Source organism: Exiguobacterium sp. R-17, from assembly GCF_049913315.1.
Classification (GTDB): domain Bacteria; phylum Bacillota; class Bacilli; order Exiguobacteriales; family Exiguobacteriaceae; genus Exiguobacterium_A.
The window spans coordinates 2,210,453-2,268,123 of record NZ_CP184372.1 but is presented as its reverse complement, the minus strand read 5'-3'; the positions used below and the strand labels follow the sequence as shown (position 1 = coordinate 2,268,123).

The window sequence follows — 57,671 nt, the reverse complement described above, 5'->3', positions numbered from 1 at the left end:
GTCGAATTGGTTGCTGAAAACTTCGATCTTCGTCCGGCTGGAATCATCAACATGCTTGATCTCCGTCGTCCGATCTATCGTCAAACAGCTGCATACGGTCACTTCGGTCGTACAGATGTTGAGCTTCCATGGGAGCAAACAGATAAAGCAGCAGTTCTTGAAGAACAAGCAAAACGTTTCGCATAATCAAAAAGTCCGGAAATCCTACGTGGGTTTTCGGGCTTTTTTGTTTCCGCGGAACTTTGCAGGAAACGAATGTTTTTTCTAGAAAAGGGTAAAAGTACATGAGTCGATTTGTATGAGTATAAAGGGGGGTTCCGATTATGGAAATACGCGAAGCTATTCCAGCTGATGCAGGACGTATTCATGACATTGCTATCACATCTTGGTTGGATACGTATGAAGAAATCTATTCCGAACGTTCGAAAGCGCATTTCGTGCAGGAGGCGTATCCGCAAGAAGAAGTCGTTCGTGCGATCCGGACGGCGGAAGAAGCACGGGGAGAGTATTTTTATGTCGGAATCATCGACGAGGAAATCGTCGGTTTCATTCATGCTATTGATGTCGAAGGAACATGGGAGATCATTCGGCTTTACGTCTTGCCGGAATATCAGCAAAACGGAATCGGAAGACGTCTGATTCGTGAACTCGAACGACAAGGAGCCGTCCCACTCGAAGTCTACGTGGAAGCACGTAACTATAAAGCGCGTCAATTCCTGACCTCATTTGGTTTTGAAGAACTTAGTGAGATGACGGAAGAAGTGTTTGGGCAAGCGGAATCAGTCGTTCGTCTTCGCCATGTTGCCTCGTGAAATCCGTCTCGGGACGGTTTCGTTTGCGTTTGAAATAAGGTATCGTGAAAAGGAAGTATGAAGTGAAGAGGTGAGTTTGTGGTTGAACAACCAACAGGAATCATCGTATTAGTCTATCCGTTACAACTGCGTGCCCGTCCGAGTGAAGCTTTGATTCGAGTACTCGAAAGAGAGTATGAAGTGCTACTCGTCGACGCACCACGTCGCATTTCGTTTGAAGAGCACGGTCAACTGTTAAAAGAAGCATTACGCGAAGCAGGAAAACGAAAGCTACCGATTCATATCATCGCCTGTAGCATGGGGGCACTCGTCGTCAATCGTCTGTTGCAAGAATATGAACTACCAGTCGCAAGTCTTGCGTTCGTTTCACCATTGTTTGATTGGCATCCGTCGAAACAACTCGGAGGTGTCAAACAAGTCTTCGCGAGTGCGTTTGATCGTTTCCGTCCCGATGCGCCACTCGGTACGTTGCCGTTTGGTCAAAGTACGGAAGATACCGTTCGCATCGGTGAACTGACGTATGCGCAGTACCGGGAAATCGAAGAAGAGATCGTCGTACATGACGAGGAACGAAAAAAACTGCCTCGTGTAAACTTGGCTTGTTTTTATGCACCAGACGATCAGTTCGCAGACGTCAAACTGACACTCGAAGTATGTCGGAAAATGGGTGGCGATCAGATTTACTTACAACGTCTACACGGTTTCCCGCATTTCAGCTTTGAACGGTTGAATACACGGTTTGCGGAAAAATTATTGTTGTTTTTTAAATTAGTCGAAGAATGAAAGAAGTGATGGTTTCCATAGCGGAAGCCATCACTTCTTTATTTCTACTGTCAGCGCACTTTTTTCTCGATCGCGATGATGAACGGTGGATGATTCTGTTGATTCAAGAAGCGGTACTGAAGAACGGCATAACCTTGCTGATCAAGGGCTGTGACGTAATCTAGGACAGCATCGCGTTCCCGTTTTCCTTCAAGATGACCGTGATAGACGACAAGGACGACAAGACCACCAGGTGCAAGTACCGGGAGGAGAGCGTCGAGTGCTTCAAGCGTCTCTTCACCTGTCGTCGTGATCGATTTATCACTTCCAGGCAAGTATCCGAGATTGAAGACGCCGGCACGAACAGGCCGTCGTTCGTCCGAAAGACGCGCACCAACATGGATGTGACTTTCGTGATAAAGATCGACGCGTTCTAACATTCCGGCTTCGTCGAGACGTCGTGTCGATTCCTCGATGGCTTGAGCTTGGACGTCGAACGCAAGGACTCTACCTTCTGGACCGACGCATTCTGCTAAGAACTGAGTATCATGTCCATTTCCGGCAGTCATATCGACGACGCAGTCACCAGGTTCGATGACGGACTCCAGTAATTGTTTCGTATAAGGTAGTACACGGGCAAGTGACATGGCATAGACTCCTGTTCCTATGGGCTGTTTTTCTCTTTATACATGATCATCGTATGTATGATTCCTCCTGCATTATACCATCTTTTGAGTCATTGACGAAAAGTGAAGTGGCTTGACAGGCGGGGGAGGGATTGCGTAAAGTGGCAAGGTTGAGAATGAAATAGGAGGACCAAAGGTATGCCAAAATTACCAAAAGCGGTCTGGATCCTCGTCCTTGCGATGGCCATCAATACGACGGGATCCTCTTTTTTATGGCCGTTCAATACATTATATATTCATGAATATTTAGGGGAGTCGATGACAAAAGCCGGAATGGCGTTATTCGTCAACTCAGCCTTAGCAATCGTTGGGAACTACTTAGGCGGAAAAGCGTTTGACCGACTCGGCGGAAAGAAGACGCTTGTCATCAGTGTCATCGGACTTGTCCTGTCTTCCGTCGGCTTGTTGCTATTTCATCAGACGTATATTGGATACGTCGCGATGCTTGGATTGATTGGATTCGTCGGTGGGATGGTTTTCCCAACGATCTACGCAATGACGGGCGTCATCTGGCCGGAAGGCGGACGCCGCGCCTTTAATGCGATCTATGTCGCGCAAAACGTCGGTGTAGCCCTCGGGACAGCTGTTAGTGGTCAAATTGCTGCTTTTTCGATTCAGTACATCTTCATCGCCAATCTCGTTCTCTATATCGTCTTTGCCATCATTTTGTTTGTCGGTTTGTCCTGGATTCAGGCGCCAGCGCGGATGCATGCGGCACATGACGAGATCGAAACGACACGCACACCACTTTCGCGCGGATCCGCACGGACGATGTTGCTCGTTTCGATCGGTTATGCCTTACTTTGGTTCGTTTATGTGCAATGGCAAGGGACCTTTGCTGTCCATACGAAATCGCTCGGTGTCACGATTTCCGAGTACTCGATTCTTTGGACAATCAATGGAGCGCTTATCGTGTTCGCACAACCTTTATTAACACCAATTCTTCGTTGGTTTGGAGATGATTTGAAACGCCAACTGATGACCGGGACAGGCATCTTCCTTCTCTCTTATCTGATTGTTCCGTTTGCAGGCGGCTTCAAGATGTTCCTCGTGGCGATGATCATTCTGACAATCGGTGAGATGTTCATCTGGCCAGCGGTTCCTGCAATGGCGGCGCGACTTGCGCCAATCGGAAAAGAAGGAGAATTCCAAGGATACGTTAATATCGCTGCTTCAGCAGGACGGATGATCAGTCCGACAGTTGGAGGTTTGATCTACGATTTATCAGGTATGTCAGCAGTTTTCTTGACCTTAATTGGATTGATCCTGTTAGCAGGAGTTGTCTTCCTTCGTGCTATTCCTAAAACCACATCATGAGCTTTATCTTGTGAGACAGCGGACAATAGATCAGCTGTCTTTTGTTACATCATTCGTTCGAAAATTATAAAACAAACATTTAATAATATGGAATATTTCGGCAAAGAAACGGGTACTTTCTAATCAAGAACTTGAAAAGAAAGGTCATATGAACGTTGCTTCTTTTTGACTGGAGGTGCACGGATGGAAAGGTGTCAATTCATCACAGATGCCGCAACTTGGACGACACACGTACAGAAACAGCCTCTTGATATCTTCTATAGTCACCAATACGTCACGCTCAACGCTAGACCGTCTGAGCAAGCGGTATTATTTCTTTATGAAGGTCATGCAGGGACACTGTTTTATCCTTTTTTGAAGCGTCGTATTTTTGATACGCCTTATTCAGATCTCATTACCCCGTACGGCTATGGCGGACCGGAAATCATCGGTCGACTGACTGCGTCCGAGATCCAGCAGGCTCGTTTATCCTTTGAGAGGTGGGCGGAGCAAGAATCGATCGTCTCGGAAATGATCCGCTTTAATCCATTAACAGGTAATGAACGGTTTATGCAGGACTGGACAAAAGTTTCCTTCATCCGTCATACGACGAGTATTGATTTGCGTCCTTCACTTGAAGATATCATGCAGACATTTCATAAGAAGACGAGAAGCATGATTCGTAAATCGCTTGCTTCACCCTTAACCGTCAGAACAGGAACACGGGACGATCTACCTGTTTTTTTAGCGTTGTATCATGAAACGATGGACCGGAAGAATGCCTCGGCTCATTATTATTTTACCGCGACGTATTTTGAGCAATTGATGGAGACGAACCCACTTTGTGAGCCCTTATTACTGATGGCGGAAATCGACGGAAAAGCGGTTGGAGGATACTTCGTATTGCTTGGAAAAGAATACGCCCACGGTCATTTGATCGGCTGTAAGCGGGATGAAGCGAAGATGTTCCCGAATCAGCGACTTGAGTACGAAGCAATTCTTCAGGCAAAAGCACGGGGACTCGTCGAACAACATCTTGGGGGCGGGTATCAAGAACGGGATAGTCTTTTTGAGAGTAAATGCCGTTACACTGGATATCGACTATTTGAGTATCATCAAGGAAAATCCATCCTGCAGCCATCACTATATGATTTGCTCTGCATACGATACGGATCAAATGCTGATTCCGATTATTTTCCGGCGTATCGACAAGCTGGTATTCAGGTGGCAACTAGTTAAATAGATAATGAGAGTATGAAAACGACTACATCGTGTAGTCGTTTTTTTGATATGCTGAAGTCAGGATCGATCAATAAAGGGGGAGTTATCGTGAAAAAACGCGGTCTGATTTTTGATATGGACGGGGTTATCTTAGATAGTGAGATTCGCTACTTTGAAGTGCATCAACAGATGTTCAAAAGGTTATCGATTCCGCTTGATCCGGTTCAGTATGCGACGTTCATGGGAAAAACAGGAGATGAAATGTGGGAAGAACTCGTCGCCCAGCATCAGCTGAAAGAAACAGCTAGTGCGTTGCTTGAGGAAGAACATCGCTTGTTTCAAATTCATGCAAAGCCGGAAGAGTGTGGATTAAAAAAAGGCGTCACACAAGTCATCGAACAAGCGGCGACTCTTGGTTACGATATCGGCATTGCTTCTTCGAGTTCACTTCAGAAAATCGAACGTGTCATCCGTCATTATGGGCTTCCGATCACGCACTACGTCAGTGGAGAAGAAGTCATCCGTTCGAAACCGGATCCCGCGATTTTTCGACTTGCGGCAGAGCGGATTGGACACGCACCCGAGAACTGTCTCGTCATTGAAGACGCTGCGAACGGGATGATTGGTGCGAAAGCAGCAGGCATGGAAGTGATTGCGCTTCTTGATGACCGGATGCCAACGCAACGCTTAGAGCAAGCGGATCATGTCGCGCAATCACACGCAGAAATCGAGGAAATTTTACGGAAGCGTTGACGCTTGAGGAAGAAACAGATTACACTAGAAAAAGATAGTCAAATGCATGGAACTGAAGTAGTAGGGGAAAGGTGCCGTCAAGAGAGCTGGTGGAAGGTGCGAACCAGTCGGTAACAACCGTGAACTCGTCAGGGAGCACGATTCGTGAAGTCGTAGTAGCGAATCCGGTCTTTCACACCGTTATCCGTGAATCAAGCGGTCTGTCATAGACAGACAACGTGGGTGGTACCGCGGAAGCCAAACCGGTCTTTCGTCCCTTTTCTTAGGGGCGGAAGACCGGTTTTTTTTAGATTAGAGGAGGAAAAGACATGCCGTACAATCATCGCGAAATTGAACCGAAATGGCAGGCGCGTTGGGATCAAGACAACGCCTTCGTCACGACAGAAGATCCAGAAAAAGAAGGGTTCTATGCCCTTGATATGTTCCCGTATCCGTCAGGTGCTGGACTCCATGTTGGTCATCCGGAAGGTTACACAGCAACGGATATCCTCGCACGGATGAAGCGGATGCAAGGATACAATGTCCTTCACCCAATGGGATGGGATGCGTTCGGATTACCAGCAGAACAATACGCGCTCGATACAGGAAACGATCCACGCGAATTCACAGCGAAAAACATCGAGACGTTCAAGCGTCAGCTTAAAGAACTTGGATTCTCGTATGACTGGGATCGTGAAATCAACACAACGGATCCAAAATACTACAAATGGACGCAGTGGATCTTTACGAAGTTGTATGAAAAAGGACTTGCCTTCGTAGACGAAGTCGCAGTCAACTGGTGCCCGGCACTTGGAACTGTCCTTGCGAATGAAGAGGTCATCGACGGATTATCCGAACGCGGAAATCATCCGGTTGTGCGTGTTCCGATGCGTCAATGGGTCTTGAAAATCACGGAATATGCGGATCGCCTTCTTGAAGATCTGGATGATCTCGATTGGCCGGATTCTGTCAAAGAGATGCAACGCAACTGGATCGGGAAATCTGAGGGTGCTGAGATTGATTTCACGATTGATGGACATAAAAAACAAGTCACGGTCTTTACGACACGTCCGGACACGATCTTCGGTGCGACGTATCTAGTACTTGCACCGGAGCATCCATTCGTAGCTGACATCACGACAGCGGACCACAAGGAAGCCGTCGATGCGTACATTTCGCAAGTCCAAACGAAGTCAGATCTCGAGCGAACGGATTTAGCGAAGGAAAAAACGGGTGTCTTCACGGGTGCTTTTGCGGTCAATCCGATCTCAGGCGATCGTCTTCCAATCTGGATCGCTGATTACGTCCTTGCTTCTTACGGAACAGGTGCGATCATGGCTGTTCCAGGACACGATGAGCGCGACCACGAATTCGCGAAACAATTCGACTTACCGATCGTTGAAGTCGTCGCGGGTGGAAATGTCGACGAAGCAGCCTACACAGGAGAGGGCGAACACGTCAACTCGCATATGCTTGATGGACTTGGGAAACAAGAAGCAATCGAGACGATGATCGCTGAACTCGAAACGAACCAAGTCGGTCGTAAAAAAATCACGTATCGACTCCGAGACTGGTTGTTCAGTCGTCAACGGTATTGGGGCGAGCCGATTCCAGTCGTTCATATGGAAGATGGTTCAATGAAAACACTCAATCAAGAGGAATTACCGCTTGAACTTCCAATCATTCCAGAAATCAAACCGTCTGGTACGGGCGAATCACCACTTGCGCTTGCTGAAGACTGGTTGGATTACACAGATCCTGAAACAGGAATGAAAGGCCGTCGCGAGACGAATACGATGCCACAATGGGGCGGAAGCTGCTGGTACTACCTTCGTTTCATCGATCCACACAATGAAGAAGCGATTGCGGATCCAGAAAAATTAAAATACTGGCTTCCAGTCGATATTTATATCGGTGGGGCAGAGCATGCTGTTCTCCATTTGTTGTATGCACGGTTCTGGCATAAAGTCTTGTATGATGCAGGCGTCGTACCAACAAAAGAACCATTCCAGAAGTTATACAACCAAGGAATGATCCTTGGAGAGAACAACGAGAAAATGTCAAAATCTCGCGGTAACGTCATCAACCCAGATGAAATCGTCAAGTCGCATGGTGCTGATACGTTACGTTTATACGAAATGTTCATGGGACCACTCGATGCATCGGTTGCCTGGTCTGAGAATGGTCTTGACGGAGCGCGTCGTTTCCTCGATCGCGTTTGGCGCTTGTTCGAACGGACAGCAGACATTCAAGACGTCACGGAAGTCGATGCTGACTTCGAACGGACATACCACCAGACCGTCAAGAAGGTCACGGAAGACTTCGCGAACATTCAGTTCAACACCGGGATTTCGCAACTCATGGTCTTCGTCAACGAAGCGAATAAACAGCCGGTTCTCCCGCGTCACTTCCTTCGTGGATTCATTCAATTGTTAACACCAGTCGCACCGCACCTTGGTGAAGAACTGTGGGAACAACTTGGCTTTGAAGAGACATTGACGTATGCGGCATGGCCAACATTCGATGAATCAAAACTTGTCAGCGATACGATGGAATTCGTCATTCAAGTGAACGGTAAAGTTCGCTCGAAAATCGAAATCAACATCGATGCGACAAAAGAAGAAATCGAAGCACTTGCCTTTGCTGATGAAAAGACACAAGAATGGATTGGCGACAAGACGGTTCGGAAAGTCATCGTCGTACCGAAAAAATTGATCAATATCGTGGCGAACTAAGCCATAACCCCTTTCATTCACTTGATGCGAATGGAAGGGGTTTCTTCATTTCCGTCGCAAGTCCGCTTTTTTTTTGAACGTCCTTCTGCTACACTGAATCAGAAACCGAGAAAGAAAGGCGATTATCATCAATGAAACGATCTTATATAGTCTATACAACGATTTTTGCTGTCGTTTCGGGGTTGATCCTTTGTATACTGCTCGTCTTCTCGAAGCCAGAGACGTTGTCACGTATTCAGGAAACGTTCGCGAAAATCGAGACGCAATCGAAGCATCAGGCAGCTGTCAAACAGGTGCCACCGAAAACGCCTTCAGCCATTCCGAATCCAGAAGAACCGTTAATTAAAAATGTTCAACAGATGTTATATGATGATTCCATAGGTTCGTACCTCGTCGTAACAGAGGACTACCGTTTCTTTGAAATCAGTGGAACTGGAGAACGTATCAATGCGACGTTTCAGTTGGAAGAAGGGAAACTCTTATTGTCTGGTCTTGACGGGATGACACTCGTTGACGGAGAGACAGTCGCTTTATTGACGTCGAATCAAATTCTAGTCACGATTAAACGAAAAGATGGCGTCTGGAGTGAAGAAAAACGCGAAAAAGTACAAGGGACGACGATTCGAGACAGTTTCCATGGTCTTGGATATGATGCGAAGAAAAAAGAATTCTATACAATCAATCAAATTCGCTCGATTGGTCGTGTTGAATTGACTTACTTTGCAATGAAAGAGGACAAAATCAAGATTGATCCAGATGCTTCGGAAAAGAAGAAGCGTGCCTTAAAGAAAAAGCAAAAACCACCGTACTTGTCGATCATCAAACGAGAGAAAATCGAAGCGGCGAGCGGAATGCGAAGTGATGCGAAAAAAGCATTTGAATCCAGATTCCGTCCGATTGGTCTTGCAGAACGGCAAGGTCGGATCTATACGTTAGACTCAGAAGCACTTTATCTTTATTCGATTGATCAGAAAGAGAAAACGATTACGGGGGAGACAGCGAGTCCGAAAGTGTATGGATCAAAAGGAATCTTTGTACAAGATAATGAATTGTTCGCCTTAGTCGTCACGGATAAATTCTCAAGTCGATCGTTCACACCGATTGACTGATGTAGAAAAAAGACCCGATTTCTCTGATTAACAGAGAAATCGGGTCTTTTTTGTATTAAGAGACAGTGTCACGTGCCATCTCTGCAGCGTGACTACCGGCACAATGACCCGTCACGAACGCAGCTGTGATATTGTATCCACCTGTATAGCCATGGATATCAAGAATTTCGCCAGCGAAGAATAATCGCTCCGCCTTTTTCGACATCATCGTTTTGGGATCAATCTCTTTAATCGAGACACCGCCACCCGTGACGAAGGCCTTATCGAAATCGAGCGTTCCTGTTGCTTTGAGTGGGAATCGTTTCAATTGTTGCAGGAAGTCCGTCCAGTCCTGTTTCTTGACTTGTGTACAAACTTCATCGCCAAAGCCGATTCGAGCGAACAGGAGTTCAAGCAATCGTTCTGGTACAAAACCACGAAGGGCATTCCGAACCGATTTCTTCGGATTTGCCGCAAGTGCTGCCTGGAAGCGTTCTGTTAATGCACCAAGTGACTCATCCGGGAAGAGATCGATCGATAGATGAACGATCGTCTCTTTCGATCGTTTGCGCTCTTTGATCGTATATTGGCTACACCGTAAAGCGATCGGACCACTTAAACCGAAGTGTGTGAACAGTAGATCACCCGTATGTGTCTTGATTGCTTTGTCCTTTTTACCGTGAACCGTTAAGGCAACGTCACGCAACGACAGTCCTTGTAATGTTTTTTCATGAATGAACGTATCACCTAACAAAATCGGGACTTCCGTTGGGAAAAGTTCCGTGATCGTATGACCAACTTTTTCAGCCCACGGATAGCCGTCACCCGTCGAACCCGTGTGCGGAACAGATTGTCCGCCGACCGCTACGATACAACTTTTTGCTTCAAGACGCATGCCGTTTTCTAAGATGACAGCTGCAAAAGAACCATCTGGATGGAAGTCGAGCGTAGCGACTTGCGCGTCTGTTTGAATCTCGGCGCCATGTGCACGGATTTGATCGATCAATACACGAACGACGTCTGCCGCCTTATCCGAGACCGGGAACATCCGACCGTTATCCTCTTCTTTGAGTGCGACACCAAATCCTTCGAACAAATCGATGATCGATTCATTATTAAATTGAGAAAAGGCGCTATAAAGGAAACGTCCGTTTCCTGGAATCGACTGGACGAGCTCATCGAGTGGCTTTCGGTTCGTGACGTTACACCGTCCGCCGCCAGAGATTGCGAGCTTTCGTCCTAATTTATTTCCTTTATCGAGCAGGAGCGTCCGGGCTCCGGCTTGTAAAGAGGCGAGCGTCGCCATCAAACCGCTCGGTCCGCCTCCGATTACGATTACATCGTACATAAGGTCACCTCATTCATAGAATTCTGCTTGTTTCACTTTAGCAGAAGTTGCGACTGTAAACAAACCGTCTCTTTCAATTCAAGATAGACAGCGGTATAATGATTTGCAATTGTGTACGAGAGAACTTGTATAATGAGACAGTCACGATTAGAGTGTCGATTTAAAAATTAGAAAGCGTGAGGGATGTTACCATGTCCACAGTCAGTAATAAGCAGTCTACTTCTTCCGGCAATGCAGGATTCGTTCGTGGAACGATGCTCCTGTCCGGTGCGTCACTGATTTCCCGCGCACTGGGTTTGATTTATCTCTTTCCGTTTCAGTTCATGGTCGGTGCGACAGGTATCATGTTCTATACCTATGCCTACAACTACTATGCGATCATGATTGGTCTTGCGACAGCGGGGATTCCTGTTGCCGTCTCGAAATTCGTCGCCAAATACAATGCGTTAGGAGAATATGATACGAGTGAACGTTTGTATCGGTCTGGTCTAAAAATCATGTCCTTGACCGGGGTTGTCTCTTTTCTCGCCTTATTCTTCCTTGCACCGTATTTAGCACACCGGGCGATTCCAGGCGGTGACGTCGATTCAGCCTCGTACGTCGATGCCGTCACGATGACGATTCGAGGGGTTAGTTTTGCGTTACTCTTGATTCCACCGATGAGTATGACGCGTGGATATTTCCAAGGGTATCAATCGATGGGACCGACTGCGATTTCGCAAATCTTGGAACAAATCGTCCGCATCATCTTCTTACTCGTAGGAGTCAGCATCGCCATCTATTTATTTGATTCAGGTGTAGCCTTTGCAGCGACGATTGCAACGTTCAGCGCATTCATTGGTGCAATCGGTAGTGTCGCGGTTCTCATCTATTACTTCCGCAAACGATCCAGTGGTTTACAAGAACTACGCGCTACACAAATCGTCCGTTCGCCGGATCGCCCGTTAACGGATTTGTATAAGGAATTATTGACGTACGCGATTCCAATCGTCATGGTCGGTCTTTCGACGCCGCTTTACCAAGTCATCGATCAGAACACGATGAATGCCGCGTTACAAAGTATTGGCTATACGCTCGAAGCTGCCGGAAATGCGACGGCCTATCTGATTGCGGATAGTCATAAGATCGTCTTGATTCCGGTCTCTGTCGCAACGGGCTTATCTTTGTCTGCGACTCCACTGTTGACCGCCTCCTTTACGCAAGGGGATATGCGGAAAGTACGGGCTCAAATCTCACAGATTTATCAACTCGTCTTTTTCGTGACGATTCCGGCAGTCGTCGGGATGATTCTCCTTAGTGAAGAAACGTTCCATGTACTCTTCCCGAAAGATCAAGCGGCCTGGGTTTATCTATTAAGTTATGCGCCGAGTGCGTTGTTCCTTGCCTTGTATTCTGTTACGGCAGCCGTCCTTCAAGGAATTAACCGTCAATACTTTACGATCATCGCAACACTTGCTGGATTACTTGCGAAGTATCTTTTGAATGCACCGTTGATTCATTTGACGGGTGATGGAACAGGTGCTGGATATGCGACGATCATCGGCTATCTCGTTGCGACCGGTTTGATGTTCTTCCGGATCACACAAACGGTGAAGTTCCCATTCAGTACGGTCTTACGCCGGACGTCGTTGATCTTGATCATCAGTGCCTTGATGGGAGCGGGTGTCGCGCTCGTCAAGTGGGGAATGGTATCCATCTTGCCAGAGACGACATGGGCGTCTCTATTGATTCTGATCGTAGGTGCAGCAGTCGGAATCGTGATTTTTGCAGGACTCTCGATTTGGAGTGGCTTAGCAGAAGTCGTATTAGGACGTAAAATTTCATTGAAACGAGGACGAGGTCATGCGTCTAGATAAATTGTTATCCAACATGGGAGCAGGCTCCCGAAAAGAAGTGAAGCTGCTGCTGAAAGCAGGGGCGATTCAAGTCGATGGAGAGATCGTGCGTGATCCGAAACAACATGTCGATGTCGAGACGCAACAGGTTCTGATGTATGGGGAACCGGTTACGTATCAAAAATACATCTACTTGATGATGAATAAACCACCGGGTGTCATTAGTGCAACAGAAGATAAACGAGATGAGACCGTCATTGATCTGTTGTTTGAAGACGTGACGTATTTCAAACCGTTCCCGGTCGGACGACTCGATAAAGATACAGAGGGTCTATTGCTGTTGACGAATGATGGGTCGTTTAATCACGCTTTAATGTCTCCAAAGAAACACGTCGAAAAAACGTATTACGCAGAAGTGACAGGAGTGTTGACGCAAGAAGACATCGAAGCGGTTGCGGCAGGCATTACGTTAGAAGACGGTTATCAGGCAAAACCAGGAAAACTTGTCATCTTATCGACGACGGAAACGGGCTCGACGCTTGAATTGACGATCACGGAAGGGAAGTTCCATCAAGTCAAACGGATGATGCTTGCGCTCGGGAAAGAGGTCACGTTCTTGAAACGGCGCTCGATTGGCCGCTTGGAACTCGATCCGGCACTTGCGCTCGGAGATTATCGTGAACTGACGCCAGCGGAACTGTCTTTGTTTGATTGGCAACCTGAATAAGCAAAACGAAAAGGCGGTGGAATGAGCGTACATTCCATCGCCTTTTGTTATGGGTTTCGATTATTGATTACGCAATGCTTCTGCGATTGGATAAGGACCACTGAGTACTTCGAATACACGAGATTGTGTCGGATGATCGATCAAGTGAACGAATAATGCTGCGATATCGTCACGCGACACCTTACGATCTTCGTATGAATCGAAATGCTCTTTCGTTTCGACAGTGCCTGCCGGGTCGTCGTAGCTGAGTGGACCAGGACGTACGATCGTATAATTGAGTCCGCTTTCCTGGAGGTGTGCGTCTGCTGTTGCTTTAGATTCGAGATATACTTTCAATTCACCTTTTGGTTCTTCGGTACCTACTGAACTGAGCATCAGGAAACGATCGATACCGTTGGCTTTTGCTGCATCGATGACTTTAATTGCGCCTTCTTGATCGACGGCGCGCGTCAATTCGTCTGATGCGCCACCAGCACCCGCTGCAAAGATGACGACGTCCGCATTACTGATGACACCACTGACATCCTTCGTCAAATCCCCAAGTCTGACTTCAGATGCACCGAGTGCAATCAAATCGTTGATTTGATTTTCTTCTCGTACGACCGCGATTGCTTGATGATCACCTTGTTTAGCGATCAATTCGACCATCTTGCGTCCGGTCGTTCCGTTTGCTCCAATGATTAAAATATTCATTCTTCTCAACTCCTTCTCCCAATAGCTATACCCCACGTTTTAAAAAAGATAACAAAAAAAGACGCGAAGAATCGCGTCATCGAAAGATATACATAGTGAAACAGTGGATCAACCCGCTTGCTTTTGTTTCTTGCTCGACGTCCATGTACCGCGTCGAGGGCTCACAATGAGATTGTTGTATTCGAGCACGTTCAAATCCCGCTGAACGGTCCTTGAAGTGATGCCAAACTCTTCAACCAACTCTGCTGTCGTAGTAGCTCCGTTCTCTTGGATGTAGAGATAAATCGATTTAATCCGGGTCAACATACGGTCTGTAGAATCTTTCATTGGTATAACCACTCCCCCAATGGATAGAATAGTGTTCTAAAGCTTCGGGTGACAAAAGACAATGCAATATCCAGTTGTTTCGCCTTTAGTATAACGTTTTGATGTTAAATTGCAAGTGATTTAACCGAACGTTTGCATAAAAAACATATTCAAACAGATTGTAAAGTCGATAATTGGAGTTTTAATATCGTTTAATGTTCGTTATTTAAACAAATAAAAAAGAAAACAGAATTTGGATGTTCGTATCTGAACGAATATTCGCTATACTAGAAAGGTGTATAGGAAACGAATTCAACCCAGAATGAAGGAGCGAAATCAGATGGTGAATTGGAAAGAAGAAGTACTCGCGCGTCGCGAGGACTTATTAGAGGATTTAAAAGAACTACTGCGGATTCCGAGTATACTTGATGAATCAACAATCGAAGAAGGTGCACCGTTTGGTCAAGAAGTCAAACGAGCCCTTGATTGGATGCTCGCGACAGGGGAACGAGATGGATTCAAGACAAAAAATGTTGATGGATACGCCGGACATTTGGAATATGGTCAAGGGGAAAAGTTACTCGGTATTCTTTGTCACTTAGACGTCGTACCAGCTGGTGGCGATCACTGGACATACGGTCCATTTAACCCAACGCTTGTCGATGGGAAACTGTATGCGCGCGGTGCAATCGATGATAAAGGACCGACGATGGCAGCTTATTATGCCTTGAAGATCGTCAAAGAACTCGGATTACCGCTCTCAAAACGTATTCGTTTGATTGCTGGAGGAGATGAAGAGAGTGAATGGCGTTGTGTGAATCATTACTTCAAACATGAAGAAATGCCGACTCTCGGCTTTGCACCAGATGCCGACTTCCCGATCATCAATGCGGAAAAAGGACTGTATGATGGGTTATTGATTCAAGGGAAACCAGCGCAAGCATCTGATACAGGCTACCATCTCGTTCGTTTTGAAGGCGGCGAACGTCCGAACATGGTTCCGGGTCATGCCCAAGCACTTCTTCGTGTCGTCGAATTGGGGACGCTTGAAACGGATTTCCATACGTATCTTGAAGAACAAGGCTTGTCTGGGACGGTCAAGCAAGAAACGGAAGGTCTCGTTCTTGATGTGAACGGTGTCGCAGCCCATGCGATGGAGCCGGATAACGGTAAAAATGCTGCCTTACATTTAGCACGTTTCCTCAATACGCTTCACTTGGATTATAACGGTCGTCGTTATATTCAGCTTGTCACGCACATGTTCCGTGATTCTCGCGGTGTAGCGATTGGTGTCGCTGCTTCAGACGAGACAGGTGACTTAACGATCAACGGTGGTGTATTCCGGTATGTAGAAGAGCAAGGAACAGCGTCGATCAACATCCGTTATCCTTATTCAGCAGACTTCACGGAACGCTTGCAAATCATCAAGGAAGCGGCAGCGGGATATGGCTTCGAGTTACAGACTCGAACACATATGACACCACACCATGTCGATCCGGATCATGAATTGATTCAGACACTGAGTGCCGTGTATGAACGTCATACGAACCAACCAGCTGATCTGATTGCTATCGGTGGTGGTACATATGCACGTTCGTTAACGGCAGGGGTTGCATTTGGACCAGTCTTCCCAGGTGGTCCTGAAGTTGCCCACCAAGTCGATGAATATGTTGATTTTGAAGAACTCTTGCTTGCTGTCGCGATTTATGCAGAAGCAATTTATGAACTCGCAAAATAATGACTGATGATCCCCCGCATCGTGAAGATGGGGGGATTGCTTCTTGAAAGGAAGTTCCGTGTGAAAAATCGTCAAACTTATCATTTCCAAGCGTTATATTTCTTTATTTTCTTTGGACAAGGTGCACTCATTCCGTATCTTGCGCTTTATTTTTCAAGCGATGCGTTCGGTCTGTCCGCTTCAGAGATTGGTACAATCGTTGCGATCGGACCGATTCTCTCTATTTTCTTACAGCCCGTTTGGGGCATCGCGGCAGATCGACTCGGAAAGCCGAAACGTCTCTTACTCGTTGCCATGCTCGCCGCTGGAGTATTTACATTAAGTTACTTACTGACGTCCGCTTATCTACTTTTACTATTGATTTCATGTGTCTGGGCATTATTCCAGTGTGCGCATATTCCACTCGTTGATACATTAGCGATCGAATATACACGAAAACGTAAGGTAGATTATGGCGCCTTGCGTCTTTTTGGATCAGCTGGTTTTGCTTTAGCCGTCTTCATCCTTGGACAAATCACTGAGGAGGGTGGACTTGGTCTGATTTTTTATGCGACCGGTGCAGCGTGGGTTCTTGGTTTTCTTGTGTTGATCGGTATTGAAGAAACGGGGAGCGTACACATTTCACATCAACAACAGGTACCGTTGAAACAACTTTTTTCGAATCGACGTTTCTTATTATTCTTAGCGGGAGGGAGTTTGATCTTCGGACCGATCTTCGCCAATAACTATTACTTTGGCAGCTACGTCACGATTCGTGGAGAGACAACCGCGCTCGTCGGGACCTTGTTCTTCGTCGCCGTTCTGTGCGAAATCCCGTTCATGCGCATCGCTTCGCGTCTATTGTTACGATTCGGAGCGATTCCAGTTCTTGTCTTCATTTCCTTGCTGTCAGCTGCTCGTACGGCGATGATCGCATTAGAGCTTCCGATCGTCATGCTTTGGGTATTGTCTGCGATGCAAGGAATGATCGTCGGATTGTTGATCCCTGTTGCATTAGACTATGTTCGGTCACTCGTTCCAGAGACGATGGTCGCAACAGCTGTCAGTACATATATGGCAACGACGACAGGGCTAGCGACAGCGCTGTTTAACTTGATGAGTGGGTTTGTGCTAGACCAAAGTACAATCTATACCGTCTTTTGGGTATATACAATTAGCAGTATTCTTGGTGCCGTCCTGTACAGTGTCAGTGGTCGAATGAAGGAGTGAAGATACGATGAGACAGGAACGACACTTTTTCGTTGCCTTACCGATTCCTTCTGAAGATTTAGCAAATATCGCTAATCGTTTATCTCTATCTGATTACTTTCGAAATGTCTATACGTTAGAAGAGTACCATTTGACGCTTCGTTTTTTTGGTCCATTGGATGAAAAAGAACAACGATCGTGGAAACAGCAACTGCAGGAGATTGCGCGCACGATCGAACCTTTCGTACTTCGATTAGATCGTCTAATTACCTTTGGACAAAGCGAGCGACCACGTGTCGTCGGATTCGGAACAGAAGCAGAGGAATTGTTTCGATTAGTGCGTCTGATTGATCCAAGTGCGACTAAACCATTCGTTCCGCATGTCACGATCGCGAAGAAGTGGCGCACGGAGGCGGAAGAATGGACGACGAATCCGATACAACCGGTGGAATGGACTGTTCGTGAACTTATTCTGTTTGAAGTACGACCAGGCGTTTCGCCGCGATATGAACCGGTTTACCGGATTCATCTAGGTAAAGAGGAATGAGGTGATCCCCATCGCAATCTTGATGAAACTATATGACTTAGATAGTCGATTTGAAAAAAATCCGCTTGAGATGACAAAACGGTTCGGTGAACATCAGGCGCTTGATTACGCTCATGTCTATCGTAGATGGGAGGCTGGAGAATTATTTCCCGGGGAAACGCTCATCCGTCCGAAGAAGTGGTGGCAAGTGATGAAAAAAAGCGAAGTCATTCAACTTCCGGGTAAACAATTATCTCGAAGAGCGTTTGATAAATGGTACAAAAAACGTCTCGAGTTACAAAAATTATTAAACGTCACTGGTGGAGCGGGCGAAGAGGACATTTGGCGGATTCCGTTAAAACGTCATTTAGACTTTTATCAGATGTTACACCTCTTGAATGAACAGTATGCAATGTTTTATCGCGCCGTCATTCAATATCAAGTCGGGGAAGTCGAATTGAGTCCGTTCGTCGTCGGTCCATCCGCGATTTATATCATGGAATGGCTTGACGGTGACGAAAGTATCTATCATATCCGGCGAGATAAGTTGTGGCGGGAACAACCGTTCAAGGCATCCACAAAACAAATTTTGAATCCGAACATCGGTTTAAAGCGGACGGAAGATATTCTACGAGTCGTACTTGGGCGAGATTATGTCTTGCCGATCGAACGAGTCATTTTAGCACCTTCAGGTTATTTTGATCAGATTCCAAAAGAGACGACGACGACTTACGTCAATAAAGTCGAGTTTCCAAACTGGCTGCAACGAATGAATGCAAGTGCGCCGCATACAAAAGCGTTTCAGATGCGGGTGTGTGAAAAAATCCTAAAAGAGACCGTATCGATTCCGTTTCAAATGGCAATTCTAAGTGAAGGGCAGTCACGAATTCAAGAGTAGGGGAGGAAGCGACGGCATTGTCGTTGCGAAAGACATGACGAACCAAGAGGTGGTAATACCGGTGATCCGGGCAGAGTTCTCATCGTTTCGAAGCATCCGAGTCGAGGTCGAAGGCAATCCGTCAATCCACTGGTCGCTTGAATGTGATGGGAAACCGCTTGAAATTCAACAGACCGAAACGCATCGAGAGGAACAGTTCGTGATTTATGAGTTAACGGTTCTTGAACCAGTCGAGTTAGAATGCCGCTATGAGGTGTTCGGAGCAGGCAGGTCAATCCGTGTCGTTCCTGATCGATTAGTTCGGACGGAAGCGTTCGAGCGAAAGTACCGTTACGAAGAGAAGCTCGGTGTCTGGGAAGAAGACGATACGTATCATTTTGCTGTCTGGTCGCCTGTCGCAGAGCAAATCGTGTGTATCGTATACGATCAAGATGAACAGGTACTCGGAAGACACAAGATGGAGCGACAAGAGCAAGGTACCTATCACCTTCGACTTGGGCAAGAATCAGCAGAACGATGGTACCGCTATGAAGTGACGACGTACGTTGGCACACATGAAGTCGTAGATCCATACGCTCATGCGATATCGGAAAACGGTCGTTACGGTGTCATCGCCGACGTTGAACAGACGATTTCCGAGTGGTTTCCAAAGCGAGTCGCGCGTCCTCTGTTCGTCAAACCGTCGGACGCTGTCATCTATGAAGCAAATATTCGCGATTTTACGATTGATCGTTCCGCTGGTTCAAGTCATCCGGGACAATATGCAGGGGTGGCGGAACGTGGAACAGTTTCTTCTCGTGGACATGCGACAGGTCTTGATTATCTTCTTGATCTCGGGATTACGCATCTGCAGCTGTTACCGGTCCACTTCTTCGAAACGACCGATGAACGAACAAGGTCGCCATATAACTGGGGATACGATCCGATGCTTTGGTTCGGATTAGCTGGGAGCTACGCGAGTTCGGTCGCACCGCTCGTTCGCGTCCGAGAATACGCGGATATGGTGGAGCGACTCCATGAAGCAGGGATTCGTGTTACGTTCGATGTCGTCATGAACCACGTTTTTGTTCGGGAGCGTTCCTCTCTTGAACAGCTCGTTCCGGGTTATTATTTCCGTTACGAAGTAGACGGCACGCTCTCAAACGGAACGGGTGTTGGAAACGATACCGCATCCGAGCGATTCATGATGCGTCGACTCATCGTTGATTGCTTGACGTACTTTGCTCGTGTCTACCGCATTGATGCGTTTCGATTTGATTTAATGGGCATTCATGACATTGAGACGATGAATGAAGTACGTGCAGCACTCGATGCGATTGATCCTACGATTCTTGTGTATGGAGAGGGCTGGGATCTTGCGACGGCATTGCCGGAACGATTCAAAGCGATGAGCGCCTCGGCTGCGCAAATGCCGCGAATCGCTCATTTTAATGACGTATTCCGTGATGCCTTGAAAGGATCGACGTTCAGTGCATACGATCGAGGATTCGTTGCCGGAGACGGATGGAAAGAAGGAGAGGTCCGAAACGGGATTGCGGGTAGTGTTCATATCGATAACCAAACGTATGGACGTTTTCCGGAACCGACGTATTCGATCAACTATGTCGAGGCGCACGATAACCATACGCTGTACGACAAATTGAAGATCTCCTGTCCGGAAGCGGACGAACTTCAGTTATTACGGATGAGTCGATTAGCTCAAACGATCGCTTTGCTTGCGCAAGGCATTCCGTTTCTGCATGCGGGTCAAGAGTTCTTGCGTACGAAACAAGGTGTCGAAAACAGTTATAATGCATCGGACGAAATCAACCGAATGGACTGGGAACGCCGGGATGATCATCTCTCCCTCGTTACGTATATCAAGACGATTTTACAAATTCGCAGAATGCATGGCGGATTCCGTCTACACCGGGCGAATCAGGTTCGAGAACTGCTTCGTTTCATCAACTTACGTCCGGGTGTCATCGCCTACGAAGTCGAAGCGATCCATTCGTACGATGCGTGGCAACGCACGCTCGTTGTCTACAATACGACGCACGAAATCGTGGAAGTCGCACTCGATCACTCGCGCTGGAATGTACATGTCCAAGGGGATGATGCCTCGGTCGACCCGCTTCTGAAAGGTGTCGATAGGATTCAAGTCCTTCCGTTGTCAACGACGATTGCGACGTGTTAAGATAAGCATTGTGCCTTAGGCAAATCTACTAAAAAAGTTGAGCGGATTATAATGGAAATAGATATTTTAGATGCGCTTGGCGAAGGCTGGACCCTTACGCCAGCAGGTGGAATTACAGGAGAAGCGTACATCGCTTCAACCGGACAATCAAAATTGTTCTTAAAACGAAATTCATCGCCGTTCTTGGCGATTTTATCCGCGGACGGAATCGTCCCGAAATTATTATGGACGAAACGAATCTATAGCGGGGATGTCATCAGTGCGCAACAATTCATTGAAGGCGACGAGTTGGAGCCGGAAATGATGGAACGTCCGGAAGTGGCGCGTTTGCTTGGGAAAATCCATGATTCGAAGGAATTGCTGTTCATGCTACAACAGCTTGACCAACGTCCGATCGAGCCTGATGAGTTATTGCGCCAATGTCACTTATATTTTCAACCAGAAGACTTAGAGAATCCAGAACTGGTAGAACTTGCGATGGATTATCTCGAACGAAATCTGGAGCAAGTAAGAACGGATGAACAAGTCGTCTGTCATTCAGATCTAAATCATAATAATTGGTTGACGGGAGCGGACGGTCAACTCTACCTGAACGACTGGGATGATGCGATCATTGCCGACCGTGCGTATGACCTCGGGATGATGTTATACAGTTATGTCGATGAAGCGGCTTGGCCCGAATGGTTTGAGCATTATGGTCATCCGTTGACGAATGATCTGAAACAACGAATGCATTGGTATGTCGTAGCGCAAGCTGTATTATCCTTGTATTGGTATGAAGATATGCGTCATCCGGATGTCGAGGACAGCTATCATTTTCTAGAACAGTTACTTGAATACTCGAACGACTAAAAAGCGTGTCATTCCGAAAAGGAACGACACGCTTTTTTGATTAACCTTCTGCGATTTTAATCTCTTTTTCAATATCATGACTTTCAAGATCCGCCGACCGATACGCTTCAGTCGTTGGTAAACGTAAATCAAGCTGCGGTTTTTCTTCGAATGTGACGGTGACGTTCTTGACCGTGTAGTCAAAGACATGGCCTCCGCCCGCGCGTTCAGCATCGATGAAATGAAGATGATATCCAGCGACGGCGATACCGTGACCGAACCGTGGTGTGTAGTAACCGGCGAGTGTTCCTTCCGTTTGTTCGAAAGTACGCGCGCTTTGAGAGGCGACAGCTTCCGTGATTGGAACGAACGGTTTCTCTTGACGTGCGACGGTACGTGTCTGCACCTCTGTGAACGTTCCATCAATTCGAACGGCATAAAAACTATTGATCGTCGGTAGTTGTTCATTCAACCAGTGTTCGAATTCCGATTTTGACATCTCTTCTGTCACGGAGAACGTTTGCTCTGGCACAAAACGGGTCAATGTCGCAAACGGCGTTGTCGTCTCAGGCTGAAGTGGCCGAGCGCTACCGTCTGAACGGAGCTGGTAGAACTGACCATCAAAACCAATCATCTCACCATCCAAGTGGTCGAACGTTCCAATACCAAAATTCCGTTGATCAAGAACGGACGCGTATGTGACTTCACTCTCGAATACTCCGTCGAGCAGTGCCATCATCGTTGAAATCTGGACGAGCGTTTTATCGTGTGTCATGTGAATCCTCCTCAGTTCAATTGATCGAGATGAACTTGTTCTCCGAGCGCGATGTTGTCGCGATAATCAATCGGAACATCGACGATGACTGGTCCTTCTGTCGCGAGTGCTTCATCCATGATTGCGGCTAGTTCAGATGGATGATTGACGCGTAATCCTTTTGCTCCGAAACTCTCAGCATATTTGACGAGATCGACGTCACCAAATGACGTACCGGATTTCCGTTTGTATTTCATCTCTTGTTGGAACGCGACCATGTCGAATCCGCTATCACGCCATACGAAGTGGACAAGTGGTGAGTTCAAACGAACAGCTGTCTCAAGTTCCATCGCCGAGAAGAGGAATCCACCATCACCTGAAATCGAGACGGCCTTCTTACCAGGACGTACGAGTGTTGCTGCGATTGCCCAAGGAAGCGCGACACCAAGCGTTTGCATCCCATTACTAAAGAGAAGGTGACGTGGTTCGTACGAACGGAAATGACGTGCCATCCAAATATAGTGAGAACCAACGTCGACTGTGACCGTGACATCATCCGCAATTTTTTCACGTAACGTCTTCATGAAATAGAGTGGGTGCGTCAACGGAGAATCCGCGACAGGAGGAACATCGCGATCGACAAGACGTTGATGTAATCCTTCAAGGAATTGAGCTGAACTTTCAGGTAATGTGAGTGGTTGCAGGCGCTCGGCGATTGCATCGACCGTTTTCGCCATATCACCGACAAGCTCGCGGTCTGGGCGATAGAAGTGGTCAATTTCAGCACGCATTTGATCAATATGGACAAGCGTCCGGTCGTGCGTCGGTTGGTTCCAGAATTTCGGATCATAGCCAATTGGGTCATAGCCGATCGAGAGGACGAGATCCGCTTCTGCGAGCAGTGCATCTCCCGGTTGATTACGGAATAGTCCGACGCGTCCATAGAAATTCGATTCAAGCTCACGTGATAATGTGCCGGCCGCTTGGAACGTCTGGACGACAGGAATCGAGACGTGTTTGAGCAGGGAACGAATCGCATGTACGACGTCCGGCTGACTCGCACGCATACCGAGCAACAAGACAGGTAGCTTCGCATCTTGGATCAAACGAGCTGTTTCTTCAACCCAAGCTTCTGGTGCAACACCGAGCTTCGGTGCTTCAACCGCACGGAATGCCGTGACGTTCGCTTCGCTCAATCCGACGTCTTGCGGGATACTAACGAAAGCAGCCCCAGATGTCGTTTCCGCTGTTCGGAAAGCATTGGACAGTACTTCTGGAATATTATCGGCATCTTGCACTTCTGCACTGAAGTTCGTAATCGGTGTAAAGAGTGCCTGATTGTCCATGGACTGATGTGTTCGTTTTAAGCGGTCTGCTCGTGTAACGGCTCCGGCGATTGCGACAACTGGGTCACCTTCAGAGTTTGCTGTCACAAGACCTGTCGCTAAGTTTGATGCGCCTGGGCCAGATGTTACAAGTACAACGCCTGGTTTGTCTGTCAAGCGACCAATGGCTTGAGCCATGAATGCAGCATTTTGTTCGTGACGTGCAACGATGAGTTCAGGTCCCCGATCCTGTAACACATTGAAGACGGAATCAATTTTGGCGCCAGGAATACCAAAAATGTAATCTACACCCTGTTCGATGAGTGAATCGACGACTAAGTCTGCACCTGTTTTCTTCTGTACTAGTTCTTTTGAATCACTGTTTTTATTTTCGTTCATTACAATTCTCCTTTTTACCAACGTTTTTTGGTGTTCGATAGCTGTAATAAATAATCTGTTTCGAAAAAAGTATACATCTGTTTCATGGTAAATCCAACCTAAATTCGTTTAGAGAATAAAAAAAGTACCTTGTGTACGATTACACAAGGTACAGAGATTGCGCTTATTCAACGTCGACTTTTCCGAAAGTCGCCCAGACGAATAAGGCACAGATGCCCATGACGAGAACGATGGGGGAGCCCCAAGCAATCAAGAAGTCTTCCATGGTATAGCCCTCCTTTTTAGTTCTTACGTACCTTTAGTGTAGTAGATTGCTCACTGTTTCTCAAGTGACGAACTGCTGAACATTCTTCAATCGGGATTGAAGAAGTTCTTATATAATTACCCGAATCATGATAAACTTATCTGCGGATAATTTAAGTTTGGAAAGGATGAACGATAGTGCGTTTACGACATAAACCATGGGCACAGGATTATATGAAGGAACAATCCTCGATCTATATAGCAGAACCAGCATCCCTGAAAGGAAACTGGGCGACAGAGTTTAAAAATGATAATCCGATCTACATCGAAGTGGGGTCAGGAAAAGGAGCCTTCATTACAGGGATGGCAAACCAACATCCGGAGATCAACTTCATCGCGATTGAACTTTTTGAGAGCGTAGCAGTGACGATCGTTCAAAAATTAGTAGAGGCTCCACAAGCAAATGTTCGCGTCTTGACGGTCGATGCGAAAGATTTACGTGATTACTTCGAAAAAGGTGAAGTAGCGCGCGTTTATTTGAACTTCTCGGATCCTTGGCCGAAGACACGCCATGCGAAACGTCGTTTGACGTATAAAACGTTCCTCTCAACGTATGAAGACATCTTACCTGCGAAAGGACAAATCCATTTCAAGACTGACAATCGAAAGTTGTTTGAATCGAGTCTGATGACGATGTCGGCATACGGTATGCGTTTTGACTGGATGTCGCTTGATCTACATGCGAATGAACCGGAGGATAACGTCCGGACAGAGTATGAAGAGCGCTTTTCTTCAATGGGTCAACCAATTTATCGGATGGAAGCAACATACCAAAATTAATTTAGACAAAAAGTTTTCTTATTTTCCTGGTATTTCTTTCACACTTTTTTCTTATTAATTGGTACAATGTTGTTGACTGAAGAACTTGTACTTATAGGTAAAGGGGGAATTTGGGGATGTGGCAGAAAAGCTTAGCCTTCGTAACGGCGCTCTTTCTCGCGTTAAGTATCGGTCAATCGGTACTTGCTGCGGTTGATACCTCAGAAATGACAAAAGCATTAAATGAGGAATTACCAACGACGCATTACGATTATAAAAAAGGTTCGGTCAAAATCGAGGATCCGAAGACGTTCACGAACGGAAAAGGAGAAGAAGTCATTGGCGGAATCGCTGTCATCAAGACAGTTCGTGACGGCATCTTCATCACAATCAAACGTGAAATTCACTTCTTCAATGCCGATAGCGGTAAATTGTTGACGAATGCCGACGCTGCAAAAGTTGATGGCGTAAAAGAATACATCGACAGCAACTCGGATAATCTTCATCAAAAAGTCGTTTACTGGTTACCGGTACTCTTGATGTTGTTGATCATCGCTGTACCAGCGATCGTCTTATACATCGTCGTACCACGTTTGTACTCTACTTCGGAATACATGAATCCGATTTATGAGCGCAACGATAACCCGCGCTAATCAAAAAAACCTCTACCCGTTTGGGTAGAGGCTTTTTTTTATGCTAACAACACAAAGATGAAAGCGAGTATGGCGGGTAATCCTTGTTTAAGTAAAATGGAACGATTAGCCGTCAAGGCGCCATAGAGTGCGGCGATGATCACACAAGCTAAAAAGAACAGTTGGACAGCAATATCTTCACGGATCAGACCAAACAGAAGACCAGCAGCTAAAAATCCATTGTAGAGACCTTGATTGGCAAAAAGCGTCTGGATTTGCTTAGATGCGACCGCTTCATCCGTCAGTCCGAATGTACGTCGTGCCGCCTTAGAGGATAAAAAGAACATTTCAAGAGCCATGATATAAAAGTGCTCTAAGGAAACAAGTAAAACGAAGATAGTAGCAAGAATGGACATGAATCATACCTCCTTTATAGGAACGTGAAAAAAAGACCGTACTTCATCGATTGAAGCACGGTCTTCTGATTAAGCGTATTCGAGTAATGCGCCAGTTTCGGCATCGACTGTGAATTGATACGTTTTTTCGTCATCACCTTCAAGGACCGAGATGCCACCTTTATAGCTTTGGTAGTCACGTGACTCATATGCGTAAGCCTCCGGTGTTGCAGAGATCCATGCACCTTGGACACGTCCTTTTGCTGAAAATGTGCGTTTCGTGATTTCGAGCGCTTCTTCGGCAGAAAGTTGTTTATTGTCAACGGCCTTCTTCACTGCGAAAGCGGCGACGACAGCTGCTGCCAATCCGATAATCCAATAGCGTTTTTTCATTAAAATTCCCCTCCTTACAGGTTCTATTCCTACTGTACCAAATAATTCGTTCAGAGAGAAACAAAAGGTTAAGTGATTGAAGCAATTTTTTGTATAATGGGTAACAGGAGGCGATACATATGAATGAAAAAACGAGAGAGTTATTTCGAACACTGACGGAATTAAATGGGGCACCAGGGTTTGAACACGATGTTCGTCAGTTCGTTCGCGAACGCATTACACCTGTCACGGATGAGATCGTTACAGATGGACTGGGTTCGATTTTCGGGAAGCGAACAGGGGATGCGACAGGACCGAAAGTCATGGTTGCCGGACACATGGACGAAGTGGCATTCATGGTGACGCAAATCACGAAGAATGGGATGTTACGGATCCAACCGCTCGGTGGTTGGTGGAGTCAAGTATTGCTTGCCCAACGATTCTCGATCTGTACAGACAACGGTATCATCCCTGGTGTCATCGCGTCGATTCCACCACACTTATTAACAGAAGAAGTACGCAATAAGCCAATGGCAATCAAAGACATGTTCATCGATATTGGTGCGGATTCAAAAGAAGAAGCGGAATCGTTTGGTGTACGTCCGGGTATTCCGGCAGTACCATTTTTCCCGTTCACACCGATGGCGAATCCGAAGAAAATCATGGCGAAAGCATGGGATAACCGCTATGGTGTCGGAATGGCAATCGAATTGTTGGAGGAGACGACAGCAGCGGATCATCCAAACATTTTGTTCTCTGGTGCAACGGTTCAAGAAGAAGTCGGATTGCGCGGTGCCCAAACAGCGACGACGCTTATCGATCCTGATGTGGCGTTCGTCGTCGATGCGTCTCCTGCCAATGATGCGTCAGGAGACAAAACGGAATTTGGTCAACTCGGACAAGGACCATTACTCCGTATTAAAGACAGCGTCATGATTCTTTCGAAAGAGATGACGGATTATGTCCTTGATACGGCAGAATCGAACAAGATTCCGTATCAATACTACGTCGGTGCAGGTGGAACGGACGGCGGTGTCATCCATCGCTCGAACAATGGTATTCCAACAACAGTCGTTGGTTTACCGGCACGTTATATCCATACGCACGCATCGATCATGCATACAGATGATTATGATGCGGCGAAGGAATTGCTACGAAAACTCGTCACGAATCTTGATACGACGACGCTTGCAACATTGCAAGTCAAGTAAATAACGAACGGGGAGGACTATCCTCATGAAATAGACGGCGGACTTATAATCCGTCGTCTATTTTATTGTAGTGAGAACATAATGATGTTGATTGTCTTGTCAGTTGGAAAAACAGCCTAGTCGAATCGAAAGTGGATTTGGTATAATGATACGCGATGTTGAGTAAAGGACGTGACAAGATGTTCAAGCAAAAGGGAATTTCACTTAGCCCTAAAGTATATTTCATCACTGTATTAAGTTATATGGCGCTTGGTTTATTCAGTTCGCTGATCATGGGCTTGATTGTTCAAACAATCGGAGAAGGGTTGGTAGATCGTGGTATCGAAGCAAGGTTTCTTATTCAATTAGGCGAGCAGGCGATTGCTCTGACGGGACCAGCGATCGGTGTCGCCGTAGCGTTTGCGCTTGAAGCACCGCCACTCATCTTATTTGCAGCAGTTGCGGTTGGAGCATTTGGATATGAAGCTGGCGGACCGGCAGGTAGTTACATTGCGACGCTACTTGCAACAGAAATCGGAAAACTCGTGTCAAAGATGACGCGACTCGATATTCTGTTGACGCCGTTCGTCACGTTGCTAGTTGGATTCGTTGCTGGACGTTATGCCGGGAAATGGATTGGAAAAGGCATGACCGATCTGGGTGAAATAATTCGCTGGGGGACGGAACGCGAACCGTTGTTCATGGGTATCTTCATTGCTACCGTCATGGGACTTGCATTGACAGCGCCAATTTCAAGTGCCGCACTTGGAATCATGCTTGGATTGGATGGACTTGCTGCGGGTGCTGCGACGATCGGCTGTGCCGCTCAAATGATTGGTTTTGGTGTCATCAGTTATCGTGATAACGGAATCGGGGGCGTCATCGCACAAAGTATCGGCACATCGATGCTCCAAGTCGGAAACATCATTCGCAATCCTTGGATTCTCATTCCACCAACGATCGCAGGTGCCATCCTAGCGCCATTTGCGACTGTTCTGTTAATGCTTGAGAGTAATCCGGAAGGTTCTGGTATGGGTACGAGCGGATTCGTTGGTCCGTTGATGTTATTAAAAACGATGGGGTTCGAAATGGAGTATTACCTAGCAGTTGCTGTCCTCTGTTTTCTTGCGCCTGGTATCATTAGTTATTTCATCTATCGTGTCTTACGACGCTTTGGGCGAATTCAAGATGGCGATTTAAAAATCGAATATTAAATACAAAAAGCTGATTCTAAAGGATATGCCTGTTTGACCGCATGATGGACGAACAAGCATATGACTTTTTGAATCAGCTTTTTTCATAAAGAGAATCCAAATGAACTTGAATAAAAACTCGTAAAGAAAACGTAGAGGTAAATGAGGTAAAGTGGAGTCAAATACCGCATGCGTACGACGGGCAATTTTCGAGCAAGTCGTTTTCCGAGTGCTTCGAGTAGAATGATGACCGCGAAACCGACGACTAGATATAAAAAGATTTCGGGTAAGCTCCGTTCGGAATCAATGAAGGAATAGCCGTAACGTAAACAACTCGTCATGCCAATGAAGCCGACGAAGCGTTCGAACGGATGTTTGATTGGTTGATCTGCCATAGTGAAGTCCTTTCCGGGTGTTTTCTAGTTGCAGTATAGCAAACCGAGCACGAAAACGCACAGCCACAATTGAATATGCTATGATGAGGGCAATGACTTCTAGGGAAATCAAAGGAGGAAACCATCATGAAAACATTACAATCTAAACAAGAATTCGATACAGCAAAACAAGGCAAAGCCGTCTTTTTATTCTCAGCAAACTGGTGCCCGGATTGTCGCTTTTTAGATCCGTTCATGCCGGAAATCGAGCAGACGTTTGACGCGTTCGAATTTTACTATGTCGATCGCGACGATCACATTGAAATTGCCCAGGAAATGGACATCTTCGGAATTCCAAGTTTTGTCGCGTTCCGAGATGGTGAAGAAACAGGGCGTTATGTCGGCAAAGAGCGGAAGACACCAGAACAAGTGACAGCATTTTTAGAAACGGTTTAAGAAAAAAGCGAGCGCTGACTCGCTTTTTTTCATGATAGAAAGGATGAAATCAAGTGGAACTACAACAAATCCGAAGAATGATGACACAAACATTCGAAGAAGAAGGTTATACAACGTATTTCGATCGTGAAAAGTCCGTGTTACGAATTGAGCGGAAGCATGATAAATCAGGCGTTGATGTCGGATTGAACCCGCTCGTCGCAAAAGCAAAACGAAGAGGTGTCATCGCAGTCGAAGAGACGATCGAATACATCCGTGCTGTACTCGGACAAACGGATCAAATTTCACTCGTTGGACAAGAACAGAAAATATTCCCTGTCATTCGGGCTAAATCGTTTGCTGATACGACAAAAGAAGGAAAAACGCTTGTCAGCACACCACATACTGGTGAGACGAAAATCATGTACGCACTTGATTTAGGGGCGACATATCGTTTGATTGACGAGGAGTTATTGGCATCTGCAGAATGGACGGCTGAACAGCTGTCGGAAGCTGCACGTTTTAACCTGAAATCGCTCGATGCGCCATTTAAACAAGATGAAGTAGCGGGGAACATCTTTTATTTCTTGAGTCTTGGAGACGGATATGAGGCGAGTCGTGTCTTGAACAAGACATTGTTAGCTGAGTATGCGGCGCGAATCGAAGGGGAATTCGCTGTTGGTATTCCGCACCAGGATGTCTTGATTTTTGCTGATATCCGCAATGACGCTGGATATGATGTCTTACAACAACTCATGTTTGATTTCTTCTCGAACGGTCGTGTGCCTGTTACGGCATTGCCATTCTTATATGAAGATGGCAATCTTGAGCCGGTCTTCGTCCTTGCGAAAAACAAGCAGCCGAAAGAGTAAAGAATCTGATACAATAGGCATTGTGAGAAAGACGGAAGGGAGTCATGGATTGAATGAATGTGTTTTATAATAAAGAGGGCGTCGGTGACGTCTTAATGATCATTTTAGAAGACGCACCACGTGCGGAAGTGACGGCGACTCGTGAAGGAGACGTAGCAACAATCAAGCATGGTGATCGTATTATTGGTTACAACTTGTTTGAGGCGTCGAATACATTTATGATCGAGTCACAAGGACCGGTTGAATTGACGGAAGAATTGGCAACACGCATCCAAAAGGAACTTGCAAACCGAGATATCGAATTGTCACTCGAACAAGTTGACTATTCTCCGAAATTCGTTGTTGGGTTTGTTGCTTCTTGTGAGAAGCATCCGGATGCTGACAAATTATCGGTCTGTCAGGTAGAGGTGGATAACGGAACTTTACAAATCGTTTGTGGAGCGCCGAATGTAGCAACGGGTCAAAAGGTCGTCGTCGCTAAACCGGGTGCGGTCATGCCGTCTGGGTTAATCATTCGTCCTTCAGCATTACGTGGCGTACCGTCAAGTGGTATGCTCTGTTCAGCGCGTGAGCTCGGACTTGCCAATGCGCCACAAGAAAAAGGGATTCTTGTACTTGATGATACATCAGCAGTAGGGGAAGCATTCTCAATCGGTCGATGATTCGACCGATTTTTTAACAAGATGGAGGGGTGAACGTATGAGTAATCGTTATGAACAGTCACTAAAGGAGCAGGCTGCCCGAATTCGTCGAGAGCTTGCGGGGGAACGTGAGACAAAGCCGGTAGAGCGTCCGAAAAAAGAGGAGCGCGAAGACCGCTTCGTTTTAACAGATGTTCCTTCACCGATTTATGGATTCCAACGTCCGAAACAATCTGTATCTGAAACGGTAGAAGCTGCGGAAGAAACAAAAACCGTTGAACAGGTTTCAGATGCAGATGAACAGGGAATTACTGATGAGGTTACTTTGACGGAGCAGGAGGCTGTTGCGCCGGAAGAAGTTGTCTTAGACAATGCAGAAGCAGATGCTGGCTTTGTACCGGTGACGGACGTTGAATTACTTGTACCGGAACCTGAAGCCAATCAAGATCACGTAAGCGAAGTCGAATTGCCAACCGTACCTGAAACAGAAGAAACGGTTGTAAAAGAGCGGGTAAGTGAAGTGCCTTCTACACGTGAAACCGTAGAAGAGCAAACTGTTCCGATGGATACATCGAGCGAGGCACTTCTTGATGATCAAGAAGCAGAGGAGCAACAATCGGAAGAGGTCACTTCGACTTTGGATCCATCTGTTGCTGAAGCGGAAGCAGTAGCACCCGTTCAGTCGGAAGTGAAAAAGCCGGTTGGACCGCCTGTCAATGTCGTTATGACGACAAAAGACTTGATGGCGATGTATCGCGCGCGTCGAGAGCAAAATAATTTACATGGTAAAAAATAAATCGGTTTGCTATAATGGTACAGGTTTTGTACCCGAGCCCGATGGTACGGACCGGAACGTGAATTGGAGGGCTTTTATATGACAAAGTATCATTTTGTTGGAATCAAAGGAACAGGGATGAGTGCGCTCGCCCAAGTACTACATGAGATGAATCATGAGGTACAAGGTTCAGACATCGAAAAGCACATTTTTACTGAAGACGCGTTACGGGCTAAGGGGATTCCATTTTTCCCGTTCAATGCGGATAACATCAAAGAAGATTATGTCATCATCCAGGGGAATGCCTTTGGAGATGATCATCCAGAAATCGCACGGGCAAATGAACTTGGTTTAACGATCCATCATTATTACGATTTCTTAGGACACTTAGCAAATGAATATCGTTCGGTCGCCATTACAGGCTCACACGGAAAAACGTCGACGACAGGTTTGCTTTCACACGTCTTGAGCGGTATTACACCGACGGCCTTCTTGATCGGAGACGGAACAGGGGCAGGAGTAGAAGATGCGAAGGCATTCGTCTTCGAGGCATGTGAATACAAACGTCACTTCTTATATTACAAGCCGGATTACGCTATCATGACGAACATCGACTTCGATCATTCGGATTATTTCACGGGAATCGATGATGTCGTTTCGGCTTTTCAAGAGATGGCGATGCAGGTCAAGCAAGCAATCGTTGCTTGTGGAGATGACGAACATCTTCAAAACATTCAAGCGAATGTACCTGTTCTTTATTATGGGTTCGGAGAAAACAATGATTTCCGAGCTGAAAATGCGACATCAACGCCAGACGGCACATCGTTTGATGTCTATTTACGTGATGATTTCTATGGCACGTTCCTGATTCCAGGATTCGGTCGTCATCATGTCTTGAATGCATTATCTGTCATTGCGATCTGTCAGTACGAAGGATTGAGTAAAGAGGACGTTGCTGAACGTTTAGCAACATTCGGTGGAGTGAAACGCCGCTTCAGTGAGTCAGAATTTGGCACACAAATCTTAGTAGACGACTACGCACACCATCCAAAAGAGATCAGCGCAACGATCGAGTCGGCACGGAAGAAATATCCGGATCGTGAAGTCATCGCGATTTTCCAACCGCATACGTACACACGCTTGAAATCATTCATGGATGATTTTGCGACATCTTTACGTGAAGCAGATGCGACATATCTATGTGAAATCTTTGGTTCAGCACGTGAGCAGGAAGGGCAAGTTCGAGTCGAAGATTTGCAGGAGAAAATTCCGCAAGCTTCTATTCTGACGCGCGACAACGTTTCTGTCCTACGTCAGCATGAAAATGCTGTGCTTCTATTCATGGGAGCGGGCGACATTCAAACGTATCAGCATCAATATCAAAGTGTAAAATAAGTGAGAACCAAAAGTGTCACTCGATTAGAGTGGCATTTTTTTGTCGTAAATTTGAATTGTGATAGTAAAATCAAAAAACTGATAGGGAAAATCTAAAATAGGATTGCATCTTGAAATAAAGTTTGAAATAGTGTGTATGTGTTGAAGTTATTATAGAGAGGAAAGACACCATGGGACAGATTTTACTCATCTTATTGCTCCAGTTGATTTACGTTCCTGTTTTGACATTACGGACGATCATGCTTGTCAAAGGACGGACCGTCATTGCCGGACTCTTTGGGACGGTCGAAACATTGATTTACATTTTTGCACTAGGAATCGTGTTCCAAGACTTAACGACACTTGGTATGGTCGTTTATGCACTCGGATTCGGACTTGGTATACTCATTGGTGGATATGTCGAACGAAAACTAGCCATCGGTTACAATATGATCCAAGTACACACACAAGAATTTCCGGCAGAACTCATTCAAGTCATCCGTGATAATGGTTTCGGTGTGACGCATTATCAAGGACAAGGTCGAGACGGTGTTCGTTACCGATTAGATGTCCTTGCGGCACGAACACGTATGAAAGTGCTCCGTAACCTCGTCGAGGAGTATGAACCGAAAGCATTTCTCGTTGCCTTCGATTCCGTCGACTTCAAAGGCGGATATATGCTAAAGGGATTAAAACGTCCGCGATAATCCAATCTTCCTGAAAATGATGTTTATCCTTTGTTATTTAAGGATAAAGATGAATTAGAACGTCATTTGAAATCAGGAAAGGGGAATATCAGATGATCAGTAATCATGCAAAATCAGCTTTGAATCAACAGGTCGCAAACTATGGGGTCCTATTCGTTAAGCTCCATAACTACCATTGGTATATTAAAGGTCCAGACTTCTTGACGCTTCACGAGAAGCTTGAAGAACTCTATACATGGGTGTCTGAGCAGTATGATGTCGTTGCGGAACGTCTCTTGATGAATAACGGGACACCTTCAGCGACGCTAAAAGAATATTTAGAACAAACGACACTCGAAGAAGCAAAATCAGGTTTGTCAGCAGATGAGATGATCGATTCGGTCATTAAAGACTTCCAACAAGTCCGAAAAGAGATGCTTGATGCGATTGAACATCTTGAGGCACAAGACGTAACAGTGGAAGATGATCTGCTTGGTCAAGCGAAGGAAATCGAAAAACAAATTTGGATGCTTCGTGCGACATTGAAAAAATAAGATATAGAAAACGGATGCCCCTGTCCTATGAAGGACGAGCCATCCGCTTTTTCTTATTTCAGGTTTTCAGGATTGAGGACTTCGAGTTCAGGAAGGACGAAACGACCGTCTTTACGGATCAATACGTCGTCAAACCAGATCTCCCCACCACCGTAATCAGGGCGTTGGATATTGACGAGATCCCAGTGAACGGATGAATCATTACCGTTGTAGGCTTCTTCATAAGCTTGACCCGGCGTGAAGTGGAAGCTGCCATCGATTTTCTCATCGAACAGAATATCCTTCATTGGATGCTGGATAAAGGGATTGACGCCAATCGCAAATTCACCGACGAAACGAGAACCCGCATCTGTATCGAAGACTTGGTTGATACGATCCGTATCGTTCGCCGTCGCTTCGACAATTTTACCGTCTTTGAACGTCAGTTTGACGTTTTCAAACGTGAATCCTTGATACGGAGATGGTGTGTTATATGAGATGACACCGTTGACGGAATCTTTAACGGGTGCCGTAAAGACTTCACCGTCCGGAATATTGGCATTTCCGGCACATTTAATTGCTGGGATGTCTTTGATCGAGAACGAAAGGTCCGTTCCTGGTCCGACGAGACGAACACGATCCGTCCGGTTCATCAAATCGACGAGCGGTTCCATCGCTTGTCCCATTTTTTCGTAATCAAGCGTACAGACATCGAAGTAAAAGTCTTCGAATGCTTCTGTCGATTGATTGGCGAGTTGAGCCATCGATGCTGTCGGGAAGCGAAGGACGACCCATTTCGTTCCTTTGACGCGATCCTGTGTATGCATCTTACCAATCGTTTGACCGTACAGTTTCATTTGTTCAGCTGGTACATCCGATAGTTCATTGATATTATCACCAGCTCGTAATCCGATGTATGCATCCATCGCCTGCATCTGCTTACGTTCGATGTCTGCCATCAATTGGAGTTGCTCTTCTGAAGCATTTCGGTATAATTTTCGTAGGATACGATTATCCTTAAGTAATACGAACGGATGACCGCCAGCCGCGTAGGCAGCTTCTACGAGTGCTTCGACTAGTTCACGTTCGATACCGAAATTTTCAATCAATACTTTTTCACCAGGTTCAAGGGCAACCGAATAGTTGATCAGATTCGTTGCCAGTTGAGTAAGACGTGGGTCACGCATGAAATTTCCCCCTCGAAATGGATGATGTAGGTTTCAATTATCATTGTAACGGAAATAAACCATTTGGAGTAGCAGGAACGACTTGCTACATGTCGAACTAACAACAAAAGACTACGCAAAAAATTGGAGGCAAGAACCATGGAAATCACATTAGGCGGAATCGCCGGATTAGTCGCTGCGATCGCATTCGTAGTACTCGTCATTTTCCTTGCCCGTGTACTAAGTGCTGCAAGTAAGACGCTGAACAATGTAGCCAACACGACAGCAGGACTTGAACGTCAATTGGACGGTATCATGATGGAGACGACAGCGTTGTTACATAAGACGAATCGTCTTGTCGATACGATTGAAGAAAAAACCGAGTTGCTTGCACCTGTTGCAAACTCGATCGAAGAGCTTGGTACGTCCTTGAATAAAGTAACAGATTCTGTCCGGACGGTATCCGATACGGTCGCTGGTGCGGCAGATACGAATAAAGACCAGATTGCACAAGCAGTCCGTTGGGGCTCAGTCGCTGTAGAATTATTCAAAAAAAATAAACCGGCAGAAACAACAGTTTCAAATCATACGACAGCAACGACGACAGTCGAGAAAAAACCACGTCGTCGATTCCGGAAAAAAGCAGAGACACCGGTTACACCGGAAGTCGTATCCGTCCCGGACGTCGAAAGCATTCCAGATGAGTTGAAAGGAGATCGTAAATCATGACGAAACAACACCCGTATCAAACACAAGATTCTTCTAAAGGAGGAGGTTTCCTCGCGGGAATCATCGTTGGTGGATTGATTGGTGCCGCGGCAGCTCTCCTTTCTAGTCCGAAATCAGGTCGTGAGATGCGCGACTTAATCGACGAGCGTACGGCTCCTGCGCGTCAACGTTTGACGGAACAGACGCAAGTTGTTCGCGAAAAAGCAGAACCACTCGTAGGAGAATGGATTCAACTGGCAAAAGACAAAGCAGCACCTGTCATTGAAAAAGCGAAGAATAATTCGACGGTTCAAGAAGCGGCACAATATGCTGGTTTTGAGAAGGATCAGGCAAGTATCGATGCAGCTCTCGCAGAAGCAGAACAGCTTGTACGTGACATCGAGCGTGAAATTGGGGACGAAGTCGATGGCGCATCCGTGGCAGAAGAAATCGATACGGAAACGGTCGTTAATCTTTCAGAGCTACGGGAACAGTTGGCGGAAGAGCAAGAGGAAGACAATGACCCACAATCTGATGTGAATCATAAGAAATAAGAAGTGAATACGGAGCTCTCATCATGAGGGCTCTTTTTCTATGTTTCTTTATAGAGAAAACGTAGAAAAAATTATATGAAAAAACGTAATTTATTTTCATATTTTAAGAAATCATGCAGCTTCTTTATGTACAACATGGAAAGAGTTCGTTATAATTAGTTGCTATTACGAGCTATATGCTGATTAGGGAGTGGTAGGACATGGATCAACACGCAGAATTAAAAAGATTACGGGATGAACTCGATTTAGTGAATGCAGAATTATTGGAATTGATGAACCGACGTGGTCAAATTGCTGTCGAAATCGGAAAAGTCAAACGAGCACAAGGGCTTGACCGTTACGACCCTGTTCGGGAACGTCAAATGCTCGAATCAATTGCTGCTAATAACCATGGACCTTTTGAAACAGGACGCCTTCAGCATGTATTTAAAGAAATTTTCAAAGCTTCTCTTGAATTACAAGGAGAAGATCGGACTCGGAAATTACTCGTATCACGGAAACAAAAACCGACGAACACGATCATCCGAATCGGAGATGCTGTCATCGGAGATGGTTCTCAACAATTGATTGCTGGACCATGTGCGGTCGAGAGCGAGGAACAAGTATTCGAAGTCGCGGAACAACTCGCGAAACACGGCGTGAAGTTCATGCGAGGTGGAGCGTACAAACCACGCACATCACCTTACGACTTCCAAGGTCTTGGACTCGAGGGTCTAAAAATGTTGAAAAAAGCAGCGGACGCGCACGGTTTGCATGTCATCACTGAAATCATGACGCCGAGTGCGGTTGAATCTGCTTTACCATATGTCGACATTATCCAGGTTGGCGCACGCAACATGCAAAACTTCGATTTACTAAAAGAAGTCGGTCGTACAAATAAGCCGGTTCTTTTAAAACGAGGACTTGCTGCAACACTCGAGGAGTTCATGTACGCGGCTGAGTACATCATGGCAAGTGGTAACGATCAAGTCATTTTGTGTGAGCGCGGCATTCGGACATATGAACGTGCAACACGGAACACGCTTGATATCTCAGCAGTTCCAATTCTGAAGCAAGAGACACATCTTCCTGTCATGGTCGATGTGACGCATTCGACAGGACGGAAAGATCTTCTGTTGCCAACGGCGAAAGCGGCTTACGCGATCGGTGCTGATGCTGTCATGGTTGAAGTCCATCCGTTTCCGGCACTCGCACTATCTGATGCGAACCAACAACTTGATTTCCAAGAATTCGATACGTTCGTCGAAAACTTGACGACTACCTTTCCGGCACTAAACGTTCAATGATTTTCGAAAAAGGGTGACCTAAAGCGAATGAAAACGTTTTACAATGAAGGAAGAATGGGAAAAGAAAACTATCTTTTCCTGTCTTCCTTTCGTGTTGCCTAAAAATGAAAACGAAATGAAAACACTTGAGATGGATCATACTAAAGGAGGAATTTGTTTTGAATAGTAATATTACGATTTATGACGTCGCACGAGAGGCGGCTGTCTCGATGGCGACCGTATCGCGTGTCGTCAACGGGAATCCGAACGTTAAACCATCCACACGAAAGAAGGTCCAAGATGCAATCGAACAACTGGGTTACCGCCCAAACGCTGTTGCTCGTGGACTTGCAAGTAAAAAAACGACGACTGTCGGTGTCATCGTACCCGATATCTCGAACATCTTTTTTGCGGATTTAGCACGGGGAATCGAAGATGTTGCGACGATGTATAAATATAACATCATTCTTTGTAACTCCGACCAAAATCGGGAAAAAGAAATCCATTTGCTCAATACATTACTTGGAAAACAGGTTGATGGGATCATCTTCATGGGTGGGCGTCTACATGAGGATCTCGTTCGTGAATTCAAGACATCACCTGTGCCCATCGTTCTCGCTGCGACACTAAATCAAGATTATGACCTTCCTGCCGTCAACATCGATTACGAAAGTGCTGCACATGACGCCGTCAAATCATTGATTGACCGTGGACATGAACGGATCGGGTTCATCACTGGTCCACTTGAACAGCAAATCAATGGTGAAAAGAAATTTGCTGGTTATCGTCGGGCGCTCGAAGAGGCAAATCTTCCGTTCAGCGAACAAAACGTCGTCCTTGGAAACTATACGTATGATTCAGGAATGAAGGCGATGAACCAGTTGCTTGAACTTGGAGAAGATTGCCCACGTGCGATTTTTGCTGGAACAGATGAGATGGCTCTTGGTGTCATCCATGCCTTACAAGATGCCGGACACCGTGTTCCAGAAGACTTTGAAGTCATCGGACACGATAATACACGTCTTGCGACGATGATTCGTCCGAAACTGACGACTGTCGTTCAGCCGATGTATGATATTGGAGCAGTCTCGATGCGTCTTTTGACAAAGATTTTGAACAAAGAAGAAATCGAAACGAACGATGTCACGTTACCACACCGAATCGAACAACGGGATTCGACACGTCCTTAATCGAAAAAGCGTCTCTTCTCTCAAGCAAGCTGCTTGAAAAAAGAGACGCTTTTTCATTTTATGACGGTGATGAGTTCATCTTGGTGATGATGGAGTTGATCATTTTCGACGTGCAGACGCACCGTCGTCTGACCGGGGGCGTTCAATGTGACTTTTCCGCTGTATGCATCACCTTTTTTAGTTAATGGAACATAATTATGTTTTTCAATACCGGTTTCAATGACTTCGACTTGAACGTTCGCCTTTAATGGTTTTCCATCGAGAAAAACGTGAAAGGAGACAGGGAGGTCAGCACCAGCCTTTACTTTCGTCGCACCCATATAATGGACAGACAGACCATCGACGGCTTCGTGTTCATGCGATGCTTTCTCTTTTTCATGTGAATGATCCATGACGACAAAAGAGATCTTATCCATGTGATGGAGTCCTTTTTTATCATTAATATGATAGAGACCTTCGTATTCACCTTCAGCAAGTTTGGCTTCTGCTTGATAGAAACCTGTCTTTTTCAAGGTTGCTTTGAATTTTTGATGTGCCCCATCTTGTTTTCCAGCTTTCCAAACTTCAAACGTCACGTCCTCAAGGTTGACGGGCTTTTTCTTTTCGACCGCGGATGCTTTAAAGACGACGGCATCTTCATCCATTGTCTTTGCTGGGATATCGACAGTGACGTCGACGGTCGGTTTTCCGACCCCTTGCATGTTATCGTGATCCATTGCCTGCTTTTCATTCCCACATCCTGCAAGTACGATCCCGGTCGACAGAATGAGACCGGAGTAAAGCCATGCCTTTTTCATGATGATTCCCCCAACTATTCGTTTACTAAGTAAAAATTCCATATTTAGTATAGCAACAAGATGTGAACTCCGAACGAAATAAATGTGAAGATAAAAAGTCAATTAATCAGCGGAATAGGGGGAAATCGCTGTCAGTTGTTTTTTACGTTCATCGTTTACGAATGGCCAAATCAATCGTTTGACGGTCTCCCAATTTTTTTCTTCAATTTCAGGACGTCTTGGAATTGCGGGATAAAGTGGTGACGGATCATGCCAGTGCGTGGGTGGCGCTATTTCCTGTCCGCCCCATCGTTCTTGCCATGCAATTGGAATTTCCCCGTGAAAAGGATCTTGTCCTGTCATGGCAGCAAAAACCTGACTCCACGCGCGAGGAACGACACGATACCAATCATAACCACCGCCGCCTAAAGCAACGATTTTTCCATCTGTATACTTTTCTGCCGCAGCCACAGCGATTTGAGGAATCTTTTCATAACTTTTCATCGTTAAGGATAGATGCGTCAATGGGTCAAGCACGTGCGCATCAGCGCCATTTTGTGTGATGATGAGATCCGGTTGAAACAACTCGCATGCTTCAAAGAGTGCCGTCTCATAAGCAAGTAAAAACGAATCGTCTTCCGTAAAAGCATCCAGTGGTACATTCCAGCTAAAACCGTATCCTTCTTCAGATCCTCTCTCCGTTACCATCCCCGTTCCTGGAAATAAGTAGCGCCCCGTTTCATGGAGAGATAGTGTCATGACATCATTTCGATTATAAAAGGCCCATTGCACACCATCCCCGTGGTGAGCATCCGTATCGACATAAAGGATTTTACAGTGATATTTTTCAATCATCGCCGCCATGGCGACAGCCGTATCGTTATAGACACAAAACCCTGAAGCACGTCCGCGGAACCCGTGATGTAATCCACCGCCGATATGAAAGGTGCGTTTATACTGACCAGATAAGACGAGGTCACATGCTTCAATCGTTCCGCCGACAAGGAGGGAAGCACCCGAATGCATGTCTTGAAACAAGGGAGTATCTTCCGTACCAAGACCGTACATCTGTGCCTTGAGTGGTGATAATACTCCGGTTCCGGCTGCTTTGACAGCAGCAATATAATCCTGATCATGAACGAGTGCCAATTCTTCATCGGTCGCATGACGTGGGGCGATACAAGGGATGTCATCTAATTGATGCATCGATTCAAGCAAGGAAACGGTTAATTCGAGACGGATTGGGTTAAATGGGTGGGTCTCGGAAAATCGATAGGTTGCTTCTTCAGGACTATACAGATAAGCAAAATCCTTCATCTGCTCACATCCGGTCCAAGTACATCGAATCCTTCTTTGCGTAACTTCTCGATGATCCGAATTGGATTCATCGTCTGAACACGAAACGCAACAATCCGGACATACGGATCGTCTGTTGGATACACGAGTACATTTAAAATATTAATATTCGTTTTAGCAAGCAGTGCGGAAATCTTCGCTAATGTACCTGCTGTATTCTCGACACGGATCTCGATTTGGGAACTTGGTTCGAGTGCACCCGTCAACTGAACGAATGTCCGTAACAGATCCGTTTCCGTGACGATACCGACAAGACGTCGACCGCGGACGATTGGCAAGCAGGATAAGCGATATTCATAAAACAGCACAGCCGCATCTTCTAGAAAATCAAGCGGATGGGCCGTGATAGGGCTTTCAATCATAATGCTTGAAACGGGATACTGTAGGTCTTGTTTTGCTGTGTCCGGATGAAAGATGCTACTCGCGCTTTGAATTTCCTTTAGTCCGACAAGACCGACGAGTTCATGACGGGCATTAACGACGAGAATATGACGAATCTGATGACGTTGCATGAGTTCAACCGCATGCGCGATGGAATTCGTCGGTTGCATCGTGATGCACGTCGTATTCATGATTTGTTCGATTAACATGACGATTCCTCCTCGAGCTCAGTCATACATGAAGCGTCTTCTCAAGCGTAGCGCATCAAAATGAGCGACGACTTCAGGTGAGACGTGTTTTCCGATACGTGCCATCAGGCAGTTAGCAGGGTGGGAGGCGATTTCCGGATCATCGGTCGGGAAAAAGACAAGACCACCATGGTTCATCATCTTCTCCATGATCTTCCGGTAATCCCACACTGATAGTCCACTCCCTTTTAAGTCCCAATGCCAATAATATTCAGTCGTTAGAATTAAATAATGTTCCATGGCAGGATCTAGCATGGAGATTTCAAGCAATTTTTTACCAATCTGTTGTCCGCGGAACCGAGAGGAGACTTCAATCGCCCCGAGTTCCAAGATGTACGGATTGTTTCCCTCACTCCATGTTTCATAAGGATCAGGATATAAGTAAGTCACATAACCGATGATTTCCGTTCCTTGACGAGCAACGATGATCCGTCCTTCTTCAAGGTCCGCAATCTCAACGAGCGCTTGATGTTGTTCAGCGGGTGGACGAAAAGCCGTTAACCCTGAATCGAGTGTATACGTTGCTAGTGTTTGACTCGGTACGGGACCTTCGATGTCAACAGGACCGAGTGATGTTTCATGCGTCCGATGATTGAATTGTTTTTCAAACATGTAAGCGTCACCACCTTCCTATTCATTATAGACGAAAGCGCTTGAGTAAAGAGAGGGATTTTTTAACAAATTGACGGCAAATGGATTGAACTGACGGATAACTAGCTTATAATAAAGAGGAAAACATAGAAGGGGAGGAACGAGACATGAAAGTTTTGAAAGCGCTTCCGGGGAAGCATTGGTTAGCAGAGTATGATGAAACGAACACGTACGACTGGAAAGATGCTGAGCAGTACTTTTCATGGGCGACAACGGGGAAAGTCAACATGGCCTATGAAGCAATCGACCGCCACGCTGAAGGCGAGCGGGCGAACAAGGATGCGCTGATCTATTTCGATGGAATGACGGAACAACGATTCACCTATGCAGACATGAAACGATTGACGAATAAAGCGGCAAACGTATTAGTCGATGCAGGAGTCAAAACGGGTGACCGGATTTTCATCTTCATGCCACGCTCACCAGAACTGTACTTTGCCCTACTTGGTGCACTGAAAGTAGGGGCGATCGTCGGTCCGTTGTTTGAAGCATTCATGGAACAAGCTGTTCGTGATCGTTTAGTTGATTCTGAAGCGAAGCTACTCGTGACAACGAAAGCGTTGCTCCCGCGTGTTCCAGTTGGGGAACTGGAATCACTTGAAAAAGTAGTACTCGTTGATGAAGGCGTTGAAGAATCAGAAACATTACTTGATTTCCGAAAAGCGTTCAAGCAAGCATCCGATGTATTCGAACCGGTCTGGTTGGATCGTGAAGACGGATTGATCTTGCACTATACTTCAGGATCGACAGGGAAGCCAAAAGGTGTCCTCCATGTTCAAAATGCGATGATTCAGCATTTAATGACAGGACGTTGGGTACTCGATCTACAAGAAGACGATGTCTACTGGTGCACGGCTGATCCAGGGTGGGTCACAGGAACAAGTTACGGTATCTTCGCACCGTTCTTAAATGGGGCAACGAACGTAGTTGTCGGTGGACGTTTCAATCCAGATTTCTGGTATAGTGTTATCGAGAAGTATGACGTAACGGTCTGGTATAGCGCGCCAACTGCTTTCCGGATGTTAATGGGAGCGGGGGCGGACGTCGCGAATCACCATGATCTTTCAAGTCTTCGTCATGTGTTGTCTGTCGGAGAACCATTGAATCCAGAAGTTATTCGTTGGGGAAAAGAAGCATTTGACCAACGCATTCATGATACATGGTGGATGACAGAAACGGGCGCGATGATGATTTGTAACTACAAGTCGATGGACATTAAACCGGGATCGATGGGGAAACCAATTCCAGGAACCCAAGCTGCGATCATTGATGATCAAGGAAACGAGTTACCACCGTTCCGGATGGGTAACCTTGCCTTGAAAACACCGTGGCCATCGATGATGCGTCAAATTTGGAACAATCCACAAAAATATGAATCCTATTTCTTTAAAGGATGGTATGTGTCAGGCGATTCTGCCTATATGGACGATGAAGGCTATTTCTGGTTCCAGGGGCGTGTCGATGACGTCATCATGACGGCTGGAGAACGGGTCGGTCCGTTTGAAGTTGAAAGCCGTCTCGTTGAGCACCCAGCAGTCGCGGAAGCCGGAGTCATCGGGAAACCAGACCCGGTGCGAGGCGAAATCATTAAGGCATTCATTGCCTTACGTGATGGTTATGAGCCAACGGATGAATTAAAACAAGAAATCCAAGCATTCGTCAAGGAAGGTCTAGCTGCTCACGCGGCCCCAAGAGAAATTGATTTCCGAGATAAGTTGCCGAAGACACGAAGTGGTAAAATCATGCGCCGTGTCCTGAAAGCATGGGAGTTGAACTTGGAAACGGGCGATTTATCGACGATGGAGGATTGAACATGAAAAAAGGATGAATCACCGAAACAGGTGATTCATCCTTTTTGTTAGTTTTCAGAAGCAGCATCTTTTTTCTTTTCATCTTGTTTCTTTTGTTGCTCTTGCTGTTTCTTCGCATCTGCCTCTTTTTTCTTAGCGTCCGCTTCGGCTTTCTTTTTTGCATCGGCTTCAGCTTTTGCTTTTGCATCAGCTTCGGCTTTTGCGTCGGCTTTTGCTTTTGCATCCGCTTCGGCTTTTGCATCCGCTTCGGCTTTTGCTTTTGCATCGGCAGCACGTTTTGCGTCATCTGCTGCTTTTTTCTTTGCCTCAGCATCTGCTTTTTCTTTAGCTTGATCTTGTTGTTTTTGTTGATCTTCTTTTTTCTGTGCGTCTGCCTCTTTTTTCTTTTCTTCTACTTCTTTCTTTTTCTTCGCTTCGGCTTTTTTCTTTGCTTCTTCGGCTTTTTTCTTCTTATCTTCTTCTTTGAAGCGACCACTGTTTTGGAAGTCATTTGCTGTTACAGAAGATGGTTGCGTGAAGCGGGCGCCAGATTTGAAGTAACTGCTGTTCGCACCATACGATGCATTCGCCATCTGTGACCAGAGCGTTTGCGTACGTTGGTAGTACGTTGACGGACCGATGAGTGAGTTGTTCTGGTCGTGTCCTGTCCAGACGGCAAGGGTTACACCAGGAGTAGAACCAACAAGATAAGAGTCTTTGACATCGTTGGTCGTACCCGTCTTACCGGCCCAATCTCCCGGTACGTTCAATCTAGCTTTAGCGAACGTCGCTGTACCTTTCGTGAAGACACCACGCATCATATCAAGTGTCAGGTAAGCTGTTCGTGGTTCATAGATCCGTTTTTTCTTCGGTTTTGCTTTATAGATATCTTTTCCGTCTTTCGTGATTTTCGAGATGATGTACGGTTGGACGAATTCACCATAGTTGGCAAGTGTCGCGTAAGCACCTGCAAGTTCGACAGGTGTGATTTCCATCGTTCCGAGTGCCGCAGAAGGGGCATAACGGATCGCATCAGGTACTTCAACTCCCATATCGACGAGTTTTTGAATCGAATTCGACATGTTCATCTTCTCGTAAATCTTAACGGCCGGTACGTTCAATGATAGTTCTAATGCCGTACGAACCGTTACATTACCACGGTAACGTCCACCTTCGTTCTTGATCGGACGATCGCCAGGTTGACGTGGTACAGTCTGGTAGTAGTACTCTTCATCATTAACGGTAGACCCTGGTGTGATCAAGCGATTTTCAATCCCGTTCGAGTAAACGAGGATTGGTTTTGCCGTTGACCCGATTTGACGTTTGGCTTGGAATGCCCGGTTGAAATCGTCAGCTTTTCCATCCATATACCGTCCGCCGACGAATCCGAGGATACGTCCCGTTTCATTTTGAACCATGACTGCTGCTGTTTCTTCTGGATCCTGTTTCGAAACGCTTTTTTTCGTTTTTGGATCGACGACTTGTTTGTATTGCATGCTTCCTGGGAAGTTCGCACTGTTCTTCGCAGGTTGTTGCATCGCTTCATGAATTTTTTTATCAAGTGTCAAGTGAACTTTGTAGCCGCCTTGGCGCAGTGCAACAAGTGCTTGATCTTGATAGTTGGCACGCACTTCTGCCAGTTCAGACGGTTTCACTTCATCTTCTTTCACGCCATCTTGTTTCATCAGATACTTCGTCATGATTTTCGTCGCTTCACGTTCGGCTAAATCGTAGACATACGGATACGTATCACGAGAACGTTTTGATTGTTTCGCGAAATCTTTCGTAATATCATGCTTGATTGCTTTTTCGTACTGTTCCTTCGTGATGTTTTTTGCGACATACATCCGCTTCAATACTGTTTTCATCCGGTTGACGCTTGGCGTCAAGTCCTTTTTGACAACGCCACCTTGAAGGTAAGGGGTGTAGTAATAAGGGTTTTTAGGAATCCCAGCGAGAAAAGCTGCTTGTGGTAACGTCAGTTTTTTCGCGGATTTGTTGAAAACTCCTTGTGATGCAGCCTCGATCCCAGCGATGTTACGACCGAGTGAATTGCGACCGAATGAGACGACATTCAAGTACGCTTGTAAAATTTCATCTTTTGACATCGCGTTTTCAAGGCGCAATGCTAAAAGAATTTCTTTCGCTTTCCGTTCGAATGAGACTTCGTTCGTCAAGATTTGGTTTTTGATTAATTGTTGTGTTAGCGTACTTCCGCCTGTGCGCGACGCAGAATTCGTTAGTTCTTGTAGAACTGCTCGTAATGTCGCTTTTGGAACGACACCATCGTGTTGATAGAAGTCTACATCTTCCGTTGATAAAAGCGCATCGATCAAGTAAGGAGAAATCTTCTTGATATCGACAGGCTGACGTTCTTCATCTGTTGAGATGTTCGTCAGCTTTTCACCACTTCCCCAATAAATTTGGCTTGTGACGGCATAGCTGTTGACTTGTTGTTTCATCTCAGTCAATGGTGGTGCTTTTGTGTCCTTGACGAGCGAAGCGAAATAGCCGCCCGCTGCACCAACAGAAAAACTACCGACGAGTAAGACAGCTATGATGAGGAACAAAATGATGTTCCATGAAACATCATATGTGATATTTGACCAGTGCCGAACGGCTTTCGTCCGGGGATGATTCCAAAACTTGAACCAGTTCTCGCGCATAAATGATCTCCTTTGCATCTTAAACTTAGGTGTAAATTAATATTAAATCACAGATAGACGTATTATACCATAAATCTACTAATGAAATCGGACTTGACAGCGGATTCGCCTTCGACGTATCATGAAACCATCTTATTTTCGTATATTGCGCTAAACCATGATCGGAATATAGTAGTAAGTCACTCCCTGTGACAGAGACCTAGTGGTGCTGCGAACTAGGACACAGTGAACTTATGAATTACGCTTCCAGGAGTTTCTTGAGAAATCAAGCGGTCCGTCCCGTTATCGACGAACCAAGTGGTCCTTTTACACAAAAGGACAATTAGGGTGGTACCACGGAATATTCCGTCCCTTCGTTTTAGACGAAGGGACGGTTTTTTTTGTTAATAGTGAACTTTAGGAGGAGAAACAATGACGTTATTAGAGGATTTAGAATTTCGCGGGTTAATTAACCAAATGACAGATGAAGAAGGGCTGAAAACATTACTCGAGAATCCGACGACGCTTTACACAGGCTTCGATCCAACAGCAGATTCACTTCACATCGGACACTTGTTGCCGATTTTAGTCTTAAAACGATTCCAACAAGCGGGTCACCATGTCGTAGGTCTCGTTGGAGGGGCAACTGGGATGATTGGGGATCCGAGTGGTCGTGCAACGGAACGGTCATTGAACACATCGGATATCGTCGAAGAGTTCGCGAATCGGATTAAAGATCAACTGTCACGTTTCTTACCACTTGAAGGTGAAAACCCGGTCACGATCGCCAATAACTTAGACTGGACGAAAGATTTGACAATCATCGATTTCTTACGTGATATCGGAAAACACTTCCCGGTCAGCTACATGCTTGCGAAGGACTCTGTTGATTCACGTCTTCAAAACGGTATCTCATTCACTGAGTTCTCATACATGTTACTTCAATCGTTTGACTTCTTGAAACTTTACGAAGACAAAGGATGCCGTCTTCAAGTAGGAGGTAGTGATCAGTGGGGGAACATCACAGCAGGAATGGAGCTGATTCGTCGTGCTGGTCATGAAGAAAAAGCATTTGGATTGACAGTACCGCTCGTTACGAAAGCGGATGGTCAGAAATTCGGTAAGACAGCAGGTGGTGCGGTCTGGTTAGATGCTGATAAAACGTCACCGTACGAGTTCTACCAGTTCTGGTTCAATGTAGACGATCTCGACGTCATCAAGTTCTTGAAATACTTCACGTTCTTGACGCACGAAGAACTCGATGCACTTGCAGAAGAAGTCAAGGCAGCACCAGAGAAGCGCGTCGCACAACGTCGTCTTGCAGAAGAAATGACGGTTCTCGTCCACGGTGAAGAAGGTCTGACACAAGCACAACGTATTACGACGGCACTCTTTAGCGGAGATATTAAATCGTTGCAAGTCGAAGATATCGAAGATGCCTTCAAAGGCATGCCACGCTTTACACTCGGCGAATCAAACAACCTCGTCGACGTGCTCGTTGAGGCGAAGATTAGTCCGTCAAAACGTCAGGCACGTGAAGACGTCACGAACGGTGCGATCTACCTCAACGGAGAACGCGAGCAAGACTTAACGAAAGAAATCACTGAATCAGATGCAATCGGTCGCTTTACGATCGTACGTCGCGGAAAGAAAAAATACTTCGTCGTCGAGCATGCTTGATGATAAACGAAACGCTCCCTGCACATAGATGCAGAGAGCGTTTTTTAAGCTGTCCGGAATAAGCGAAGTGGCAACAAACGAACGGCGATCGTCGTGGCAATGACGGCCTTGATCGTATCCCATAGGATGAAGGGGTAGTTGATCGCAAAAGCATCTTTGAACGACAGATCGAGTACAGCCATCAGACCAAATGTTCCAAGCAAGTAGACTAAACCAAGTCCGAAGACGATCATCCCGATGAAGAGGGGGACGAAACGACGTGTTTTTTCAGCGATGAGACCGATGAAGAATCCGGCAATCGGAAAGGCGATCAAATACCCAACAGTTGGTCCGACGAATGGAGCAAGTCCACCTTTTCCGCCGAGAACAGGGAGACCAGCAGCTGCGAGCAATAAGAAGATCAAGACAGCAAGTCCACCGCGTTTTCCACCGAGAATGGCACTGACCGTCATGATTGCGAGCATCTGAAGTGTGATCGGAACGGCGCCGACCAGTTGGATCTGCGGCAAAGAGCTGACGGCTGCGATGATGGCAGCACCAAGGGCGATGAACGTTAAATCTCTTGTTTTCATGAATAAAGTCCTCTTTTCTATTTGTGTTAACTATGTATGTTTATAGGTTAACACAAATAAATAATTGGCGTCACTCTTTTTTTAAGACCAGGTATACATTTTCATGATATGTACAAAAAAAGCACCCACCGAAGTGAGTGCTGGAACAATCGATTAACGTGAGTAGTACTCGACGACGAGTTGTTCTTGGATTTGATCGTTCAATTCAGAACGCTCAGGAAGACGGACGAACGTTCCTTCGAGCTTCTCAGCATCGAAAGTAACGAAGTCTTTAGTTGCTGGAGCAACTTCGAGTGCTTCTTTGATAACGACAAAGTTCTTCGATTTTTCGCGAACTGAGATCGTTTGACCTGGTTTCACGCGGAACGACGGGATGTCGACGCGAGCGCCATCAACTTGGATGTGACCGTGGTTGACGAGCTGACGAGCAGCACGACGTGTACGAGCCATACCCATACGGTAAACGACGTTATCAAGACGTGTTTCAAGTAAGAACATGAAGTTCTCACCGTGAATACCAGGCATTTTGCCAGCATCGTTGAACATACGGTTGAATTGGCGTTCGTTTACTCCGTACATGTGACGAAGCGTTTGCTTCGCTTGAAGTTGAAGACCGTACTCAGACATTTTACGACGGCTGTTACCGTGTTGTCCTGGAGCGTACGGACGTTTTGCGATTTCTTTTCCTGTTTCAGTAAGTGAGATACCGAGACGACGTGAAAGTTTCCAAGCTGGACCTGTATAGCGAGCCATAATAAGACTCCTCCTTAGTGTTCGTTATTATTTGCATAAAAATAATAACGCCATCAAACCCACGTTACGCCCATTTCATGATGTGGCACCCTCGCTTGATAGCAAAGTTACACGATGCCCCTCCGGTTATTCACCGAGTCATGAAATGTGATACGTAAGCGGTTTGACCGCTATCGTTATCATTTCTGCACTTTTACAAGTATACGGTGTGGACAATCGACTGTCAATCAGAATTACAGATGACGAAGTAGTGTTGTACAGAATGCTTCTAAACCAGCTTGGTCGACTTCATCGAAACGGTTGAATTCTGGGCTGTCGATATCGAGGACGCCGATCGTTTGTCCGTCTTTGACGAGTGGAATGACGATTTCAGAATTCGATGCCGCGTCACATGCGATATGACCTGGGAATTGATGAACGTCTTCGATCCGTTGTGTCGTTTGTTCTGTTGCGGACGTTCCGCAAACACCACGACCGAATGGAATACGGACGCATGCTGGAAGTCCTTGGAATGGTCCGAGGACGAGTTGGTTTTGCTCGGTATCCGTCAAATAGAAGCCGACCCAGTTGATACGGTCGAGGAATTGGTTGAGTAACGCGCTCGCATTCGATAAGTTCGCGACTTGATTGTCTTCTCCCATTAATAACGCATCGAGTTGTTTTGACAGCATGTCATATTGTTTCGTCCGGTCACCTTCATATGTCTTTGTTTCGAACATAATAAAATTCCTCCCGTGAAAAGCGTATTTTTTTTAGTTTAACGAGTTTTCGTGTAGCTGACAAACAATTGATTTTTGGACAAAGGATTCAAAACAGCGGAAGAAATCAGGAAAAGCCTCTGTAAATCTATGCAAAACGGTTGCGCTATACTATTATAAGGATAAGATTATTGCGATTTAGAGAAAATCTAAAGTCGTACGACAGAGTGGAGGTCGTGACAAATGTGGGCATGGGTGATCGGAGTCATCGTCATCGTATTACTCGTCATGCTATTCAGCATGATCAGTCGAAAAAAATACTACACGAAAATCGATGAACTTGATATGCGCAAACAAGGCATCGTCAGTGCATCGATTCCAAAGGAGTTGCAGGACTTAAAGCAACTACCGATGGCGGGTGAGACGGAGACGAAGTTCAGCTCCTGGCATCAAGCGTGGGAAGAGTTGTTAACGGTCCACGTCGCCCAAATCGATGAAACCCTTTACCGAGCGGAAGAAGCGCTCGATAAATACCGGTTCATCGCCGTCAAGAATGACCTTGAAGTAACGGAACAATTGATTGCGGAACTCGAAGGATTGATCGATGAGATGCTCGTCGAGATGTCGACGTTCAAAACGAATCAATCGGTTCTAGCAGAGTTGAAAGCGCAAGGGGAAGCTGATTCTGGGCAAGTTCGGAAATCGTTATTGATCCAAGCGAACTCATTCGGTCCGGCGCTCGCGCGTCTGGAAGAACGAAGTGAACAAATCAACGCGCACTGGAATGAGATGTGTCAATACGAAGCTTCGGGTGAAGTGACGAAGGCTTACGAAACAAGCTTGTTGCTTGAGCAAGAAGTAGCGACGACGCGTCAGCTTGTTGAACTCGTGCCGAAACAATGGAAGATTCTCGCACATGAATTGCGTCAACGGATTGATCAGCTCGGAGCGGGTTATAAGGAAATGTCGTTAGATGGGTATCCGCTTGAACCACTCGGTCTTCAATCCGAGATCAAACGGTTCGAGGAACAACGTCTGAGCCTTTCTGAAAAAATCGAGATGCTTGAAGTCGATGGTTTAGAAGAAGCGATTCAACAGTTATCAGCCGACGTTGATCAAATGTATGATACGTTCCGTCGTGAAGTTGATGCACGTCATCAAGTGAAAAAAGAAAATCAATCCTTGAAACAAAAAGCATTACGGATGCGCGAACGGATTCATCAATTGGCGCAAGAGTTCAGTATCTTACGTGAAAAGTATGAAATCTCAGCAGATCTTGGAATTCACTACGAAACGATCCAGCGTGACGAAGAGCTACTGTTTGAAGCAGCAAAAGATCTCGATGAGTCGATTGCTGGGAAAATCATTCCGTTCAGTATGCTCGAAGATCAAATGCGCGATGCGATTCGCTTAGAGGAACAGTTGATGATTCAGTACGAACGCTTTACGGTCGAACTTCAAGCGCTTCGAAAAGAAGAGACAGAAGTGCGCGAACGGATCGTCGAATGGCGTCATCAGCTCTCGCAAACACGTCTTCGTCTGAAACGACTTGGATTACCGAACTTACCAACGGAAGTTGAAGAAGCACTACGTAATGCGAACCGTTCGCTACAGACGCTTGAGACACGGCTCGAAGAGTTACCGTTTAATGTCCGATCGATCGTTGCACAAAGTCAAGACGTCCAAGAAACGTTTAAACATGTGCAAGAACGGTTAGATACATTAGTGTTCGAAGTCACGTATGCCGAACGGCTCGTCCAGTATGCGAACCGATACCGTCGCCACGACAATGAGATACATATGTCGCTGACGATCGCGGAAACGAAGTTCTTAGCGGGAGACTATGAACGTACGATCGTCTTAGCGGAACGTGTCCTAAATGAATACGATCCGGACGCGATCGAACGCATTAAACGATCGTGTGCACCAGAGGAAACGTTGCACGTTTAAATCAGGATTGACAATTCAGGGTGACCGTCATGGTCACCCTATTTTTGTAAAAAGAGGAGTGAGTAGAATGGGAACACTATACGTAAACGGATTGATTCGAACGATGGCACATGAAGAGGACGTCCATTCAGCGATGTTCGTCGAGAAGACGCGGATCATCGCAATGGGGGAGGAAGGAAAACTACGTCGACGTTTCGGTAGACGTATTGATCAGATTCAAGACTTGAACGGAAAAGCTGTTTATCCAGCCTTCACAGACGCACATATTCATCTGATTGGTTACGGGGAAGCGATCAACCGTGTCGATGCCTCGCGTTATACGACGCTTGAAGCATTAGGACAAGCTTTCCTCAAGGCAGAACCAATCAATGGGATTCACGTGGCGGAAGGATATGACGAAACGAAACTTGACCGTGCGCCGACAAAAGCATGGCTGAATCAGTTGTTCCCGGACGCTCCTGCCTTATTAAAACGGACAGACCGGCATACCGCACTTGTCAACGATGTTTTATTCCAACAGCTCGGCTATAAAGCATCGACTGTCATCGATGGTGGAAAGATCGGCTTATCGGATAACGGCGAAGCTGACGGATTTTTGTACGATGCGGCGCTTGAACCTTTGTATGCGTTACAAGCTGGAAACTTAGAGCGAAACAAATCGTCACTCCGATCAGCAATCAAGAGTTTGTATCAATACGGCATCATTGCGGCACACACAGAAGATTTATCGTATCACGGAGATGTCGCGGAAATCCTCCAAGCATATAAAGAAGTGACAGAAGAGACAGGCTTCCATACACATCTACTCGTTCATCATCTTGTCATCGATGAGTTCGTGCAACAGCAACCAATTTTGCCATCAACGATGTCAATTGGTGCGATGAAACTATTCGTCGACGGCGCACTCGGAGGACGGACAGCTCTTCTCGGTCGTGGTTATTCTGATGATCCGACGACACGTGGTATCGAAGTGCATACACCAGAACAACTCGAACAACTCGTCAAGCGTGCACGTAGTTACGGGTTTACAGTTGCGGCACATGTCATCGGTGATTTAGCGATTGAACGATTCGTACAGGTGCTCGAGAAATATCCAGCACCAAAAGGCAAGCGGGATCGGATCATTCATGCGACGGTCGTTCGACCAGAAACGCTTGCACGAATTCGGAAGTTACCGGTCTTGATTGACGTTCAACCGGTCTTTTTACTGGATGACGCAGACTTTATCGTCGATCGACTCGGATTGAACCGCTTAGACTGGAGTTATCGTTTACGTTCGTTAGCTGAGACCGGCGCATTATTATGCGGTGGGGCAGATGCGCCGATCTCTGACCCCGATGTCCGGCGTTCCCTGTATGCAGCGACGGAAGGAACAGCGGGACGTGTCAATAAGGCGAATGAGACGTTATCGATGTACGAAGCCTTGTTACTCTTTACGAAAAATCCACATCTCGCGACCGAGACACATGGACGCAAAGGATTACTCCTACCAGGATACGATGCCGATTTCGTCATCTTTGAAGAAGACTTCTATCGCTTGCGTGGTGAAGCCATCTTGAATAACCGTTTAGTGGAGACTGTCCAAGCTGGTAAAATCGTCTATCAGGCAGAAGCAACCTTAGTTTGATGTTGCTTCTGTATAGTGCGAAATAGCTTCTGAATAAAAAGAAGATAGTCCAGGTGCATACGCATCGTAATAAGCGCGAAACCGTTCGTCGGACACGTACATCTGACCGAGTGACTCAAAAATAGATAACTCACATGGGTAATAGTACGTATCGATGAAGTCATGTTGTTCCTTGACGACCTGTTGAACGTCCGGATCAGATGCCGCACGTCCGTCGCGGTAAAGGATCGTCAAGCGTTGATCGAGTTGTTTGTGCATGGCGCTAAGTCTTTCTTTCTCATTTGGGGTACGTTGTTTTTGTCTTTTTGCACTGATTCGATATGCGTCGGTGTCACCGTAGTGTTGTTGGACTTCATCTGCATGTTGTTTTTCGTGCATGACGATCTCTTCGTGACGTAAACCGCGGAATAATTGTTCATCTTTCATGGGGAGTCCTCCTATTAAAGTGAGTAATGTTTGTTCAGCGAGTTGAGCGAGCATCTGATAATGCGAAGCTTTTTCTTGAAGTAGTACAATTTGTTTTTTCAATATCGTGTGATGACTGGAGTCAGATTGTGTAAGTAATCTTTGGATTTCTGACAGCGGAAAATCAAGAGAGCGATAGAGAAGGATTTGTTGTAAACGTAAAAGATCCTCACTGCTATAATATCGGTGACCGGCATCGTTGCGCTTTGGCACAAGGAGACCGAACGTCTCATAATGATAAAGCGTTCGTTTTGTGACGCCGGTAAGTTTGGCGATTTCCTGAGTGGAATACATCATCTGTGTACCTCCTTTGATTGGAGTATAAGGGGTGACGTAACGGAAGACGCAATAAAAAAATCTGCCCCGAGGAGGCAGATTTTTTTGTTGTCATAAGAATGAGCGTTGAATCTTATGCCAAAATGTATTGTTCGTCAATTTGACGGTTTTAAGTTCTTTTTCAGAGAGCTGGATATCGACTGAATCTGTTCGTGTCAGGCTGAGTGCTTCATTATCCATCCCGATGATCGGATAATCGTTTCCGTCCTCAATGATGCGTAACGAGAGTTTCCGTCCGCGGTTCAATAGGAAAGCAGAACCGAGTGTCCGGTACCGGTTATTGTTAACGGAAGCGATCTCGCTGACTTGAAGACAGTGGATCAATGGATCGACGATCGCACCAGAAAGTGACTTGTTATAAGCCGTAGAGCCCGTCGGTGTTGAGATGACCATTCCATCCCCGCGGAACGTCTCAAACAGGAAGTCATCGATATAGACTTCGATTGCGAGTGATTTGATGATGCTCGACTTTACGGAACATTCGTTCAGACAAAGCATCGGTGGTCCACCGTTGATGGATGCTTCAAGTAGTGGATAACGACGTACTTCGATTTCGCCATCCGAGACACGATTGCCCGTCTCTTTAAAGATTGCTTCGACCGCAGAAAGATCATTGATATCAAAGTCACAGTAGAACGAGTTTGGTCCTTCAGCGAATCCGACATAGATCGCATCATCACGGAAACCTGTGAAGCGTGCCGCTTGCAAGAAAGCCCCATCTCCACCAATCGAGACGATGATGTTTGCTTGTCGATGATCTTGGACGACATTCAGTCCGTATCGTGTACCGACATCAATCAACTTTCGCACCTGCGTCTCGTGTCTTTGTGTATTTCGGTAGTACAGGTAGACATTATTTCGAGCCATGGTCAATTCCCCCTTGAAAGCGTTTCATGAACTCTTTTATTATACCTGTTTTTTAGAAAGACGGGTACTGAAGTCCATCAATTATGGCAGAATACTTGCCATCTTCGCAGATCATTCCTATAGTTAAATAGAAAATACAGTATATCCAATCAGGGGAAAAGGGGAATTCATATGGCAACGTTTAAAGGAAATCCAATCACACTTCAAGGGACAGCGGTTCAAGTCGGACAAACAGCACCGGACTTTCAAGTGTTAGCTAACGACTTATCGCCTGTAACACGTGATACATACCAAGGTGTTCGAATCATCAGTGTCGTCCCATCAATCGATACAGGGGTATGCGATGCACAGACTCGTAAATTTAACGAAGAAGCAGCTAAAATCGAAGGTGTGACGGTCATGACGATCTCAAACGACCTTCCGTTCGCGCAACGTCGTTGGTGTGCGTCAAGTGGTCTTGATCAAGTCGTGACATTGTCTGATCACCGTGATCTTTCATTCGGTACACAGTACGGCGTGGCAATCGAAGAATTACGTCTGCTTGCTCGCTCTGTCTTCGTCTTAGATTCGAACAACGAAATCACGTATGTCGAATACCTCGAAGAATCAACGGATGAGGTAAATTTCGAAGCAGCACTCGCTGCAGCACGTGAAGCGAAGTAAGAATGGTTTACAAACGACGCTGAAGCGTTACAATGGAACTAATGATAGAAACGGCTCCCGCTCTACGGGGGGCCGTTTCGTTTTGGAGAGGATGACGTACATGGAGCCGTTAGAAAAGTTATATAAGGAATTAACACGTCAAACAAAACAAATCGAACGTGATCTTGATATGCCTTACCTAGAAGCGTTGACGACTGTGATTGACCGGTTGAACGATCGCCATACTGAAAATGTAGACAAAGAGGTCATTCGAAAGGCAGTATCGCTTGCTATTTTAGAAGGGATGAAACAAGCGCAACCGAACCATTTGCCGACGCCAGACAGCGTCGCTTTGTTTGCTGGTTATCTAATCGGGAAATTGGTAGGTAAGGAGGACATCCGACTACTTGAATTAGGAAGTGGAACAGGTGGTATGTTACACGCTGTCTTGAGTCAGCTTTCGACGGGCACATCTGCTGAAGCAGTTGAGGTAGATGAGACGTTAATTCGTTTATCGGCAGCGGTAACGGAATTACTCGACTATCCTGTTACGTATACGCATCAAGATGCGTTACGACCTTTGTTGCTAGATCCAGTTGATCTTGCGATGGCTGATCTCCCAGTCGGTTATTATCCGGATGAAGAGGCTGCTGCTTCTTACATCTTGAAACGAGATGAGGGTATGAGCTATAGTCATTTCTTATTGATCGAACAAGCGATGCAATACGTCAAACCAGGTGG

General features: G+C 46.1%; 58 protein-coding genes and 2 other annotated features (2 of these 60 running past the window's edge). Of the genes, 37 read left to right on the top strand and 21 right to left on the bottom strand.

The window, feature by feature from the left end; all coding sequences use genetic code 11:
- The 3 genes from metK to ACN9MT_RS11990 form a co-directional block, all read left to right on the top strand.
- Positions 1-186 carry the final stretch of a methionine adenosyltransferase gene (metK, locus tag ACN9MT_RS12000; protein ID WP_023469108.1) on the top strand. 1,023 nt of this gene lie to the left of the window's left edge, so 186 of the gene's 1,209 nt are visible here — the last part of the coding sequence; the start codon falls outside the window, past its left edge; it ends in the stop codon at positions 184-186.
- Positions 187-323: 137 nt separating this feature from the next.
- Positions 324-812 carry a GNAT family N-acetyltransferase gene (locus ACN9MT_RS11995; RefSeq protein ID WP_426272239.1) on the top strand — a complete coding sequence of 163 codons (489 nt, stop codon included), beginning with the start codon at positions 324-326 and terminating at the stop codon, positions 810-812.
- Positions 813-890: 78 nt separating this feature from the next.
- Positions 891-1,595, top strand: coding sequence for a serine aminopeptidase domain-containing protein (locus tag ACN9MT_RS11990; RefSeq protein ID WP_035406117.1), 705 nt, complete (start codon positions 891-893; stop codon positions 1,593-1,595).
- A 50-nt stretch (positions 1,596-1,645) separates the two neighbouring features.
- Here ACN9MT_RS11990 and ACN9MT_RS11985 read toward each other — a convergent pair whose 3' ends face one another.
- Positions 1,646-2,242 carry a class I SAM-dependent methyltransferase gene (locus ACN9MT_RS11985; RefSeq protein WP_255344364.1) on the bottom strand — a complete coding sequence of 199 codons (597 nt, stop codon included), beginning with the start codon at positions 2,240-2,242 and terminating at the stop codon, positions 1,646-1,648.
- Positions 2,243-2,398: 156 nt separating this feature from the next.
- Between ACN9MT_RS11985 and ACN9MT_RS11980 the strand changes: the two genes are divergently transcribed.
- The 5 genes from ACN9MT_RS11980 (at position 2,399) to ACN9MT_RS11960 (ending at position 9,353) form a co-directional block, all read left to right on the top strand.
- Positions 2,399-3,577, top strand: coding sequence for an MDR family MFS transporter (locus tag ACN9MT_RS11980; protein WP_056062761.1), 1,179 nt, complete (start codon positions 2,399-2,401; stop codon positions 3,575-3,577).
- A gap of 183 nt (positions 3,578-3,760) precedes the next feature.
- Positions 3,761-4,795 (top strand): peptidoglycan bridge formation glycyltransferase FemA/FemB family protein, encoded by a 1,035-nt coding sequence (locus ACN9MT_RS11975; protein WP_290752134.1) that lies wholly within the window; start codon positions 3,761-3,763, stop codon positions 4,793-4,795.
- Between the two features lie 90 nt (positions 4,796-4,885).
- A complete protein-coding gene (locus tag ACN9MT_RS11970) occupies positions 4,886-5,530 on the top strand; it encodes an HAD family hydrolase (RefSeq protein ID WP_035406128.1) in 645 nt (214 codons plus the stop codon).
- A gap of 38 nt (positions 5,531-5,568) precedes the next feature.
- Positions 5,569-5,791 (top strand) — a binding site (T-box leader).
- A gap of 47 nt (positions 5,792-5,838) precedes the next feature.
- A complete protein-coding gene (gene leuS, locus ACN9MT_RS11965; RefSeq protein ID WP_035406130.1) occupies positions 5,839-8,244 on the top strand; it encodes a leucine--tRNA ligase in 2,406 nt (801 codons plus the stop codon).
- 131 nt (positions 8,245-8,375) lie between these two features.
- Positions 8,376-9,353, top strand: a complete 978-nt coding sequence (locus ACN9MT_RS11960; protein WP_035406133.1) for a hypothetical protein — start codon at positions 8,376-8,378, stop codon at positions 9,351-9,353.
- 55 nt (positions 9,354-9,408) lie between these two features.
- On the opposite strand, the gene ACN9MT_RS11955 is transcribed toward ACN9MT_RS11960, so the two are convergent.
- Entirely contained in the window at positions 9,409-10,680 is a 1,272-nt protein-coding gene (locus ACN9MT_RS11955) for an NAD(P)/FAD-dependent oxidoreductase (RefSeq protein ID WP_426272238.1), read from the bottom strand.
- A 191-nt stretch (positions 10,681-10,871) separates the two neighbouring features.
- Between ACN9MT_RS11955 and ACN9MT_RS11950 the strand changes: the two genes are divergently transcribed.
- Positions 10,872-12,536, top strand: coding sequence for a putative polysaccharide biosynthesis protein (locus ACN9MT_RS11950; protein WP_290752128.1), 1,665 nt, complete (start codon positions 10,872-10,874; stop codon positions 12,534-12,536).
- Positions 12,523-13,242 carry a pseudouridine synthase gene (locus ACN9MT_RS11945; protein ID WP_426272237.1) on the top strand — a complete coding sequence of 240 codons (720 nt, stop codon included), beginning with the start codon at positions 12,523-12,525 and terminating at the stop codon, positions 13,240-13,242. The genes ACN9MT_RS11950 and ACN9MT_RS11945 overlap by 14 nt, the downstream gene beginning before the upstream one ends.
- 60 nt (positions 13,243-13,302) lie before the next feature.
- Here ACN9MT_RS11945 and ACN9MT_RS11940 read toward each other — a convergent pair whose 3' ends face one another.
- Entirely contained in the window at positions 13,303-13,935 is a 633-nt protein-coding gene (locus ACN9MT_RS11940; protein ID WP_035406145.1) for an SDR family oxidoreductase, read from the bottom strand.
- A 108-nt stretch (positions 13,936-14,043) separates the two neighbouring features.
- The gene (locus ACN9MT_RS11935; RefSeq protein ID WP_023469095.1) at positions 14,044-14,262 is read right to left on the bottom strand and encodes a DeoR family transcriptional regulator; all 219 of its coding nucleotides are present in this window, start codon (positions 14,260-14,262) and stop codon (positions 14,044-14,046) included.
- Between the two features lie 319 nt (positions 14,263-14,581).
- On the opposite strand from ACN9MT_RS11935, the gene pepV reads away from it, so the two are divergent.
- The 6 genes from pepV to ACN9MT_RS11905 all read left to right on the top strand — a co-directional run bounded on the left by pepV (position 14,582) and on the right by ACN9MT_RS11905 (position 21,619).
- On the top strand, positions 14,582-15,979 hold the full coding sequence (pepV, locus tag ACN9MT_RS11930; RefSeq protein WP_426272236.1) for a dipeptidase PepV: 1,398 nt from the start codon (positions 14,582-14,584) through the stop codon (positions 15,977-15,979).
- A 60-nt stretch (positions 15,980-16,039) separates the two neighbouring features.
- Entirely contained in the window at positions 16,040-17,188 is a 1,149-nt protein-coding gene (locus ACN9MT_RS11925; RefSeq protein ID WP_056062742.1) for an MFS transporter, read from the top strand.
- A 7-nt stretch (positions 17,189-17,195) separates the two neighbouring features.
- A complete protein-coding gene (gene thpR / locus ACN9MT_RS11920; RefSeq protein WP_056062739.1) occupies positions 17,196-17,714 on the top strand; it encodes an RNA 2',3'-cyclic phosphodiesterase in 519 nt (172 codons plus the stop codon).
- A 1-nt stretch (position 17,715) separates the two neighbouring features.
- The gene (locus ACN9MT_RS11915) at positions 17,716-18,591 is read left to right on the top strand and encodes a hypothetical protein (RefSeq protein ID WP_290752113.1); all 876 of its coding nucleotides are present in this window, start codon (positions 17,716-17,718) and stop codon (positions 18,589-18,591) included.
- Positions 18,592-18,652: 61 nt separating this feature from the next.
- Entirely contained in the window at positions 18,653-20,767 is a 2,115-nt protein-coding gene (gene pulA / locus ACN9MT_RS11910; protein ID WP_426272235.1) for a type I pullulanase, read from the top strand.
- Positions 20,768-20,818: 51 nt separating this feature from the next.
- The gene (locus ACN9MT_RS11905) at positions 20,819-21,619 is read left to right on the top strand and encodes a phosphotransferase family protein (protein WP_056062733.1); all 801 of its coding nucleotides are present in this window, start codon (positions 20,819-20,821) and stop codon (positions 21,617-21,619) included.
- A 40-nt stretch (positions 21,620-21,659) separates the two neighbouring features.
- Here ACN9MT_RS11905 and budA read toward each other — a convergent pair whose 3' ends face one another.
- The 3 genes from budA to cydS form a co-directional block, all read right to left on the bottom strand.
- Positions 21,660-22,373 carry an acetolactate decarboxylase gene (gene budA, locus ACN9MT_RS11900; protein ID WP_313490745.1) on the bottom strand — a complete coding sequence of 238 codons (714 nt, stop codon included), beginning with the start codon at positions 22,371-22,373 and terminating at the stop codon, positions 21,660-21,662.
- Between the two features lie 11 nt (positions 22,374-22,384).
- Entirely contained in the window at positions 22,385-24,076 is a 1,692-nt protein-coding gene (gene alsS / locus ACN9MT_RS11895; protein ID WP_056062730.1) for an acetolactate synthase AlsS, read from the bottom strand.
- A 163-nt stretch (positions 24,077-24,239) separates the two neighbouring features.
- Positions 24,240-24,341, bottom strand: coding sequence for a cytochrome bd oxidase small subunit CydS (gene cydS / locus ACN9MT_RS11890; RefSeq protein WP_414651135.1), 102 nt, complete (start codon positions 24,339-24,341; stop codon positions 24,240-24,242).
- A 176-nt stretch (positions 24,342-24,517) separates the two neighbouring features.
- On the opposite strand from cydS, the gene trmB reads away from it, so the two are divergent.
- Complete coding sequence (gene trmB / locus ACN9MT_RS11885) at positions 24,518-25,159, top strand: tRNA (guanosine(46)-N7)-methyltransferase TrmB (protein ID WP_035406161.1); 642 nt, start codon at positions 24,518-24,520, stop codon at positions 25,157-25,159.
- Between the two features lie 116 nt (positions 25,160-25,275).
- Positions 25,276-25,791 (top strand): hypothetical protein, encoded by a 516-nt coding sequence (locus ACN9MT_RS11880; protein WP_035406163.1) that lies wholly within the window; start codon positions 25,276-25,278, stop codon positions 25,789-25,791.
- Between the two features lie 38 nt (positions 25,792-25,829).
- Here the strand turns inward: ACN9MT_RS11880 and ACN9MT_RS11875 are convergent, their stop codons facing one another.
- Entirely contained in the window at positions 25,830-26,186 is a 357-nt protein-coding gene (locus tag ACN9MT_RS11875) for a DUF1304 domain-containing protein (RefSeq protein ID WP_035406166.1), read from the bottom strand.
- A 69-nt stretch (positions 26,187-26,255) separates the two neighbouring features.
- Positions 26,256-26,558 carry a PepSY domain-containing protein gene (locus tag ACN9MT_RS11870; protein WP_012371126.1) on the bottom strand — a complete coding sequence of 101 codons (303 nt, stop codon included), beginning with the start codon at positions 26,556-26,558 and terminating at the stop codon, positions 26,256-26,258.
- A 119-nt stretch (positions 26,559-26,677) separates the two neighbouring features.
- Between ACN9MT_RS11870 and ACN9MT_RS11865 the strand changes: the two genes are divergently transcribed.
- Together ACN9MT_RS11865 and ACN9MT_RS11860 are read left to right on the top strand one after the other, a co-directional pair.
- Positions 26,678-27,748 (top strand): M42 family metallopeptidase, encoded by a 1,071-nt coding sequence (locus ACN9MT_RS11865; RefSeq protein ID WP_056062727.1) that lies wholly within the window; start codon positions 26,678-26,680, stop codon positions 27,746-27,748.
- 179 nt (positions 27,749-27,927) lie between these two features.
- The gene (locus ACN9MT_RS11860) at positions 27,928-28,941 is read left to right on the top strand and encodes a PTS transporter subunit IIC (RefSeq protein ID WP_426272234.1); all 1,014 of its coding nucleotides are present in this window, start codon (positions 27,928-27,930) and stop codon (positions 28,939-28,941) included.
- Positions 28,942-29,024: 83 nt separating this feature from the next.
- On the opposite strand, the gene ACN9MT_RS11855 is transcribed toward ACN9MT_RS11860, so the two are convergent.
- Entirely contained in the window at positions 29,025-29,315 is a 291-nt protein-coding gene (locus tag ACN9MT_RS11855) for a hypothetical protein (protein WP_426272233.1), read from the bottom strand.
- Positions 29,316-29,441: 126 nt separating this feature from the next.
- On the opposite strand from ACN9MT_RS11855, the gene ACN9MT_RS11850 reads away from it, so the two are divergent.
- From ACN9MT_RS11850 to ACN9MT_RS11820, 7 genes are all read left to right on the top strand, one after another.
- A complete protein-coding gene (locus ACN9MT_RS11850) occupies positions 29,442-29,750 on the top strand; it encodes a thioredoxin family protein (protein ID WP_035406177.1) in 309 nt (102 codons plus the stop codon).
- Positions 29,751-29,803: 53 nt separating this feature from the next.
- Complete coding sequence (locus ACN9MT_RS11845; protein WP_426272232.1) at positions 29,804-30,601, top strand: DUF1444 domain-containing protein; 798 nt, start codon at positions 29,804-29,806, stop codon at positions 30,599-30,601.
- Positions 30,602-30,654: 53 nt separating this feature from the next.
- Positions 30,655-31,263, top strand: coding sequence for a YtpR family tRNA-binding protein (ytpR, locus tag ACN9MT_RS11840; RefSeq protein WP_426272231.1), 609 nt, complete (start codon positions 30,655-30,657; stop codon positions 31,261-31,263).
- 37 nt (positions 31,264-31,300) lie between these two features.
- The gene (locus ACN9MT_RS11835; protein ID WP_426272230.1) at positions 31,301-32,038 is read left to right on the top strand and encodes a hypothetical protein; all 738 of its coding nucleotides are present in this window, start codon (positions 31,301-31,303) and stop codon (positions 32,036-32,038) included.
- A gap of 78 nt (positions 32,039-32,116) precedes the next feature.
- The gene (gene murC, locus ACN9MT_RS11830) at positions 32,117-33,412 is read left to right on the top strand and encodes a UDP-N-acetylmuramate--L-alanine ligase (RefSeq protein WP_035406189.1); all 1,296 of its coding nucleotides are present in this window, start codon (positions 32,117-32,119) and stop codon (positions 33,410-33,412) included.
- A 170-nt stretch (positions 33,413-33,582) separates the two neighbouring features.
- Entirely contained in the window at positions 33,583-34,098 is a 516-nt protein-coding gene (locus ACN9MT_RS11825) for a DUF2179 domain-containing protein (RefSeq protein ID WP_035406192.1), read from the top strand.
- Positions 34,099-34,190: 92 nt separating this feature from the next.
- Complete coding sequence (locus ACN9MT_RS11820) at positions 34,191-34,631, top strand: Dps family protein (protein WP_023469073.1); 441 nt, start codon at positions 34,191-34,193, stop codon at positions 34,629-34,631.
- Positions 34,632-34,684: 53 nt separating this feature from the next.
- Here ACN9MT_RS11820 and ACN9MT_RS11815 read toward each other — a convergent pair whose 3' ends face one another.
- Entirely contained in the window at positions 34,685-35,797 is a 1,113-nt protein-coding gene (locus ACN9MT_RS11815; protein ID WP_035406195.1) for an aminopeptidase, read from the bottom strand.
- A 138-nt stretch (positions 35,798-35,935) separates the two neighbouring features.
- Between ACN9MT_RS11815 and ACN9MT_RS11810 the strand changes: the two genes are divergently transcribed.
- The 4 genes from ACN9MT_RS11810 (at position 35,936) to ccpA (ending at position 39,493) form a co-directional block, all read left to right on the top strand.
- Positions 35,936-36,505, top strand: a complete 570-nt coding sequence (locus ACN9MT_RS11810) for a DUF948 domain-containing protein (protein WP_035406198.1) — start codon at positions 35,936-35,938, stop codon at positions 36,503-36,505.
- Positions 36,502-37,038, top strand: coding sequence for a YtxH domain-containing protein (locus tag ACN9MT_RS11805; RefSeq protein ID WP_368914648.1), 537 nt, complete (start codon positions 36,502-36,504; stop codon positions 37,036-37,038). Before ACN9MT_RS11810 ends, ACN9MT_RS11805 begins: the two co-directional genes overlap by 4 nt.
- Positions 37,039-37,238: 200 nt before the next feature.
- Positions 37,239-38,324, top strand: coding sequence for a bifunctional 3-deoxy-7-phosphoheptulonate synthase/chorismate mutase (locus tag ACN9MT_RS11800; protein WP_035406204.1), 1,086 nt, complete (start codon positions 37,239-37,241; stop codon positions 38,322-38,324).
- Between the two features lie 158 nt (positions 38,325-38,482).
- Positions 38,483-39,493 carry a catabolite control protein A gene (ccpA, locus tag ACN9MT_RS11795; RefSeq protein WP_035406207.1) on the top strand — a complete coding sequence of 337 codons (1,011 nt, stop codon included), beginning with the start codon at positions 38,483-38,485 and terminating at the stop codon, positions 39,491-39,493.
- A 53-nt stretch (positions 39,494-39,546) separates the two neighbouring features.
- Here the strand turns inward: ccpA and ACN9MT_RS11790 are convergent, their stop codons facing one another.
- The 4 genes from ACN9MT_RS11790 to ACN9MT_RS11775 form a co-directional block, all read right to left on the bottom strand.
- Positions 39,547-40,290: a FixH family protein gene (locus tag ACN9MT_RS11790; protein ID WP_426272229.1), complete on the bottom strand. Its 744-nt coding sequence runs from the start codon at positions 40,288-40,290 to the stop codon at positions 39,547-39,549.
- 102 nt (positions 40,291-40,392) lie between these two features.
- Positions 40,393-41,586 carry an acetoin utilization protein AcuC gene (locus ACN9MT_RS11785; protein ID WP_056062706.1) on the bottom strand — a complete coding sequence of 398 codons (1,194 nt, stop codon included), beginning with the start codon at positions 41,584-41,586 and terminating at the stop codon, positions 40,393-40,395.
- Positions 41,583-42,215 (bottom strand): acetoin utilization AcuB family protein, encoded by a 633-nt coding sequence (locus tag ACN9MT_RS11780; RefSeq protein ID WP_290785369.1) that lies wholly within the window; start codon positions 42,213-42,215, stop codon positions 41,583-41,585. The genes ACN9MT_RS11785 and ACN9MT_RS11780 overlap by 4 nt, the downstream gene beginning before the upstream one ends.
- An 18-nt stretch (positions 42,216-42,233) precedes the next feature.
- On the bottom strand, positions 42,234-42,866 hold the full coding sequence (locus ACN9MT_RS11775; protein ID WP_023469064.1) for a GNAT family N-acetyltransferase: 633 nt from the start codon (positions 42,864-42,866) through the stop codon (positions 42,234-42,236).
- Positions 42,867-43,012: 146 nt separating this feature from the next.
- On the opposite strand from ACN9MT_RS11775, the gene acsA reads away from it, so the two are divergent.
- Positions 43,013-44,716, top strand: a complete 1,704-nt coding sequence (acsA, locus tag ACN9MT_RS11770; protein ID WP_308101848.1) for an acetate--CoA ligase — start codon at positions 43,013-43,015, stop codon at positions 44,714-44,716.
- A 47-nt stretch (positions 44,717-44,763) separates the two neighbouring features.
- Here acsA and ACN9MT_RS11765 read toward each other — a convergent pair whose 3' ends face one another.
- Complete coding sequence (locus tag ACN9MT_RS11765) at positions 44,764-47,361, bottom strand: transglycosylase domain-containing protein (RefSeq protein ID WP_426272228.1); 2,598 nt, start codon at positions 47,359-47,361, stop codon at positions 44,764-44,766.
- Positions 47,362-47,509: 148 nt separating this feature from the next.
- Positions 47,510-47,717 (top strand) — a binding site (T-box leader).
- 55 nt (positions 47,718-47,772) lie between these two features.
- Here ACN9MT_RS11765 and tyrS point away from each other — a divergent pair.
- Positions 47,773-49,020, top strand: a complete 1,248-nt coding sequence (gene tyrS, locus ACN9MT_RS11760) for a tyrosine--tRNA ligase (protein ID WP_035406219.1) — start codon at positions 47,773-47,775, stop codon at positions 49,018-49,020.
- 44 nt (positions 49,021-49,064) lie between these two features.
- Here the strand turns inward: tyrS and ACN9MT_RS11755 are convergent, their stop codons facing one another.
- From ACN9MT_RS11755 to ACN9MT_RS11745, 3 genes are all read right to left on the bottom strand, one after another.
- Complete coding sequence (locus ACN9MT_RS11755) at positions 49,065-49,592, bottom strand: biotin transporter BioY (RefSeq protein ID WP_308101846.1); 528 nt, start codon at positions 49,590-49,592, stop codon at positions 49,065-49,067.
- A 153-nt stretch (positions 49,593-49,745) separates the two neighbouring features.
- Positions 49,746-50,345, bottom strand: coding sequence for a 30S ribosomal protein S4 (rpsD, locus tag ACN9MT_RS11750; RefSeq protein ID WP_035406229.1), 600 nt, complete (start codon positions 50,343-50,345; stop codon positions 49,746-49,748).
- A gap of 233 nt (positions 50,346-50,578) precedes the next feature.
- On the bottom strand, positions 50,579-51,064 hold the full coding sequence (locus tag ACN9MT_RS11745; RefSeq protein WP_426272227.1) for a GAF domain-containing protein: 486 nt from the start codon (positions 51,062-51,064) through the stop codon (positions 50,579-50,581).
- Between the two features lie 222 nt (positions 51,065-51,286).
- Here ACN9MT_RS11745 and ezrA point away from each other — a divergent pair, with 222 nt between their 5' ends.
- Positions 51,287-52,993: a septation ring formation regulator EzrA gene (ezrA, locus tag ACN9MT_RS11740; protein WP_290752050.1), complete on the top strand. Its 1,707-nt coding sequence runs from the start codon at positions 51,287-51,289 to the stop codon at positions 52,991-52,993.
- A 67-nt stretch (positions 52,994-53,060) separates the two neighbouring features.
- The gene (locus ACN9MT_RS11735) at positions 53,061-54,620 is read left to right on the top strand and encodes an amidohydrolase (RefSeq protein ID WP_329468862.1); all 1,560 of its coding nucleotides are present in this window, start codon (positions 53,061-53,063) and stop codon (positions 54,618-54,620) included.
- Here the strand turns inward: ACN9MT_RS11735 and ACN9MT_RS11730 are convergent.
- Together ACN9MT_RS11730 and ACN9MT_RS11725 are read right to left on the bottom strand one after the other, a co-directional pair.
- Positions 54,612-55,382 (bottom strand): MerR family transcriptional regulator, encoded by a 771-nt coding sequence (locus ACN9MT_RS11730; RefSeq protein WP_329468861.1) that lies wholly within the window; start codon positions 55,380-55,382, stop codon positions 54,612-54,614. The genes ACN9MT_RS11735 and ACN9MT_RS11730 overlap by 9 nt on opposite strands.
- 90 nt (positions 55,383-55,472) lie before the next feature.
- Positions 55,473-56,288, bottom strand: a complete 816-nt coding sequence (locus ACN9MT_RS11725) for an NAD kinase (protein WP_023469054.1) — start codon at positions 56,286-56,288, stop codon at positions 55,473-55,475.
- Between the two features lie 165 nt (positions 56,289-56,453).
- Here ACN9MT_RS11725 and tpx point away from each other — a divergent pair, with 165 nt between their 5' ends.
- Together tpx and ACN9MT_RS11715 are read left to right on the top strand one after the other, a co-directional pair.
- On the top strand, positions 56,454-56,951 hold the full coding sequence (gene tpx, locus ACN9MT_RS11720; RefSeq protein WP_155960139.1) for a thiol peroxidase: 498 nt from the start codon (positions 56,454-56,456) through the stop codon (positions 56,949-56,951).
- Between the two features lie 100 nt (positions 56,952-57,051).
- On the top strand, positions 57,052-57,671 hold the 5' portion of the coding sequence (locus ACN9MT_RS11715) for a class I SAM-dependent methyltransferase (protein WP_426272226.1). The gene runs 289 nt beyond the window's last position; 620 of the gene's 909 nt are visible here — the first part of the coding sequence; it begins with the start codon at positions 57,052-57,054; its stop codon lies off the right edge, out of view.

Bases quoted from the DNA above. Each gene is read 5' to 3' on its own strand.
- ACN9MT_RS11995 (WP_426272239.1), top strand. From the start codon at position 324: ATGGAAATACGCGAAGCTATTCCAGCTGATGCAGGACGTATTCATGAC.
- ACN9MT_RS11980 (WP_056062761.1), top strand. From the start codon at position 2,399: ATGCCAAAATTACCAAAAGCGGTCTGGATCCTCGTCCTTGCGATGGCC.
- ACN9MT_RS11975 (WP_290752134.1), top strand. From the start codon at position 3,761: ATGGAAAGGTGTCAATTCATCACAGATGCCGCAACTTGGACGACACAC.
- leuS (WP_035406130.1), top strand. From the start codon at position 5,839: ATGCCGTACAATCATCGCGAAATTGAACCGAAATGGCAGGCGCGTTGG.
- ACN9MT_RS11960 (WP_035406133.1), top strand. From the start codon at position 8,376: ATGAAACGATCTTATATAGTCTATACAACGATTTTTGCTGTCGTTTCG.
- ACN9MT_RS11955 (WP_426272238.1), bottom strand. From the start codon at position 10,680: ATGTACGATGTAATCGTAATCGGAGGCGGACCGAGCGGTTTGATGGCG.
- ACN9MT_RS11950 (WP_290752128.1), top strand. From the start codon at position 10,872: ATGTCCACAGTCAGTAATAAGCAGTCTACTTCTTCCGGCAATGCAGGA.
- ACN9MT_RS11945 (WP_426272237.1), top strand. From the start codon at position 12,523: ATGCGTCTAGATAAATTGTTATCCAACATGGGAGCAGGCTCCCGAAAA.
- ACN9MT_RS11940 (WP_035406145.1), bottom strand. From the start codon at position 13,935: ATGAATATTTTAATCATTGGAGCAAACGGAACGACCGGACGCAAGATG.
- ACN9MT_RS11935 (WP_023469095.1), bottom strand. From the start codon at position 14,262: ATGAAAGATTCTACAGACCGTATGTTGACCCGGATTAAATCGATTTAT.
- pepV (WP_426272236.1), top strand. From the start codon at position 14,582: ATGGTGAATTGGAAAGAAGAAGTACTCGCGCGTCGCGAGGACTTATTA.
- thpR (WP_056062739.1), top strand. From the start codon at position 17,196: ATGAGACAGGAACGACACTTTTTCGTTGCCTTACCGATTCCTTCTGAA.
- ACN9MT_RS11905 (WP_056062733.1), top strand. From the start codon at position 20,819: ATGGAAATAGATATTTTAGATGCGCTTGGCGAAGGCTGGACCCTTACG.
- budA (WP_313490745.1), bottom strand. From the start codon at position 22,373: ATGACACACGATAAAACGCTCGTCCAGATTTCAACGATGATGGCACTG.
- alsS (WP_056062730.1), bottom strand. From the start codon at position 24,076: ATGAACGAAAATAAAAACAGTGATTCAAAAGAACTAGTACAGAAGAAA.
- cydS (WP_414651135.1), bottom strand. From the start codon at position 24,341: ATGGAAGACTTCTTGATTGCTTGGGGCTCCCCCATCGTTCTCGTCATG.
- ACN9MT_RS11880 (WP_035406163.1), top strand. From the start codon at position 25,276: ATGTGGCAGAAAAGCTTAGCCTTCGTAACGGCGCTCTTTCTCGCGTTA.
- ACN9MT_RS11875 (WP_035406166.1), bottom strand. From the start codon at position 26,186: ATGTCCATTCTTGCTACTATCTTCGTTTTACTTGTTTCCTTAGAGCAC.
- ACN9MT_RS11870 (WP_012371126.1), bottom strand. From the start codon at position 26,558: ATGAAAAAACGCTATTGGATTATCGGATTGGCAGCAGCTGTCGTCGCC.
- ACN9MT_RS11865 (WP_056062727.1), top strand. From the start codon at position 26,678: ATGAATGAAAAAACGAGAGAGTTATTTCGAACACTGACGGAATTAAAT.
- ACN9MT_RS11860 (WP_426272234.1), top strand. From the start codon at position 27,928: ATGTTCAAGCAAAAGGGAATTTCACTTAGCCCTAAAGTATATTTCATC.
- ACN9MT_RS11855 (WP_426272233.1), bottom strand. From the start codon at position 29,315: ATGGCAGATCAACCAATCAAACATCCGTTCGAACGCTTCGTCGGCTTC.
- ACN9MT_RS11850 (WP_035406177.1), top strand. From the start codon at position 29,442: ATGAAAACATTACAATCTAAACAAGAATTCGATACAGCAAAACAAGGC.
- ytpR (WP_426272231.1), top strand. From the start codon at position 30,655: ATGAATGTGTTTTATAATAAAGAGGGCGTCGGTGACGTCTTAATGATC.
- ACN9MT_RS11835 (WP_426272230.1), top strand. From the start codon at position 31,301: ATGAGTAATCGTTATGAACAGTCACTAAAGGAGCAGGCTGCCCGAATT.
- murC (WP_035406189.1), top strand. From the start codon at position 32,117: ATGACAAAGTATCATTTTGTTGGAATCAAAGGAACAGGGATGAGTGCG.
- ACN9MT_RS11825 (WP_035406192.1), top strand. From the start codon at position 33,583: ATGGGACAGATTTTACTCATCTTATTGCTCCAGTTGATTTACGTTCCT.
- ACN9MT_RS11820 (WP_023469073.1), top strand. From the start codon at position 34,191: ATGATCAGTAATCATGCAAAATCAGCTTTGAATCAACAGGTCGCAAAC.
- ACN9MT_RS11815 (WP_035406195.1), bottom strand. From the start codon at position 35,797: ATGCGTGACCCACGTCTTACTCAACTGGCAACGAATCTGATCAACTAT.
- ACN9MT_RS11810 (WP_035406198.1), top strand. From the start codon at position 35,936: ATGGAAATCACATTAGGCGGAATCGCCGGATTAGTCGCTGCGATCGCA.
- ACN9MT_RS11805 (WP_368914648.1), top strand. From the start codon at position 36,502: ATGACGAAACAACACCCGTATCAAACACAAGATTCTTCTAAAGGAGGA.
- ACN9MT_RS11800 (WP_035406204.1), top strand. From the start codon at position 37,239: ATGGATCAACACGCAGAATTAAAAAGATTACGGGATGAACTCGATTTA.
- ACN9MT_RS11790 (WP_426272229.1), bottom strand. From the start codon at position 40,290: ATGAAAAAGGCATGGCTTTACTCCGGTCTCATTCTGTCGACCGGGATC.
- ACN9MT_RS11785 (WP_056062706.1), bottom strand. From the start codon at position 41,586: ATGAAGGATTTTGCTTATCTGTATAGTCCTGAAGAAGCAACCTATCGA.
- ACN9MT_RS11780 (WP_290785369.1), bottom strand. From the start codon at position 42,215: ATGTTAATCGAACAAATCATGAATACGACGTGCATCACGATGCAACCG.
- ACN9MT_RS11775 (WP_023469064.1), bottom strand. From the start codon at position 42,866: ATGTTTGAAAAACAATTCAATCATCGGACGCATGAAACATCACTCGGT.
- acsA (WP_308101848.1), top strand. From the start codon at position 43,013: ATGAAAGTTTTGAAAGCGCTTCCGGGGAAGCATTGGTTAGCAGAGTAT.
- ACN9MT_RS11765 (WP_426272228.1), bottom strand. From the start codon at position 47,361: ATGCGCGAGAACTGGTTCAAGTTTTGGAATCATCCCCGGACGAAAGCC.
- tyrS (WP_035406219.1), top strand. From the start codon at position 47,773: ATGACGTTATTAGAGGATTTAGAATTTCGCGGGTTAATTAACCAAATG.
- ACN9MT_RS11755 (WP_308101846.1), bottom strand. From the start codon at position 49,592: ATGAAAACAAGAGATTTAACGTTCATCGCCCTTGGTGCTGCCATCATC.
- rpsD (WP_035406229.1), bottom strand. From the start codon at position 50,345: ATGGCTCGCTATACAGGTCCAGCTTGGAAACTTTCACGTCGTCTCGGT.
- ACN9MT_RS11745 (WP_426272227.1), bottom strand. From the start codon at position 51,064: ATGTTCGAAACAAAGACATATGAAGGTGACCGGACGAAACAATATGAC.
- ezrA (WP_290752050.1), top strand. From the start codon at position 51,287: ATGTGGGCATGGGTGATCGGAGTCATCGTCATCGTATTACTCGTCATG.
- ACN9MT_RS11735 (WP_329468862.1), top strand. From the start codon at position 53,061: ATGGGAACACTATACGTAAACGGATTGATTCGAACGATGGCACATGAA.
- ACN9MT_RS11730 (WP_329468861.1), bottom strand. From the start codon at position 55,382: ATGATGTATTCCACTCAGGAAATCGCCAAACTTACCGGCGTCACAAAA.
- ACN9MT_RS11725 (WP_023469054.1), bottom strand. From the start codon at position 56,288: ATGGCTCGAAATAATGTCTACCTGTACTACCGAAATACACAAAGACAC.